Annotated in this window: 50 protein-coding genes (2 of these 50 running past the window's edge); 17 read left to right on the top strand and 33 right to left on the bottom strand. The window is 50.5% G+C overall.

Going from position 1 to position 57671, the window contains the following annotated elements:
• Positions 1–965: the 3' end of a protein-disulfide reductase DsbD family protein gene (locus CHB92_RS15565; RefSeq protein ID WP_089320149.1), read on the top strand. The gene continues 1228 nt to the left of window position 1, outside the view; only the last 965 of its 2193 coding nucleotides appear in the window; its start codon lies beyond the left edge, outside the window; its stop codon occupies positions 963–965.
• 111 nt (positions 966–1076) lie between these two features.
• On the opposite strand, the gene CHB92_RS15560 is transcribed toward CHB92_RS15565, so the two are convergent.
• The 3 genes from CHB92_RS15560 to CHB92_RS15550 all read right to left on the bottom strand — a co-directional run bounded on the left by CHB92_RS15560 (position 1077) and on the right by CHB92_RS15550 (position 2945).
• The gene (locus tag CHB92_RS15560; protein WP_089320148.1) at positions 1077–1688 is read right to left on the bottom strand and encodes a superoxide dismutase; all 612 of its coding nucleotides are present in this window, start codon (positions 1686–1688) and stop codon (positions 1077–1079) included.
• Between the two features lie 77 nt (positions 1689–1765).
• Entirely contained in the window at positions 1766–2221 is a 456-nt protein-coding gene (locus tag CHB92_RS15555; RefSeq protein ID WP_245842616.1) for a nucleoside deaminase, read from the bottom strand.
• 175 nt (positions 2222–2396) lie between these two features.
• Complete coding sequence (locus tag CHB92_RS15550) at positions 2397–2945, bottom strand: hypothetical protein (protein WP_245842614.1); 549 nt, start codon at positions 2943–2945, stop codon at positions 2397–2399.
• 225 nt (positions 2946–3170) lie between these two features.
• On the opposite strand from CHB92_RS15550, the gene CHB92_RS15545 reads away from it, so the two are divergent.
• Together CHB92_RS15545 and CHB92_RS15540 are read left to right on the top strand one after the other, a co-directional pair.
• Positions 3171–3620 (top strand): hypothetical protein, encoded by a 450-nt coding sequence (locus CHB92_RS15545; RefSeq protein ID WP_089320204.1) that lies wholly within the window; start codon positions 3171–3173, stop codon positions 3618–3620.
• Positions 3621–4119: 499 nt separating this feature from the next.
• A complete protein-coding gene (locus CHB92_RS15540; protein WP_179223068.1) occupies positions 4120–4515 on the top strand; it encodes a GtrA family protein in 396 nt (131 codons plus the stop codon).
• A gap of 102 nt (positions 4516–4617) precedes the next feature.
• Here CHB92_RS15540 and CHB92_RS15535 read toward each other — a convergent pair whose 3' ends face one another.
• Positions 4618–6252 carry a glycosyltransferase family 39 protein gene (locus tag CHB92_RS15535; protein ID WP_089320146.1) on the bottom strand — a complete coding sequence of 545 codons (1635 nt, stop codon included), beginning with the start codon at positions 6250–6252 and terminating at the stop codon, positions 4618–4620.
• A 102-nt stretch (positions 6253–6354) separates the two neighbouring features.
• Between CHB92_RS15535 and CHB92_RS15530 the strand changes: the two genes are divergently transcribed.
• From CHB92_RS15530 to CHB92_RS15520, 3 genes are all read left to right on the top strand, one after another.
• Positions 6355–7230, top strand: coding sequence for a glycerophosphodiester phosphodiesterase (locus tag CHB92_RS15530; protein ID WP_089320145.1), 876 nt, complete (start codon positions 6355–6357; stop codon positions 7228–7230).
• Positions 7231–7307: 77 nt separating this feature from the next.
• Positions 7308–9068: an aspartate--tRNA ligase gene (gene aspS, locus CHB92_RS15525; RefSeq protein WP_089320144.1), complete on the top strand. Its 1761-nt coding sequence runs from the start codon at positions 7308–7310 to the stop codon at positions 9066–9068.
• A gap of 672 nt (positions 9069–9740) precedes the next feature.
• The gene (locus CHB92_RS15520) at positions 9741–10463 is read left to right on the top strand and encodes a 3-keto-disaccharide hydrolase (RefSeq protein WP_089320143.1); all 723 of its coding nucleotides are present in this window, start codon (positions 9741–9743) and stop codon (positions 10461–10463) included.
• Between the two features lie 112 nt (positions 10464–10575).
• Here the strand turns inward: CHB92_RS15520 and CHB92_RS15515 are convergent, their stop codons facing one another.
• From CHB92_RS15515 to nuoK, 4 genes are read right to left on the bottom strand one after another with little or no spacing between them, the layout of a single operon-like run.
• Positions 10576–11958: an NADH-quinone oxidoreductase subunit N gene (locus CHB92_RS15515; protein ID WP_089320142.1), complete on the bottom strand. Its 1383-nt coding sequence runs from the start codon at positions 11956–11958 to the stop codon at positions 10576–10578.
• Positions 11959–12000: 42 nt separating this feature from the next.
• Positions 12001–13452 carry a complex I subunit 4 family protein gene (locus tag CHB92_RS15510; protein WP_089320202.1) on the bottom strand — a complete coding sequence of 484 codons (1452 nt, stop codon included), beginning with the start codon at positions 13450–13452 and terminating at the stop codon, positions 12001–12003.
• A 15-nt stretch (positions 13453–13467) separates the two neighbouring features.
• On the bottom strand, positions 13468–15429 hold the full coding sequence (gene nuoL, locus CHB92_RS15505; RefSeq protein ID WP_089320141.1) for an NADH-quinone oxidoreductase subunit L: 1962 nt from the start codon (positions 15427–15429) through the stop codon (positions 13468–13470).
• A gap of 40 nt (positions 15430–15469) precedes the next feature.
• Positions 15470–15799 (bottom strand): NADH-quinone oxidoreductase subunit NuoK, encoded by a 330-nt coding sequence (gene nuoK / locus CHB92_RS15500; protein ID WP_089320140.1) that lies wholly within the window; start codon positions 15797–15799, stop codon positions 15470–15472.
• 381 nt (positions 15800–16180) lie between these two features.
• Between nuoK and CHB92_RS15495 the strand changes: the two genes are divergently transcribed.
• Positions 16181–17242, top strand: coding sequence for a DUF6929 family protein (locus CHB92_RS15495; RefSeq protein ID WP_245842612.1), 1062 nt, complete (start codon positions 16181–16183; stop codon positions 17240–17242).
• A 69-nt stretch (positions 17243–17311) separates the two neighbouring features.
• Here CHB92_RS15495 and CHB92_RS15490 read toward each other — a convergent pair whose 3' ends face one another.
• From CHB92_RS15490 to CHB92_RS15430, 13 genes are all read right to left on the bottom strand, one after another.
• Complete coding sequence (locus tag CHB92_RS15490; RefSeq protein ID WP_089320139.1) at positions 17312–17830, bottom strand: NADH-quinone oxidoreductase subunit J family protein; 519 nt, start codon at positions 17828–17830, stop codon at positions 17312–17314.
• Between the two features lie 4 nt (positions 17831–17834).
• On the bottom strand, positions 17835–18344 hold the full coding sequence (locus CHB92_RS15485; protein ID WP_089320138.1) for a NuoI/complex I 23 kDa subunit family protein: 510 nt from the start codon (positions 18342–18344) through the stop codon (positions 17835–17837).
• 83 nt (positions 18345–18427) lie between these two features.
• Positions 18428–19495, bottom strand: a complete 1068-nt coding sequence (nuoH, locus tag CHB92_RS15480; RefSeq protein ID WP_089320137.1) for an NADH-quinone oxidoreductase subunit NuoH — start codon at positions 19493–19495, stop codon at positions 18428–18430.
• Between the two features lie 3 nt (positions 19496–19498).
• Positions 19499–20479, bottom strand: a complete 981-nt coding sequence (locus CHB92_RS15475) for a 2Fe-2S iron-sulfur cluster-binding protein (RefSeq protein ID WP_089320136.1) — start codon at positions 20477–20479, stop codon at positions 19499–19501.
• Between the two features lie 72 nt (positions 20480–20551).
• Complete coding sequence (nuoF, locus tag CHB92_RS15470) at positions 20552–21898, bottom strand: NADH-quinone oxidoreductase subunit NuoF (RefSeq protein ID WP_089320135.1); 1347 nt, start codon at positions 21896–21898, stop codon at positions 20552–20554.
• A gap of 116 nt (positions 21899–22014) precedes the next feature.
• Positions 22015–22548, bottom strand: coding sequence for an NADH-quinone oxidoreductase subunit NuoE family protein (locus CHB92_RS15465; protein WP_089320134.1), 534 nt, complete (start codon positions 22546–22548; stop codon positions 22015–22017).
• Between the two features lie 65 nt (positions 22549–22613).
• Positions 22614–23858 (bottom strand): NADH dehydrogenase (quinone) subunit D, encoded by a 1245-nt coding sequence (nuoD, locus tag CHB92_RS15460; RefSeq protein ID WP_089320133.1) that lies wholly within the window; start codon positions 23856–23858, stop codon positions 22614–22616.
• Positions 23859–23923: 65 nt separating this feature from the next.
• Entirely contained in the window at positions 23924–24430 is a 507-nt protein-coding gene (locus CHB92_RS15455; protein ID WP_089320132.1) for an NADH-quinone oxidoreductase subunit C, read from the bottom strand.
• A gap of 4 nt (positions 24431–24434) precedes the next feature.
• Positions 24435–24986: an NADH-quinone oxidoreductase subunit B gene (locus CHB92_RS15450; RefSeq protein ID WP_089320131.1), complete on the bottom strand. Its 552-nt coding sequence runs from the start codon at positions 24984–24986 to the stop codon at positions 24435–24437.
• Between the two features lie 79 nt (positions 24987–25065).
• Entirely contained in the window at positions 25066–25446 is a 381-nt protein-coding gene (locus CHB92_RS15445) for an NADH-quinone oxidoreductase subunit A (protein WP_089320130.1), read from the bottom strand.
• A gap of 220 nt (positions 25447–25666) precedes the next feature.
• Positions 25667–27301 (bottom strand): L-glutamate gamma-semialdehyde dehydrogenase, encoded by a 1635-nt coding sequence (gene pruA / locus CHB92_RS15440; protein ID WP_089320129.1) that lies wholly within the window; start codon positions 27299–27301, stop codon positions 25667–25669.
• Between the two features lie 381 nt (positions 27302–27682).
• Complete coding sequence (locus tag CHB92_RS15435) at positions 27683–28384, bottom strand: YjjG family noncanonical pyrimidine nucleotidase (RefSeq protein WP_089320128.1); 702 nt, start codon at positions 28382–28384, stop codon at positions 27683–27685.
• Positions 28385–28521: 137 nt separating this feature from the next.
• Positions 28522–28908, bottom strand: a complete 387-nt coding sequence (locus CHB92_RS15430; RefSeq protein ID WP_089320127.1) for an ArsR/SmtB family transcription factor — start codon at positions 28906–28908, stop codon at positions 28522–28524.
• A gap of 74 nt (positions 28909–28982) precedes the next feature.
• Between CHB92_RS15430 and CHB92_RS15425 the strand changes: the two genes are divergently transcribed.
• Both CHB92_RS15425 and CHB92_RS15420 read left to right on the top strand, forming a co-directional pair.
• Complete coding sequence (locus CHB92_RS15425; protein ID WP_144266328.1) at positions 28983–29642, top strand: carboxypeptidase-like regulatory domain-containing protein; 660 nt, start codon at positions 28983–28985, stop codon at positions 29640–29642.
• Between the two features lie 245 nt (positions 29643–29887).
• Complete coding sequence (locus CHB92_RS15420; protein WP_089320126.1) at positions 29888–31234, top strand: NAD(P)/FAD-dependent oxidoreductase; 1347 nt, start codon at positions 29888–29890, stop codon at positions 31232–31234.
• A 138-nt stretch (positions 31235–31372) separates the two neighbouring features.
• Here the strand turns inward: CHB92_RS15420 and CHB92_RS15415 are convergent, their stop codons facing one another.
• Both CHB92_RS15415 and CHB92_RS15410 read right to left on the bottom strand, forming a co-directional pair.
• The gene (locus CHB92_RS15415) at positions 31373–33703 is read right to left on the bottom strand and encodes a M1 family metallopeptidase (RefSeq protein ID WP_089320125.1); all 2331 of its coding nucleotides are present in this window, start codon (positions 33701–33703) and stop codon (positions 31373–31375) included.
• A gap of 68 nt (positions 33704–33771) precedes the next feature.
• Positions 33772–34365: a HupE/UreJ family protein gene (locus CHB92_RS15410; protein WP_089320124.1), complete on the bottom strand. Its 594-nt coding sequence runs from the start codon at positions 34363–34365 to the stop codon at positions 33772–33774.
• A 246-nt stretch (positions 34366–34611) separates the two neighbouring features.
• Between CHB92_RS15410 and CHB92_RS15405 the strand changes: the two genes are divergently transcribed.
• The 4 genes from CHB92_RS15405 (at position 34612) to CHB92_RS15390 (ending at position 37894) form a co-directional block, all read left to right on the top strand.
• Entirely contained in the window at positions 34612–35847 is a 1236-nt protein-coding gene (locus CHB92_RS15405) for a lactonase family protein (RefSeq protein WP_179223067.1), read from the top strand.
• 182 nt (positions 35848–36029) lie between these two features.
• A complete protein-coding gene (locus CHB92_RS15400) occupies positions 36030–37118 on the top strand; it encodes a Gfo/Idh/MocA family protein (protein WP_089320122.1) in 1089 nt (362 codons plus the stop codon).
• A 15-nt stretch (positions 37119–37133) separates the two neighbouring features.
• Positions 37134–37496 carry a SpoIIAA family protein gene (locus tag CHB92_RS15395; RefSeq protein WP_089320121.1) on the top strand — a complete coding sequence of 121 codons (363 nt, stop codon included), beginning with the start codon at positions 37134–37136 and terminating at the stop codon, positions 37494–37496.
• 95 nt (positions 37497–37591) lie between these two features.
• The gene (locus tag CHB92_RS15390) at positions 37592–37894 is read left to right on the top strand and encodes a Dabb family protein (RefSeq protein ID WP_089320120.1); all 303 of its coding nucleotides are present in this window, start codon (positions 37592–37594) and stop codon (positions 37892–37894) included.
• Positions 37895–37984: 90 nt separating this feature from the next.
• On the opposite strand, the gene CHB92_RS15385 is transcribed toward CHB92_RS15390, so the two are convergent.
• Together CHB92_RS15385 and clpB are read right to left on the bottom strand one after the other, a co-directional pair.
• The gene (locus CHB92_RS15385; protein WP_089320119.1) at positions 37985–38383 is read right to left on the bottom strand and encodes a hypothetical protein; all 399 of its coding nucleotides are present in this window, start codon (positions 38381–38383) and stop codon (positions 37985–37987) included.
• 342 nt (positions 38384–38725) lie between these two features.
• Positions 38726–41344: an ATP-dependent chaperone ClpB gene (gene clpB, locus CHB92_RS15380; protein WP_089320118.1), complete on the bottom strand. Its 2619-nt coding sequence runs from the start codon at positions 41342–41344 to the stop codon at positions 38726–38728.
• A 221-nt stretch (positions 41345–41565) separates the two neighbouring features.
• Here clpB and CHB92_RS15375 point away from each other — a divergent pair, with 221 nt between their 5' ends.
• Positions 41566–41949 carry a GxxExxY protein gene (locus CHB92_RS15375; RefSeq protein ID WP_089320117.1) on the top strand — a complete coding sequence of 128 codons (384 nt, stop codon included), beginning with the start codon at positions 41566–41568 and terminating at the stop codon, positions 41947–41949.
• Positions 41950–42061: 112 nt separating this feature from the next.
• Here the strand turns inward: CHB92_RS15375 and nfi are convergent, their stop codons facing one another.
• Together nfi and CHB92_RS15365 are read right to left on the bottom strand one after the other, a co-directional pair.
• Positions 42062–42745: a deoxyribonuclease V gene (nfi, locus tag CHB92_RS15370; RefSeq protein ID WP_089320116.1), complete on the bottom strand. Its 684-nt coding sequence runs from the start codon at positions 42743–42745 to the stop codon at positions 42062–42064.
• 116 nt (positions 42746–42861) lie between these two features.
• A complete protein-coding gene (locus tag CHB92_RS15365; protein ID WP_089320115.1) occupies positions 42862–43539 on the bottom strand; it encodes a hypothetical protein in 678 nt (225 codons plus the stop codon).
• A gap of 138 nt (positions 43540–43677) precedes the next feature.
• On the opposite strand from CHB92_RS15365, the gene CHB92_RS15360 reads away from it, so the two are divergent.
• Entirely contained in the window at positions 43678–44361 is a 684-nt protein-coding gene (locus tag CHB92_RS15360; protein ID WP_089320114.1) for a dienelactone hydrolase family protein, read from the top strand.
• Positions 44362–44444: 83 nt separating this feature from the next.
• Positions 44445–45074 carry a phosphoribosyltransferase gene (locus CHB92_RS15355; RefSeq protein WP_089320113.1) on the top strand — a complete coding sequence of 210 codons (630 nt, stop codon included), beginning with the start codon at positions 44445–44447 and terminating at the stop codon, positions 45072–45074.
• On the opposite strand, the gene CHB92_RS15350 is transcribed toward CHB92_RS15355, so the two are convergent.
• Positions 45071–46414: a GDSL-type esterase/lipase family protein gene (locus CHB92_RS15350; RefSeq protein WP_089320112.1), complete on the bottom strand. Its 1344-nt coding sequence runs from the start codon at positions 46412–46414 to the stop codon at positions 45071–45073. The genes CHB92_RS15355 and CHB92_RS15350 overlap by 4 nt on opposite strands.
• Before the next feature lie 413 nt (positions 46415–46827).
• Between CHB92_RS15350 and CHB92_RS15345 the strand changes: the two genes are divergently transcribed.
• Complete coding sequence (locus CHB92_RS15345) at positions 46828–49056, top strand: NADP-dependent isocitrate dehydrogenase (protein ID WP_089320111.1); 2229 nt, start codon at positions 46828–46830, stop codon at positions 49054–49056.
• Between the two features lie 306 nt (positions 49057–49362).
• Here CHB92_RS15345 and CHB92_RS15340 read toward each other — a convergent pair whose 3' ends face one another.
• From CHB92_RS15340 to CHB92_RS15320, 5 genes are all read right to left on the bottom strand, one after another.
• Complete coding sequence (locus tag CHB92_RS15340; RefSeq protein ID WP_245842610.1) at positions 49363–52320, bottom strand: M16 family metallopeptidase; 2958 nt, start codon at positions 52318–52320, stop codon at positions 49363–49365.
• Between the two features lie 50 nt (positions 52321–52370).
• Positions 52371–54278 carry a DNA polymerase III subunit gamma/tau gene (locus CHB92_RS15335; protein ID WP_089320198.1) on the bottom strand — a complete coding sequence of 636 codons (1908 nt, stop codon included), beginning with the start codon at positions 54276–54278 and terminating at the stop codon, positions 52371–52373.
• Between the two features lie 496 nt (positions 54279–54774).
• Positions 54775–55872, bottom strand: a complete 1098-nt coding sequence (locus tag CHB92_RS15330; RefSeq protein ID WP_089320110.1) for a DUF3667 domain-containing protein — start codon at positions 55870–55872, stop codon at positions 54775–54777.
• 174 nt (positions 55873–56046) lie between these two features.
• Complete coding sequence (cfa, locus tag CHB92_RS15325; protein WP_089320109.1) at positions 56047–57168, bottom strand: cyclopropane fatty acyl phospholipid synthase; 1122 nt, start codon at positions 57166–57168, stop codon at positions 56047–56049.
• A 201-nt stretch (positions 57169–57369) separates the two neighbouring features.
• Positions 57370–57671 carry the end of a catalase gene (locus CHB92_RS15320; protein ID WP_089320108.1) on the bottom strand. It continues 1351 nt past the right edge of the window, so the window shows 302 of its 1653 coding nt (coding positions 1352–1653); its start codon lies beyond the right edge, outside the window; the stop codon is at positions 57370–57372.

The raw sequence follows: 57671 nt of genomic DNA, 5'->3' as shown, positions 1-57671 counted from the left end.
CGCTGGCCTTTGCCCTGCCCTTTACGGTGTTTGCCGTGTTCCCGTCCTGGCTCAGCGGCCTGCCTAAGTCCGGTGGCTGGCTGAATGCTGTAAAGGTGGTCCTGGGCTTTATCGAGCTGGCTTTGGCGCTTAAGTTCCTGAGCATTGCAGACCAGGTGTACCACTGGGGTATACTGGACCGGGAAGTGTTCCTGGCGCTGTGGATTGTTATTTTTACCCTGATGGGCTTTTACCTGCTGGGCAAGCTCAAATTCTCGCACGACTCTGACCTGAAGTACGTTAGTGTGCCACGCCTTTTGCTGGCTATTGCCACTTTTGCCTTCGTGGTATACCTGGTTCCCGGCCTGTTCGGGGCCCCGCTGAAGGCACTTTCGGGTTACCTGCCGCCACAAACAACGCAAGACTTTGATCTGAATGTGATTGCACGTGAGAATGGGGCAGTTACTCCTGTAGTAGCTGATGCGAACGAACTCTGCGAGCCACCGAAATATGCTGACTTCCTGCACCTGCCGCACGGCTTGCAAGGGTACTTTGACCTGGAGCAGGCGAAGAAATGCGCGGCTGCGCAAGGCAAGCCTATTTTCATTGATTTTACAGGCCATGGCTGCGTAAACTGCCGCGAAATGGAAGCCAATGTGTGGTCAGACCCAGCGGTGCTGCAGCGCCTGCGTGAGGATTATGTGATTGCAGCCCTATATGTGGATGATAAAACGGAACTGCCACAAAACGAGTGGTACACAAGCAGCTACGACGGAAAGGAAAAGACGACACTCGGTAAAAAGTACGCGGACTATCAGATCACAAAGTTCAATGTGAATGCACAGCCTTACTATGTGCTCATGGATGCGCAGGAGAACGTCTTGGTAACCCCAATCACATATGATCTGAATGTAGACAACTTTGTCAAGTTCCTGGATGCCGGTGTTGCTGCTTACGAAGCAACACATGATCAGGAGGTACTATAGGGCCTTCAGCGTGAGGAGCCTGTCTTTACTAGACAGGCTGTTTATAGTAGACTCTCATAAAAAAGCCCACCGCTGCGGTGGGCTTTTTTATGAGAGTTATATTCTTAAAAATTACTTCTTTGCTTCCTGGTAGCGACGGGATACCTCATCCCAGTTCACAACGTTCCAGAAGGCGCTGATGTAGTCTGGGCGACGGTTCTGGTAGTTCAGGTAATAAGCATGCTCCCATACGTCCAGGCCCAGGATAGGCTGTCCTTGGCAAGCCTGATCGATGTTCATGATCGGGGAGTCCTGATTAGCAGTAGAGCACACGCTCAGCTTGCCACCATCGCCTACGCATAGCCAGGCCCAGCCAGAACCGAAGCGCGTTGCGGCTGCTTTGTTGAATTCTTCTTTAAAAGCATCGAATGAACCGAAGGCGCTGTTGATAGCGTCTGCCAGTTCGCCGGATGGCTGGCCACCGCCGTTTGGCGACAGGATGGTCCAGAATAGGTTGTGGTTATAGAAGCCACCCCCGTTGTTACGAACAGCGGTGTTGCCGCTCACGTTTTTCAGGATCTCCTCGATGGACTTGTTCTCCATGTCCGTGCCCTGGATGGCGCTGTTCAGGTTGTTGGTGTAGGCCTGATGGTGTTTCGTATGGTGGATTTCCATGGTGCGCGCATCAATGTGCGGCTCCAGTGCGTCGTAGGCGTAAGGTAGTTTCGGAAGTTCGAAAGCCATAGTTTTATGTATGTTTTATGTTGAAAAAATTACGTTCGTACACTCGTCACAAGTGTACGTCATCGTTTCAAATATAGTTAATTTCTTTTAGCTGCAAAGAAGGTGCTCATCAGCTCGGCGCACTCCTGGGCCATAATGCCGCTTACCATCTCCGTTTTAGGGTGCAGCAAATTACCGACACGTCTATAACCGCGCTTCGGCTCAGATGTTCCGAAAACCACCCGTTTTAGCTGTGCCCAATAACTGGCACCGGCGCACATCACGCAGGGTTCTACGGTTACATACAAGGTGCAGTCGTGCAGGTATTTGTTACCCAGGTACTCAGCGGCGGCCGTAAAGGCTAGCATCTCGGCATGGGCGGTTACATCGTTCAGTTTCTCGGTCTGGTTATAAGCCTTGGCGATAATGCGGTTGTTGCTGACGATTACAGCTCCAATCGGAATCTCCCCTTCCTCGTACGCCTGCTGTGCCTGCCGGTATGCCTGCTGCATAAAGTGCTCATCGCTATAGATCGATAAAAAGTCTGTTGCCATATACTGTTTTTTGTAAAGGTACCAATTGCAGAACAGAAGAAACAGGGACCTGTTCCTGAGCAGGAAGAACACCTCCCGGGGACCAACGCCTGATATTTCCTTTTGTACTATAACACAAGATAAAAAAAGCCCCTCCTGCAAAAGGAGAGGCTCTTACGGAGTGTAGTATGTTTTCTTACTTTAGTTTAACAGAGCTCATGATCTCGCGGGCCGGCTCCTGCCATTCGTTCCGAAGCATGTAAGGTACGTGCATCGTAAAGATAAGCATCTTGCCATCCTTGATGGTATACTGTACAATGCTATACTTGTTCACAGGGCCTAAGTTAGAGGCACCCCGCTCGTCGGCCACGGAAGATACGAACTCAAAGACAATAAAGTCCTGCCCTTTTATTTCAGTTACCTCGTCGCGGATAAAATCCACCTTCGTAAACTTCTCCAAGAGCGATGCCTTGTAGAACTCGCGCAGCATGTTCAGGTCCTGTGCTCTAAACTGAGCCGGCTTTTGGGTAACGCTAAAGTCTATCTGGCCATTGGGGCCGGTGTAGGCGGCAAGAGGCCTGGTGGTAGCAGGGTATTCGCGCGCAATATCGTCATCAGACATGGCCGAGAAGTCCTTCGGCAGTGCTATACTGATTTCCTTGCTCAGGTTAACCTTCTTTAACTTAGGTTGGACAAAGGCTGTGCCTGCAAACAAAATGAGGACTAAAAAGGCTATGTATCGCATGTTCATAAGTTTCTAAGGGCAAAGCTATAAAATAATGGGTAAACGCCCTTGTAGCAAAACGGTGCAATTACTTTGCCAATCAGTCCGGCTGCCTCGCATGCTCCCTGCTACGCTCGCAAAATATCCTATGCAGCTTTTTCTCGTTAGAATAAAGAAAGTGTAGCAAGCCGGAAGAGGTAATTGTACACGCAGAAAACAAACAAAGCCATTTTAAACAACAGCATTATGTTAGATAACATCATTAATAACCTGAAGACACAGCTGACAGGAGAACTGCAGAATAAGTATAACCTGGATTCAGGCCAGGCGAACAGGGCAGTAGACCTGGCAAAGGATAACCTGAAAAATGAAATGACAAACCGCGCCAGTAACGGAGATTTTGGTGGTATCATGGATGTATTGAAAGGGCATAAAGGACCGACAGAGAGCCCGGCGGTTGGTGGGGCCATCAACAAGTACATCGGCGACCTGACTACGAAACTAGGTATCCCTGAAACCATGGCCAAGCAAATAGCCCCTTTTGTGATCACCTTTATCATGAACAAGTTCTCGAGCAAAGTTACAGGAGAGGGTATGGGGCAAACGGAGATTCTCGGAAGCCTGCTTGGCGGAGGAGGCGTGAAAGACGCGATTAGTAAAGGCATCGGCAATAAGTTAGGGGGCCTGTTTAAGTAAGCCGACTAACCTTACGACTGTAAGAAGCAACCACGAAATAACAAAGCCACTCCCAGCAGGAGTGGCTTTGTTTTGTAATGTCAGGTATGGTTGTGGGTGGCTGATAGGCATAATACTTACTTATATCTCACCTTAAACAAGTATGCCTGTCTTGCCGGTGCTACATAGCTTTCCGGCAATGTCTTGCTTTTATCGATTGGGATGCAGAAAACAGGCCGCTGCTGCGTTTGAACGGTTTTCCTGCAATCCTACCTATGCTGCCTTTAGAGGATCTCCAATGAAGTAACAAAACAGAGAGTGGATATAAAAATAAACTCTACAAACCGTTGCCTTTTCTCGACAAAAGCACTAGTAAACGATTTGCTCCTTGTGCTTATGCGCCTTGCCTTTCAGGATAGTGGCGAATGGGAATTGGTAGCCACGCGGATTCTGCTAATTTTGCAGCCGCTGCTACAGTGGCACCTGTCAATAACCCTGGGCAGGTGAAAAGCTAGTTCTGATGCCGGAGAGTTTACACAGTATTTTCTTTAAGTTTATGAAGTTTGGTGTGGTGGGCTTTACCGGCTTGCTGCTTGACTTCGGGGCGACCTACGTGGCGAAGGAGAAGTTGCGCTGGAATAAGTACATCGCCAACAGCCTGGGCTTTCTGCTGGCAAGCGCCAGCAACTATTACCTTAACCGCATCTGGACCTTCCACAGCGCAGATCCGGAAATTGGCTGGCAGTACTCCAAGTTTCTGATGGTGGCACTGATAGGGCTCCTCTTCAACAACTTTATCGTTTACCTGCTTACCGACCGGGCAAGACTTAACTTTTACGTCGCCAAGTTTTGCGCCATCGTATTCGTTTTCTTCTGGAACTTCTCCTTAAACTACCTGTACACGTTTGCCAGGTAAGTTACGCTTACTTGTATAGTTTCTAGCTATACCCTCCGCACTTGTATAGTTTCTAGCTATACCCTCCGCACGGCAGATACTTTCTTTATCCTTTAGCAAGGCTTACTCCACTACTTCATAAATCTGCACGTGCTCGTCCTTGTGTACGCGCGGGTTCAGCAAGTGCAGTAGCTGATCGTAGAGCGAAGGTGTAATGGTGTGATCAAGCTGTAAGTTCGGGAAAACCTGGTGCAGGCGGGCCATGCGCTCCTCCATGTCGTCTGTGCCCACTACTACTATGTAGTCCGGTTTGTAAGGAGACGTCCTTACCTGTTTCTGGAGTAGTTGCGGGGTTTTGTCTTCATTAAAGGTATATGTCATCACGAAATTCTCTGGCAGTTGCTTCTTTCCCTGTAAGTAGTCTTGCCATACCATGTCGTCATTTCCTGTATAGCCTTCATAAATAGCACTCATACGGCCGAGGTAAAAGAGGGGAGGGTTTTTAACGCTGTGGTTTCCGAACTCCAGCACGACCCCATCAAAGTCAGGCTTTTCAGAGAGGTATACCAAGGGTGCCACCCGGCTCTTTTTAGTGTAGGTAAAGGCCATGCCAACAGTCGCCAGTATGTTCAGTACCCAAAAAAAGCCCCAGCACCAGGCTAGTATTTTGCGGCGGTTTTGCCAGAAGGCTGAGTTGCGGACAAAGGCTTGCCAGCCAATCACACCCAAAATCATGATCAGGGGAAAAAGTGGTAGTATAAAACGCTCCTGCTTGTTTGGGAACAGGGAGTGGGCTACAAAAAAGACAAGCCCTCCCCAGAAAAGCTTAGGGGCAAGCTTTGCTGTGCGGGCATAGCCCACTACCAGGAAAGCACTTACCGGAGGCACCAGGAATCCCAGAACAGTCAGGGCGAAACGGTAAACAGGGCCGGAGCTGAAGTCGTTGGCATGTTCACTGTTATACTGATAGTAGGCAACAATAGAGTGGAAAGGGTAGTCGAAAAAGATGATGTCGATAGTACCCTGTACCAGGAAAGCAGCCACGGCAAAGCCTGACAGCACAGCCATCGCCGCACGCCACTGGCGCTTGTAGAGCAGCACAAGACCTGCTCCGGCACCAAACAACACGGTATGGTAACGGAACACAAAGGCGAGGGCAAACAGCACCCCGGCCCAGAAGTACGGCCATATCCGTTTATGCTCCGATTGGTCTTCTTTCACCATCAAGTAAAAAGCAGCCAGGTAGGGCGGAATACAGACCATCTCCACCAGGTTCCGCACGCTCATAAAGGGCATGAACCATACCAAGGCGAGCATCAGCCCCACCAAACGGGCATTCGCCTTGTTGGAGAGTTTCTCCGTTAGCTTATAGCCAAAGTACACGATTAGCAGCGAGTAGAGGGCATGCACCAGGCGCACCACCGTCATCTTTACTTCCGGGCTAAAAACGCCAACTGCCTCCAATACATAAAAGATAGCATAATGAATGAGCACGTAGAGCATGCTATGGCGCGGCGGCATCGGCTCGTTTAGCCACAAAGGCAGGCCATCCAGCCAGGCCTGGGCAATCCGGATTACATCAAAATGATCGTCGCTAAAAGCGAAGCCTTTCGAGAAAAAGGCGGCAACCACACGAATAGCCAAGGCGACTAGTAGAATGACCGACAGCGGAATAAGGAAACGCTCGCGTGGTTCTCCCAAGGTCGCGGCATCGGCTGTAAAGGCTTTGGCAACAGTTTCTTTTGTGGTATTTTGCATGTAACTAGAATTGGCCGGTTGCAAATTTAAGGGTAATTATAAAGATTCTGTGTTACCTTCGTTGTTTAATTAGTACTTTCGAAATTGGCGACTATTCATCAGATGTCAAGAAGGCAGGTGCCGCGGAAAATTATGCTGTTGGTGCTGGCCATCGTGTTGCTGGCTTTTGCTGCCGGTGTCTTTTTACTGTACCGGCATGAGAAGCTGGAGTACAAAGAGGTGTTGGTGCTGGGGCATGCAGGTTCTGGTTTTTTCTCCCCCATAAATCCTTTTAATCCACTGCCGGCGAACAGCATGGCCTCTATTGTGAAGGCGATGGAAGCGCATGGGGCCGATGGCGTGGAGGTAGACGTGCAACTGAGCGAGGACGGTGTGCCCATTCTGTATCATGACATGACGCTGGAAAGTATGACGGCTGCCGAAGGACTGATCGAGAACCATGTAGCAGCAGATGTTATAGGCTTAAAGTACGACGGGGGCTTTTTCTATAACCTGTTTCAGGAGGAGGAGATTATTACCATGGAGGCCCTGCTGCAGTATTTTGCCACTTATCAGGAAGCACCCTACCTGCACCTGGACCTGCGCAATTATAGCCCTGAGCGCCATGCGTACTATGCCCGTACCTTGATGGCGCTGTTACGCGAGTACCGATATCCCCTGCAAAAGCTCGTATTCATTTCTCCGGATCCTGACTTTTTGCAGGCCTTTAGGGAAGTGGAGCCAGGGGCGCAGCTGATGTTGGATACGGGCGGCGACTTTGAGCAGGCACTGCAAACGGTAGCAGCGTATGAGATAGGAGGAATCTGTGCCAATGGCGGGAGCGTAACAGCCGAGCAGGTAGCCAGGGCGAAAGAACTAGGGCTGGAGGTAGCCCTGTTTGGCGGGAAATCCCGCTCCAGTATTGCCCGCATGATCAACTTAAGGCCTGATGCCATTCAGGTAAACAACGTGGAGGCCATGCGCGACATGTTGGACTAACATCTTGGCTCCTGATAAAGTAAAGGAGCTGCAAGATTATTACATTTGTAACGAACTATACTTTATTGACTTATACTATGCTCCGAACACACACTTGCGGTGAGCTTCGCATCGAGAATATAGGCGAAGAGGTGACACTAACTGGTTGGGTACAGCGCCTGCGCGATAAGGGCGGCATGCTTTGGATAGACTTGCGAGACCGCTATGGCATTACACAGCTTACCTTTGAGGAAGGCGTGACTTCAGCAGAATTACTGCGGCAGGCCCGCGACCTGGGGCGTGAGTACGTAATACAGGCAAAAGGCAAGGTAGTGGAGCGCTACTCTAAAAATGATAAGATACCGACAGGTAACATAGAGGTGAAAGTGGACCACCTGGAGGTGCTGAATCCTTCGAAACTGCCACCGTTCCTGATTGAGGATGAGACTGACGGGGGCGATGACCTGCGCATGCGCTATCGATACCTGGACCTGCGCCGTTCCCCGGTGCGTCGCAACCTGGAATTGCGCCACCGTATGATGCGGGAAACCCGCAATTACTTGGACAACCAAAAGTTTATTGAGGTAGAAACTCCTTACCTGATCAAGTCTACACCAGAGGGCGCGCGTGACTTTGTGGTGCCGAGCCGCATGAACCCAGGCGAGTTCTACGCCCTGCCACAATCGCCGCAGACCTTTAAGCAGCTACTGATGGTGTCCGGCTTCGACCGGTACTTTCAGATTGTAAAGTGCTTCCGTGATGAGGACCTGCGCGCAGACCGCCAGCCGGAGTTTACACAAATAGACTGTGAGATGTCTTTTATCACACAGGAGGACATACTGAACACCTTTGAAGGTTTGATCAAGCACCTGTTTGACCGGGTAAAAGGGGTACAAATAGAAACGCTGCCTCGCATGACCTACGCCGATGCAATGAAGTACTACGGCTCTGACAAGCCGGATACACGCTTTGACATGCGCTTTGTAGATCTGAATGACTTGGTGAAGGACAAAGGCTTTAAAGTATTTGACGAGGCAGAACTGGTGGTGGGCATCAACGCAACAGGTGCGGCCAGTTTAACCCGCAAACAGGTAGATGAACTGACCGACTTTGTAAAACGGCCACAGATTGGTGCGACAGGTCTGGTTTATGCCCGCGTAAACGAAGACGGAAGCGTGAAGTCATCTGTTGATAAGTTCTACTCACCGGAAGACCTGCAGGCATGGGCGGCTGCCTTTGGTGCAAAGCCCGGAGACTTGCTGCTGATCTTAGCCGGAGCAAAAGAAAAGACACGCAAAGCACTTAATGAACTGCGCCTGGAAATGGGAGAGCGACTGGGGCTGCGTGATAAGAACACTTACTCGGCCCTGTGGGTAGTGGACTTCCCGTTATTGGAGTGGGACGAGGAAACGAATCGCTACCATGCCATGCACCACCCTTTCACGTCTCCTAAGCCAGAGGACTTAATGCTGATTGGCGAGCGTCCTGGCGATATTCGTGCCAATGCCTATGACATGGTGATCAATGGGGTAGAAGTAGGTGGAGGCTCTATCCGTATCTATGACCGTGGTTTGCAGGAGCAGATGTTCTCCCTGCTGGGCTTCTCGAAAGAAGAAGCGGAAGCCCAGTTTGGCTTCCTGATGAGCGCCTTTGAGTATGGTGCCCCACCACACGGAGGTATTGCTTTTGGCTTTGACCGCCTGTGCACGCTTTTCGGAGGTTCTGACTCTATCCGGGATTACATTGCCTTCCCTAAGAACAATTCCGGTCGGGATGTAATGATAGATGCACCGGCTCCTATCTCTGGCGAGCAGCTGGATGAATTACACATAAAGATGAAAGACCTGCCGAAAGGGTAACAGTCTCTTTTCCACAAGAATGGAAGGCCTGCAGCTTATTTTAGCTAGCAGGCCTTTCTTTTTTTCCTCTTTTCTATTCATACCACCCACCAAATGTGGAAAACCGTGTGGAATGTAAATTAAAAAGCGCCTTTATACACACTGTATAAACGAAACGCCTCTATAGCTGTGGATAAGTGGATAACTACTGTTGATAGCTTCTTTGTGTAGTATGTTTTGTGGCCTATACAGTTGTTCTACATAAGTGAAGAGCAGAAGCTGTTTGTTTTGCAGAGCCTTGTGTACAGCCTGCCTGCTGCTTTTGCAATGCCCGCGACTCGTCTATCAAAGTAAGCCCGGAGTAGCGATTGGGAAAGAATGGACAGGAGATAAAGCACGACCGTTTTATAACATCCATACCCATTGTGAGAGGGGGTTGCTACTTGGTACTTAAGATCAGTCTCAGCATAGCGGAAAAGCACCATCTATGGGCACTGGGGCTGCGAGAAGGGATAGAAGGTACTATTGCCACACTTCAATCCAACTTATCCACGAAAGCAAGAACAGTCTTACAAGTTGCTTCGAGATACACATCATAACTTGGCTACGGTAGAAACAAAAAGAAACACGTAAGGCCGTATAAGCATAGAGACAAAGAGAAGCTTATTATTCCTAATAACAGGTAGTTGTTTTATGACAGAGGCACAGCAAAAAGCAAAACCAGAGGATACAGAGGTTTGGGAACCAGTACCCAGAGTTGTAAGGCCCGGCGAAACGCATGTAGCGCCTCCGGAAGATGCTCTTGTTTTGTTTGACGGCAAAAGCCTAGACCAGTGGGTTATGACTGATGACAGAAGTAAGCCTGCTGAATGGATCGTGTCAGATAGTGTGCTGACGGTGAACAAAGAAACCGGTAACATCGAAACTCGCAGAGCATTCAGTGATTATCAGCTGCACCTAGAATGGCGCATCCCTGAAAATATAACAGGCGAAGGACAGGCGCGGGGTAATAGTGGCGTTTTCTTAGCCTCTACAGGCAAGGGCAATGCTGGCTATGAGCTGCAGGTGCTGGACTCTTATCACAACAAGACCTATGTGAATGGGATGGCAGGCAGTATTTATAAACAGTTTATCCCCTTGGCAAATCCTTCTAAAAAGCCTGGCGAATGGCAAAGCTATGACGTGTTCTGGAAAGCCCCTGTTTTTGAAGCTGATGGCGCCCTAAAAACGCCTGCTAAGGTAACGGTTTTGTTTAACGGCGTGCTTGTACAGAACAATGTGGAGTTACAGGGTGCGACACAGTACATCGGTAAACCTTCCTACAGTGCACATGGGCCTGCCCCTCTTAAACTACAGGCGCATGGAGATAAGAGTGAGCCTATCAGCTTCCGTAATGTTTGGATCAGAGAACTGTAGCAGCAACCCGCTTTACAGGGAACTATACCCCTAACATAAAGCTCTTTTCACAAAAATGAAAGAGGCTGCACCTTTAGGAACAGCCTCTTTCATTGTGATACAGGAGAAAAACTTAGATCAGGTCGCTTACCAAAGCTGGGGCCAAGCCTAACAGAATGGTTAAGGCTGTGATAAAGATTAGCGTGAAGGAGGCAAAGCTATTTACCTTTATGGGCTCCTGGCCGCCTGCCGGTTGCATGTACATGGCAATCACTACACGGAAGTAGTAGTAGATACCTACTGCTGCCAGTATAACCGCTATCACCACCAACCAGATCAGGTTTGCATCCTGCAGTACTGCCGAGAACACAAAAAACTTGGCAAAGAAACCAGCTGTCAGCGGAATACCTCCCAAGGAGCACATCGCTACGGTCATGGCAAAAGCCAGCAACGGATTTGTTTTACCCAGGCCATTAAATGCTTCGTAGCTCTCGCCACCGCGCTGTGTTGCCACCAACTTTACTACGCCAAAGGCCGCTACCGTAGCGGTAGAGTAAGCCAGGGAGTAAAACAGGATAGAGGAGGCAGAGTTGGCATTAAAAGCGATCAGGGCCATTAGCAGATAGCCTGCATGCGAGATACTGGAATAGGCCAGCATACGCTTGGCGCTTGTCTGTATTACCGCTCCTATGTTACCAACTAAAAGTGTCAGCACAGTTATGGCAATCAGCGTCGGGAACCAGGTAGCGTAAGAAGCAGCAAAGGCCGCAGCCATCAGTTTGAAGAAAGCAGCCACACCTGCTGTCTTCACTACTGTCGACATGAAGGCCGTGAAGAAAGTAGGGGCACCGTCATACACGTCTGGTGTCCAGAAGTGAAAAGGAGCGGCAGAGATCTTAAAAGAAACCCCGATGATCAGCATTAACAGACCCAGCGTGAACATGGTCGTCATTACCCCGTCGGTGGCTACCTGTGCGGCTGCAATCTCGGTAATGTTAAAGGTACCGGTCGCGCCGTAGATCAGTACGATACCAAACAGCAGAATGCCTGTGAAGAAAGCTCCCATCAGGAAGTATTTCAGGGCCGCTTCGTTAGAGCGCAGGCTTCTCTTGTCGCTACCTGCCAGTACATACATGGCAATAGACAGGATTTCGATACCCACAAACAGCATCAGTAGGTTCTCGTAGCTCACCATCATGATGGCGCCTACCAAAGAGAATAACAGCAGCGAATAGTACTCCGCCAGGTTTGCGTCGCGCTCTTCCACATAACGCTGCGAGAAAGGCAACAGCAGTAGGGTCGCGAGGGTCATGATGCCTGTAAACGCTACCGCATAGTTATCGATGGTGAGCATGTTGTTGAAGTAGCTCTGCGCATCGTTCCAGTTAAGCAGGTTTACACCAAACACCACGGCTAAAAACAGCAGGGCTAAGGGTAATAAGATCCTCTTAGAGTTCGCAAAGCCTACAAACAGGTTCACGATGCCGAAGAGGGAAAGAAGTATGATGGAATTCATGTCGTCTTTTTTCCTGTAAATTACTTTAAATGCTAGCGCTGCTTAGCGATTGATAATGCTTAGTAACTGCCCCACAGCAGGTTCAGAAATGCTCAGGAAGGTACCCGGGAACAGACCGATCCAGAACACCATGATCACGAGTGGGATCAGGACAGCCTTTTCGTTGAAAGTCAGGTCTGTAAAAGCCTCTGTTACTGGCGACTTCGGTCCAAACATCACGCCCTGGAACATGCGCAGCATGTACACAGCACCCAGGATAATCGTGAGGCCTGCTACGGCACCAAACCAACCATTGTACTGAAACACCCCGGACAGCAGCAGAAACTCGCCCACGAAGCCATTGGTCAAGGGAAGGGCAATAGAACCCAGCAACAGGATCATAAAGAAGATCGAGAGCGTTTTGGCATTCTGTGTGATACCACCCAGGCTGGTGATCTCTCTTGTTTTCGTGCGGCTGAAGATAATATCGATGATGAAGAAAAGGCCCACTACGTTGATACCGTGGCTCAGCATCTGGATAACGCCTCCTTGCAGGCCTTGCTCGTTTAGGGTAAAGATACCGGCTGCGATCAGGCCCACGTGTGCAATGGAAGAATAAGCGATCAGGCGCTTCAGATCACGCTGACGGATGGCAATGATGGAGGCGTACACGATACCAATAATAGAGATAATGAGTACAAACTCTGCCCACTCGCTCACACCGTAAGGCACCACAGGTAGTAACCAGCGCAGTACCCCGTAGATACCCATCTTCAGCATAATGCCAGACAGGAGCATCGTGGCCTGTGTCGGAGACTCTGTGTAGGTATCCGGTTGCCAGGTATGGAACGGGAACACGGGCATCTTAATAGCGAAGGCAATGAAGAGGAACCAGAAGATCCATCCCTGTGTACTGGCATCCAATTGTAGCTGATAGAACGCGAACAGGTCGGATGAGTGGGTTCCTGGTGTTTGTAAGTACAGGTACACAAAAGCAGCCAGCATGAAAAGCGAACCGAAGATGGTGTACACAAAGAACTTGAAGGTAACCTTTATTCTGTTTTCTCCACCCCAAAGGGCAGCGATAAAGTAGATCGGGATAAGCGCCACTTCCCAGAAGAAGTAGAACAGGAAGGCATCCAAGGCCATGAACACCCCAATTAAGCCTGTTTGCATAAACAGGATGAGGGCGTAGAAGGCATTCGGGTTCTCGTAATCGTGCTTAAAGGAAGAGAGCACGATCAAAGGTACCAGGAAGGTCGTGAGCAGGACCATCAGCAGGCTAATGCCGTCCATACCAATGCTAAAGCGGATGCCGGCACTCTCAACCCACGGAATGCTCAGTGCCAGCTGGATTCCCCCGTTTTCAATGTTAAAGTAAGAGGTTGCCACCAACGCCAGTGCAAATTCAGCAAGGGCAGCGACAAAAGCTACTTTCTTGGCACCTGGTCCTTTTATCAGCAGCACCAGGAGGGCAGCCAGGGCTGGCCATAAAAGTAAAAGAGCTGTTAAAATCATCTTCTGAGAACCTTATCCGATAAAGAAGTTTAAAAATAGAATCAGGACGATGCTAAACACCATCACCAGCACATAGAAGCCAATGGCACCGCTCTGGGCATAGCGCAGCGAGCGTCCGCTTTGCATGACTAGCTTACCGAAGCCATTCACAATGCCATCCACCACGAGCACATCCACAAAGCGATGGAAGGCGCTGGAGAACCACATGAGCGGACGAACAATGATCGTGTTATACAGCTCGTCAATATAGTACTTGTGATAGATCAGGTTGTGGATAGGAGACAGGCGCTCTTCCTCTGGGGCAGGCACTACTTTCTTGCTCACATACATCACATAGGCAATAATGATAGCCAACACAGCTACACCAACAGAAACAGCCATGAGCATGTATTCTGTTGCATGGTCTAAGTGTAGGGGCTCAAGAGCGCCAGCATTTACAAGGCGGGCATAATCGTAGAGCGGAGCCAGGTAATCGCCTAGTACGTGCTCTGAGCTAAATACCGCAGGTAGCCCGATAAAACCACCTACAGTAGACAGAGCTGCCAGTACGATAAGCGGAATAGTCATAGAAGCGGGAGACTCATGTAGGTGATTCTTCTGATCTACTGTACCACGGAAGGTCCCGAAGAAAGTCAGGAACAGCAGGCGGAACATGTAGAAGGAGGTCATGAAAGCAGCCAGAAGGCCAAAAGCCCACATCACCTTGTTATGCTCATACACGTGCGCCAGCAACTCGTCTTTTGAGAAGAAACCGGCAAACGGCGGAATACCGGCAATAGCCAGTGTACCGATCAGAAAAGTAACAAAGGTAATGGGCAGGTACTTGCGCAGGCCACCCATGTAGCGTATATCCTGCTCATTGCTCATGGCGTGAATCACGCTACCGGCACCCAGGAACAGAAGCGCCTTGAAGAAAGCGTGCATCAGTACGTGGAACAGGGAAGAGGAGAAGGCCATCACACCCAGCGCCAGGAACATATAGCCCAGCTGCGACACGGTGGAGTAGGCCAGGACCTTCTTGATATCGTTTTGCGCCAAACCGATGGTCGCAGCCAGTAGGGCTGTAGCCACCCCTACGATGGCGATAATTTCTAGCGTAGTAGGAGCCATCACATACAGCACGTTTGAGCGCACCACCATGTAAATACCAGCCGTCACCATGGTGGCGGCATGTATCAGAGCAGATACAGGAGTAGGACCCGCCATCGCGTCTGGTAGCCAGGTAAACAACGGAAGCTGTGCACTTTTACCCATAGCACCTACAAACAGCAGGAGGGTAATCGCGATCATTACGCCCGAGTCTAAGCCGCCGGCATAGCGCACAGCCTCGGCAAACACCTGCGGATAGCTCACGCTACCAAAGGTCATAAAGATCAGGAAGATGCCCAGCAGGAAGCCCAAGTCACCGATACGGTTCATCACGAAGGCCTTCTTCGCAGCGTTGTTGTAGTTGGTATTCTTGTTCCAGAAGCCGATTAGCAGGTAAGAGCAAAGTCCTACACCTTCCCAGCCCACAAACATCATCACGTAGTTCGAGCCCATCACCAGCACCAGCATCGAGAACATGAACAGGTTGATGAAGGCGAAGAACTTTCCGAAGTTCTCGTCGTGGCTCATGTAGCCGGCCGAGTACAGGTGAATGAAGAAACCAATACCGGTTACCATCAGCATCATGAACAGCGTCAGCTGATCAATCAGGAAAGAGAAGCCAATACGCAGGGTGCCAACAGAAATCCAGTCGTAGTAGTTAACGATGTAGGAGCGGCTGTCATTCGTCAGGAAGTCAAAAAAGAGGTAGATGGAAATAAGGAAGGAGGCCAGTACGGTACCGCATCCTATGAAGCTCACCAGGCCTTTCGCCAACTTTCGATTGCCCAATCCGTTCAGTATAAAGCCTAAAAGCGGCAGTATTGGAACGAGCAAACAGAGCAGTGCCATCTCTTGGTCTATAACCGGCATTACAATTTCTCGCATCTGTATAAGGTTGTTATGCTATTCAGGGTTTAATGAGAAGTTACCACTTCAGGTAGTTCAGGATCTGCACATCCGTTGAGCGAATGTTACGGTAGGTCATCACGATGATGGCCAGGCCGACGCACACTTCTGCCGCCGCTACAGCCATAATAAAGAAAACGAACACCTGCCCGTTCGCATCGGCACGGTAGGCCGACAGGGCGGTAAGCAGCACGTTCACAGCGTTTAGCATCAGCTCCACGCACATAAAAATAACGATAGCGTTGCGTCGGGTAAGCACCCCAATAACTCCGATAACAAAAAGAGCAACACTAAAGTACAGGTAATAATCTAAGGGAATGGTTCTGATAACCTCGGGTATGTGGTTCATCGTCTATGGAACTGAACGTATTACGGTTAATTTACTGTCCAAAAGTTAAGGGGCAAAGTTATCCCCATTTTCGTAAAATCCATAACATATTTCCAATCTTCTTCTACCGCCTCTGTGCCTGGTTTCCGCTTCTAGCAAGCCTTTTTCTCCGGATCAGAAGCCTTGCTACATTCCTGAACTTTGTACTGTTTAGAGGGCTACAGCATGCCCTTTTGCCACCTTCCTGTTTTGTTCCCGTAGCTTATGTACAGGGCGTACGGCACTAGCCCAATGACACTGAGCTGAAAGGCAATCCGGCCCTGTTAGCCTGGCTTCCGTTAAGAGGCCGTGTTTCCGTTTTTAGAAATGCCCTCTGTTTCCACGTGTACACGTTTAAAACTGATGATGAACTATAACTGCCTTATTATGCTTTTTGCCGCTGCACTTGCGCTTTCTGCCTGTAAACCGGAGGAGACCATTAGCCGCTCTCTTGTCCCGAAGGAGGAACTTCCGAAGTACGAACTGGAGGCCGTAGTGCAGGAATCGAAGCTTTATGAAGGGTTGCCCTCTGCCTCTGGTATAGAGGCGAACGGGAACATGGAGGGGTACTTTGTGGTCGGGGATGACTCTCCTTATCTGTACCAGTTGGACGAGGAGTTTAACGTTATCAACGAGCTCCCGCTTTTCGATACGAGTGGCTTCATAAACGGGCGTATTCCCAAAGCTGCCAAACCAGACTTAGAAAGCATGGCCCGGTTCCGGTACGGTCGGGATGAGTACTTGTTACTCCTAGGCTCCGGCTCAAGCCCTGCCCGCAACAGAGCCTTCCTGGTTAACCTCTCCGAAGAAATGGCAGTGAAGGAAGTAGACCTAAGTCGCTTTTACCTTTTTCTGCGGAAGATATTGCAAATAGAGGAGGAAGGCGTGCTAAACCTGGAAGGGCTGGCGATTGGTGAAACCTATACTTACTTAATGCAGCGCGGAGTTGGGGCAGACACGAACGCCCTGTTTCGGTTCGAGACAGATGACTTTGTCGGATATCTGATAAATGATGCTGAGTTACCCATCGCGGCGCTCTACTACTTTGAGTTGCCACTTTCGGGCCAGGTGCAGGCTGGTTTTTCGGGAGCCTATGTGTCAGAGGAGAAGCTCTTTTTTACAGCCTCTGCTGAAGACACTGCCAATGCGATAGAAGATGGAGAAGTGGTTGGAAGCTACCTGGGGGTAATAGACCTGAGAAGCCTTCCTTATGCTACAAGCCCTGCCAAACCCTTACCGATAGCTGCCTCCCTGATCCGAAACCAGGACGGAACTGTATATAAGGGAAAGGCGGAGTCGCTGGTGGTGGAAAAGCTGGATGATAAGGCCTATAAAGTAATTGTAGTCAGTGATGATGATTTGGGCGGTTCAGAATTGCTAGAAGTCCTGTTACGGTTAGAGGAAGTAGAACCGGATGAGGTATAAAAGAAAAGGGGCCGCTTTAATAAGCAGCCCCTTTTCCTTGATGCAGGTTTCTCCTGCTTGCATTATTTCTTAGAAGTGTTGTTCTCCTACCTCTTTCTTGCCCAGCATTACAGCACCCACCATCGCTACCAGGAACAGGATAGAGGCTAGCTCGAACGGTAACAGGTACTGCGTAAAAAGTACTGCCCCCAGGTTCTCTACCATACCTATCTGCGAGTTATAAGTCTCCGCGTTATAACCTGCCACTTCTACGTCTTTTAAAGCGGCAATCATCACTACAAAAAGCAAACCACCCGCTATTGTGCCGGCTACCTTTGTTAAGGTGGACGTCTTTACCAGGTTCTCTGACTTTTTATTCATATTCAGGAACATGATCACGAACAGGAAGAGTACCATAATAGCCCCTGCGTAAACGATGATGTTTACGGCTGCCAAGAACTGCGCGTTCAGCAGAATGTAATGGCCTGAGATCGTAAAGAAGGTAATGATCAGGAATAGGACGCTATGTACCGGGTTTTTAGAGATCACCACCATCAGGGCGCAAAGTAGCGTCAGCGAAGCAAGGAAATAGAACAGATTCTCTGTCATCGGGTTATTTCGTTTCAGTAATTTTTAAGGGCTCCACCAGGCGGTCTTTGCCATAAATGAACTCCTCGCGCTCGTAACGTGCCGGCGCAATTTTATCGTCTTGTAAGAAAATAGCAGCTTTCGGGCAGGCTTCTTCGCATAGTCCGCAGAAGATACAGCGCAGCATGTTCACCTCGTACGTAACTGCGTATTTCTCTTCGCGGTACAGGTTTTCTTCGCCTGCTTTGCGCTCTCCGGCAGTCATGGTTATGGCTTCGGCAGGACATGCCACAGCACATAAACCACAGGCGGTGCAGCGCTCGCGTCCTTCCTCGTCGCGCTTTAGCACGTGCAGACCACGCCAGTGCTCGCTACGCTCGCGCGTTTGCTCCGGGTACTGTATGGTTGCTTTCTTTTTAAAGAAGTGCTTGAGGGTGATGCCAAGACCCTGGGCAATAGCCGGCAGGTACGCCTTTTCGGCGAACGTCATCTCCTTCTTCTCCAGTTTCTTGCGTCTATTTGATAGTGGTTCCATCTCTTGTCGCTTTTGAGTGTTGTATTGCTTTCCCCTTCTAACAGGTTTCCGACTACCAACAATTCAAATTTCGGTACTATAGTTTAAAATAAATAGTCTTTCAGCAGAATTCCGCCCCCTGTCAGGATAATGTTCAGGATCGCCAGCGGGATCAGAATCTGCCAGCCCAGCTTCATCAATTGGTCGTAGCGGAAGCGCGGAAGCGTCCAGCGAACCCACATAAAGAAGAAGATGAACAGGAATATTTTGGCAAACATGGCAGCCACTCCAACTAAGGTGACAATGTTGTTAGCCGTTACGGCACTTTCTGTTACACCCACTAACCAGGCTTCTAATTCAAACATGAATGGGAAGTTGTAAGCACCGAAGTACAGGGTTGCCATCACAGCGGATGCCACAAAAATATTGATATACTCTGCAAACAGGTACATACCCAATTTCATGGAGCCATATTCCGTGTGGTAACCGCCAATCAGTTCGGCCTCACTTTCGGGTAAGTCAAACGGCGTACGGTTCGTCTCAGCAAAAGCACACACCAGGAAGATGATAAAGCCTAGCGGCTGATACCAGATATTCCAGTTAAAGCCTGCCTGCTGTTCTGCTATCTCTCTTAAAGAAAGGGAGCCAGTCATCATCAGCACCGCGATCAGCGAAAGGCCCATGGCCAGTTCGTAGCTGATGTTTTGGGAGGCTGCCCGTATAGCGCCTAGTAGGGAGAACTTGTTATTAGAAGCCCATCCACCAATCATTAAGCCATACACACCCAATGACACCACCCCGAACACATACAGTACGCCAATATTTACTTCGATTGCCTGTAACCAGATCTGGTGGCCGTCTATGATCAGGTTATCTCCAAAAGGAATAACCGCACTAGACATGGTGGCTACCAGCATGGCGATGCCGGGTCCGATGATAAACAGCGCTTTGCTGGCACGGGCTGGTATAAAGTCTTCCTTAAAGAAGAGTTTACCAGCATCGGCTAACGGCTGCAGTAAACCAGCAGGGCCTGCACGGTTAGGGCCTACCCGGTCCTGAATAAAAGCCGCTATTTTACGCTCGAAATAAGTAGAGTAAGTGGCTATCAGCAGGGTGATGCCGAAGATCACCAGGATGTAGATCGCTTTGTATAATAGGTCTATTGACTCCATAGGTTATTCCTGTGGCAGGTTTTTCTTAGTGGATGTTGGCAGGTTTGGAACAATCGGCACGTTTACGACAGGCAGTTCGTAGTGGTTTGCCGAGATGACAGAACCTCTCTCGATGTGGCGTGGGCCTTCGATGGTCCAGTCGCTTACTTCCTTCTTATCGAAACGGCACGTGTTACAGATGAACTCTTCCACTTCGTTGTACTGGTCTTTGCGTGCTGTTACGCGCAGTACTTCCTCTCCTCTAGTCCATAAGGTCACTTTACCTGAACAGGTAGGGCAATCACGGTGCGCATCCATCGGCTTTGTAAACCAAACACGGTTCTTAAAGCGCCAGGTCTTGTCAGTCAGCGCGCCCACCGGGCACACGTCGATTACGTTTCCTGAGAAATCGTTGTCGATCACGTTCTCGATATAGGTTCCGATCTCCGCGGCATCACCACGTCCCAATACGCCATGCACACGTTTCTCCGTAATCTGGTCAGCCGTATACACACAACGGTAGCATAGGATGCAACGCGTCATGTGCAGCTGGATGTAAGGACCCAGGTCTACTTTGTTGAACGTGCGACGCTCTTCCTCAAAACGCTGTGCACTCACGCCATGCTCGTAAGAAAGGTCCTGCAGGTTACACTCGCCAGCCTGGTCACAAACCGGGCAATCCAGCGGGTGGTTAATCAGGAGCATCTCTACAATACCTTTGCGCGCGTTTAGTACATCTTCGTTTGTCGTGTTTTCCACCACCATGCCGTCCTGTACCTGGGTGATGCATGAAGCAACCAGCTTCGGCATAGGGCGTGGGTCTTTGGCTGAGCCTTGTGCTACTTTTACCAGGCACACACGGCACTTACCGCCGCTGCCTTTTAAAGGGCCGTAATAACACATGGCAGGGGGCACTACTTTGCCCCCAATTTTTCTAGCGGCCTGCAGAATGGTAGTTCCTTCTTCTACCTCTACCTCTATGCCGTCGAATGTTACCTTTACCATTTTAATTTTTCCTGTTTTTGGTGCACAAGCAGGGCTTGTGCTTTACTTGTCCGCTACAGAGCGGCTTGTTTCTTAAGCTGTAACCGCGTCTAGCTTTCCTCTATACACGGCACCCGGGGCTGTCGCCTCTTTCGGGTGCTTGATGTGCCACTCAAACTCCTCTCGGAAGTGACGGATAGCAGCTGCCACTGGCCATGCTGCCGCATCGCCGAGTGGGCAAATGGTGTTTCCTTCGATCTGCTTTGCTACGCTTACCAGCAAGTCAATATCCTGCTGATGGCCGTGGCCGTACTCGATGCGGTGCAATACTTTCTCCATCCAGCCTGTACCTTCACGGCAAGGGCTACACTGGCCGCAGGACTCGTGGTGGTAAAAGCGGGCGTAGTTCCACGTGTTACGCACGATACACTGCTCTTCGTCGAACACAATAAAAGCACCAGAACCCAGCATAGAGCCAGTCGCAAAGCCACCGTCAGATAATGACTCGTATGTCATCAGGCGGTCTTCGCCGGCGGCTGTTTTCAGGATCAGGTTCTTAGGCAGAATTGGCACAGAAGAACCTCCTGGTACCACCGCCTTCAATTCTCTTCCTTTCCAGATACCACCCAGGTACTGGTCCGAGTAAATAAACTCTTCTACCGGTACCCCCAGCTCTATCTCATAAACGCCCGGATTGTTGATGTTACCGCTGGCAGAGATCAGCTTCGTACCTGTGCTGCGTCCTACACCAATCTTGGCATACTCGGCACCACCGTTGTTCACGATCCAAGGCACCGAGGAGATGGTCTCCACGTTGTTTACCACAGTAGGAGAGGCAAAAAGGCCTTTCACCGCCGGGAACGGAGGCTTGTTACGCGGGTTTCCGCGCTTCCCTTCCAACGATTCCAGCAGGGCTGTCTCTTCGCCGCAGATATAAGCACCACCACCTGGCGCCACGTGCAGGTCCAGGTCGTAACCGGAGCCTAAAATGTTCTTGCCCAGCAAACCGGCAGCATATGCTTCTGCGATAGCTTTCTCGAGAATGCGCAGGACAAACATCAACTCGCCACGGATGTAGATATAGGAGGTATTCGCTCCCAAGGCGTAGCTGGAGGTGATCATTCCTTCTATCAGGGCGTGCGGATTGTACTGCATGAACCAGCGGTCCTTGAAAGTACCCGGTTCTGATTCGTCGGCATTACAAACTAAATAGCGTGGAACACCCTCTGGCTTGGCCAAAAAGCTCCACTTCATACCAGTAGGGAAGCCGGCACCACCACGGCCCCGCAGGCCCGATGTTTTTACTTCTTCCACCACCTCTTCCGGAGACATCGTCTTCAGGGCTTTCTCTACAGACCTGTAGCCGCCATGCTTACGGTACACCTCCAGGGTCTCGATGCCTGGTACGTTGATATGCTCAGTTAATATTTTAAGTCCCATTGTAGCAGGATGTATTTCTTAGCGTTTAGACAAGACAAAAGACTATTGACAAAGGGCAAAAGAGAATCAAATTAAAAGTCCTTTGTCCGTGTGTCTTTCTTCCTTTGTCAAATAGATTACTTCGCCCAGGTTGGCGTTTCGTGCTCCTTTTGGCGCATCATCTCCAGGAACTCGTCCACACGTTCCTCGCTGTCGAGGTTCTCGTAGTAGAGTTCACGCACTTGCAGCATCGGGCCAGTTCCGCAGGAAGCGAGGCACTCCACCGGCTTCAGTGTAAACATGCCATCGGCTGTGGTTTCGCCTTCTTCAATGTTCAGCTTGCGCTTCAGCGTGTTGATTAGCTCGTCGGCTCCACGCAGGCAGCAAGGGCCTGTACGGCATACTTCCAGTACATGCTTGCCAACCGGCTTCAGGTTGAACATGGTATAGAAGGTTGCCACCTCATACACCTCGATAGGCTGTATGTTCAGGATCTCTGCGATCTTATCCATCACCTCCGGGCTTACCCAGCCGCCAAACTCAGCCTGCGCAATGTGCAGGATAGGCAGTAGGGCTGACTTCTGGCGACCTACAGGGTAGTGGCTGATGTAGCGTTGGATTTCGGCCATGGCCGCATCAGAAAACTTTACTTCGTTTATAGTCTCTGCCATTTTTCAGTTGTCATTGCCCTTCGTATTCAGGGCAATGTTAAATGGTAAATGATTCTTATTTTTGATTATGCGTCCAGCTCGCCGGCGATTACGTTCAGGCTGCTCAGTGTCAGGATCGCGTCAGCCAGCTGGCCACCTTTGATCATTTCTGTATAAGCCTGGTAGTAGATAAAGCAAGGTCTGCGGAAGTGCAATCTGTAAGGTGTGCGGCCACCATCGCTGATCAGGTAAAAACCTAACTCGCCATTACCGCCCTCTACGCTGTGGTAAACTTCGCCAACCGGAATGTCTGCTTCACCCATCACTATTTTGAAGTGGTAAATCAGGGCTTCCATGCTGGTATACACATCCTTCTTTGGAGGCAGGTAGTAGTGCGGCGCATCTGCATGGAAAGATCCTTCTGGCAGGTTTTTGTACGCCTGCTCGATGATCTTCAAGCTCTGCCACACTTCCTCGTTACGAACCAGGAAACGATCGTAGGTGTCGCCCTTGGAGCCTACCGGTATTTCAAACTCAAAGTCCTCATAGGAAGAGTACGGGTTCATCACACGCACATCGTAGTCTACACCCGTGGCACGCAGGTTAGGTCCGGTAAAGCCATAGCTCAAGGCACGCTCTGCCGAAATAGCCCCTACATCAGTTGTCCTGTCAACGAAGATACGGTTACGGGTAAGCATTTTCTCAAACTCCGCCCATACTTTCGGGAAGCGCTTGAGGAACTCATCAATCAGGTGCAGGGCCTTTGGCGATAAATCGCGCTCCATGCCCCCGATGCGGCCCATGTTCGTCGTCAGACGGGCACCGCATACTTCCTCGTAGATGTCGTAGATATGCTCACGCTCCTGCATCACGTACAGGAAACCTGTAAAGGCACCGGAGTCCACACCCAGGATAGAGTTACAGATCAGGTGGTCCGAAATACGGGCCAGCTCCATCATGATCACGCGGATGTACTGCGCACGCTTTGGAACAGTGATGCCCAACAGCTTCTCCACCGTCATATGGTATCCCATGTTATTGATAGGAGAAGAGCAGTAGTTCATGCGGTCCGTCAGCGGCGTGATCTGGTAGAACGGCCGACGTTCTGCTATTTTCTCAAAAGCACGGTGTATGTAGCCGATAGTAGGCACAGCGTCTACTATCTTTTCACCGTCCATCTGTAGGATGTTCTGGAAAATGCCATGCGTTGCCGGGTGCGTTGGACCCAGGTTCAGCGTGGTAAGCGGCTGCTCGTCCGTCAGGGCCAGTCCGTGGTCTTTCCGGAACTGCTCCAGTTCAGTGAGCTCTGCGGTTTTATTTTCAGTAGCCATTATGTATATCCTTTGTTATTTGCTGTAGCTGACCTAAGGGTTAAAGGAAACTACAGCGCATTGGCTTAACGTCCGAAATATGTATCTATCTTATCTTCCCTAGTCTGGTCTTCCAGCGGATACTGTTTCAGCATCGGGTGGTACTCCATCTCCTCGATGTTTAGGATGCGGGTCAGGTTCGGGTGCCCTAAGAACTTAAAGCCATAGAAGTCGAAAGCTTCACGCTCCATCCAGTTGGCGGTGGCGTAAAGGTCTGTCATGGTTGGCATTACCGGGTCTGAGGCAGGCATAAATACCTTGATGCGGATACGGTAATTATGGCGCAGGCTGTGCAACTGGTACATCATGCACATCTCCTTGTCACCCTGTCCGGGATAATGGATACCGCACATCGTGGTCAGGAAGCTTATCTGTAATTCCTTGTCGTCGCGCAGGTACTGGATCAGGTCATGTATCGTTTCACGGTTGGTGGTGATCGTCATGATGCCATCCGGGCTAAAAGCATCCCAGATGTTATCTTCCCCAAACTGGCTTATGATTTTACCGAGTACGTTTTCGTTCGTAAGCTCCATTTGCTTATTTAATGTTATAAGAGGCTAATAATGCCTGATATTCCGGCGAGTTGCGGCGGCGCAGCGATTCGTTTTCGGCCAGTTCCTGTACACGCATCAAACCGTCTAAGATCTGCTCCGGGCGGGGTGGGCAACCAGGTACGTAAACATCCACTGGTACCACACGGTCAATCCCCTGCAATACAGAGTAAGTATCAAAAATCCCGCCAGAAGAAGCGCAAGCCCCTACGGCAATTACCCAGCGTGGCTCAGCCATCTGCTCGTACACCTGCTTCACAACAGGTCCCATTTTCTTGGCAATGGTACCCATCACCATCAGGATGTCTGCCTGGCGTGGGGAAAAGCTTGGGCGCTCAGAACCAAAGCGGGAAATATCATAATTAGAGCCCATGGTAGCCATGTACTCAATACCGCAGCAAGAGGTCGCAAAAGGCAGGGGCCACAGCGAGTGCTTACGAGCCAGTCCAATTACTTTCTCAAGGGATGTGGCGAAGAAACCTGCGCCAGACAAGCCATCTGGTGCGTCTACTATCTTTATATCTGTATTTTCGCTCATGTCAAAAGATTGGGTGTGTCATTTAGGGTAAGATTCCCCAAGAAGATGAACACAAGTGCTTTGTAAAAAGTTTATTAGTTTATTCCCATTTAAGAATACCCTTCTTGATCACGTAGAAGAAACCTGCCAGCAGTAAGCCCATGAACACGAGCATTTGCAGGAAGCCTTCTAACCCAAAGGCTTTGAAGTTAACCGCCCAAGGGTACAGGAAGATGATCTCGACATCAAACAGTACAAAAAGAATGGCTGTCATGAAGTACTTGTAGGAGATTGGTGTACGGGCATCGCCCACCGACTCAATACCACTTTCCCAGGCAGCGCCTTTTACTTCGCTGTTCCGTTTGGGACCTAATAAGTGCGTGAGCACAAGCGCAAAAATCACAAAGCCGAGGGCCGCCGCAAATTGTATGATTATCGGCAGGTAGTCCGACGGTATGTACTGATCCACAGATGGTTCCATAATGCTGTAGTCCTTAAATATATTAGAGAGCAAAACTAGTTATAAATCACCAAGATTCAAAAGACTTACTGTGCCGTAAAAAAGGCCTCTCTCTGCTATAGGGGTGCCATTATTCTTATTTTTAGTCATTCTAAATAAGATACTTGCACGTGCTTTAAAACTACAGAGGCCGCGCCCTTTGCAGAACGCGGCCTCTGTTATGCCATGCAGCGAGTACAGCTTATTTGTCTTCGCCCAGGAACGGATAACGGTAATCTACTGGCGGTACGAAGGTCTCTTTGATAGAGCGGGCAGACACCCAACGCAGCAGGTTCAGCATAGAGCCGGCCTTATCGTTTGTACCGGAGGCACGTGAGCCACCGAATGGCTGCTGGCCTACCACGGCGCCTGTCGGCTTGTCGTTGATGTAGAAGTTACCGGCAGCGTCGTTCAGTTTTCTTGTCGCGTACTCAATCACATAGCGGTCCTGACTGAAGATAGCACCGGTCAGTCCATAAGGTGAAGTCGAGTTCACCAGTTCTACAGTATCCTCGAAGTTGTCCGCATCATACACGTAGATCGTAATAACCGGTCCAAATATCTCCTCGCACATGGTGATGTACGTTGGGTTATGCGACAGCAGGACTGTAGGCTCTATAAAGTAGCCTTTGGACTTGTCGTAGTTGCCTCCGGCAATCACTTCAATCTCATTGCTCTCTTTTGCATTATCAATGTAGCGGGCAATCTTATCGAAAGACTTCTCATCGATCACGGCGTTGATGAAGTTGGAGAAATCCTCCGGAGGGCCCATCTTAAACGATTTCAGGTCTTCCTGCACGTAGGCTTTTACTTCTTCCCACAGGTTGCTCGGAATATAAGCACGGGAAGCCGCCGAGCATTTCTGCCCCTGGAATTCGAAAGCGCCTCTCGAGATAGCTGTGGCCAGTGCCTTGGCATTTGCAGACTTGTGGGCCAGGATAAAGTCCTTACCGCCTGTCTCCCCCACAATACGCGGATAAGTCTTGTACTTGTGGATGTTGTTTCCAATGGTTTTCCAGATGTTCTGGAACACGCCGGTACTGCCGGTGAAGTGGATACCGGAGAAATCAGCGTGATTGAAGATCACATCGCCTGTCGTAGGGCCATCCACGTAAATCAGGTTGATCACGCCATCTGGCAAGCCAGCCTCTTTAAACAGCTCCATGATCATGTGTGCGGCATAGATCTGCGTGTGGGCAGGCTTCCACACCACCACGTTGCCCATCAAGGCTACAGCAGAAGGGAGGTTACCGGCAATGGCAGTGAAGTTGAACGGTGTCAGGGCAAACACAAAGCCTTCAAGCGGACGGTGCTCCATGCGGTTCCACACACCTGGCGAGGACTCCGGCTGCATCTGATAAATCTCGGTCATGTACTGCACATTAAAGCGCAGGAAGTCCACCAGTTCACAGGCAGAGTCGATCTCGGCCTGGTAAGCGTTTTTAGACTGGCCCAGCATTGTAGCGGCATTCAGTTTTGCACGCCATGGCCCGGCCAACAGCTCAGCGGCCTTTAAGAAGATGCTGGCGCGGTGCTCCCAGTGCATGTTTACCCACTCCTCGCGGGCTGCCAGCGCTGCGTTTATCGCTTGTTCCACGTGGGACGCGTCGCCTTCGTTAAAATGGCCCAGGATGTGCTGGTGATCGTGCGGCTGCAGCATGGGCTGCTTGTTGTCGGTGTAAACCCTGTCGCCGCCGATGTACATCGGTACGTCCAGCTCTTTCGACTTTAGTTCTCTATAGGTGCGCAACAGCTCCTCTTTTTCTGGGGAGCCGGGGGCGTAAGATTTTACAGGTTCGTTAACGGGGGTAGGTACTCTAAAAAATCCTGTTGCCATGTTCTTATAGTTACAGATTTAGAATTAGTTTTTCATAGTTCTGTTACAGCCTTCTGCCGCAACCGGGCAAAGGTAAAGTTATTCTGCGATTTTTGGGCATGAAGGGAAAGGAGGAGTAGCAGGCGGGTCTTGGCCCAGGCTGACCTGAGCTGCCACTTCAGGCCTTTTGCCTTTCTCCACCTCTTTGGCTTACGTATACCCACCCCTTGCCAACGGAATGGAGGTGCGAAGGTTAGCCCTACGGTGTAAGATAAGGAGAAGCAGCGGGATAGGGGGCTTGCCTGGAGGGAGCGATATTTTACCCCGGAACCTGCTTATCAGGGCAAGAAGAGACCCTATAACTAAAACAGTCCTATGGCTGGAAGTGTCAGCAGCGCCTGCTTAAAGGATTTGTTTCAGTTCGCTCAGGCAGCTGATCTCGTAGGTAGGCTTGGGGCGTTTCCGGCCTTTTACCTTCTCCGGGTTAAAGTATACCTGGTCGATGCCGGCGGCGCGGGCCCCTTCTATGTCACACTCGTAGTTGTCGCCGATCATCAGGCAGTCCGCTGGCAGCACGTTGATGCGCTCCAGCAGGTGCTCAAACATCCGGCGGTCTGGTTTTTTAAAGCCACAGCACTCCGACGTGACGATCTCCCGGAAGTAGCCGTGCAGCCTGGACGAATTCATCTTTACGTGTTGTACCTCTTTAAACCCATTGGTGATAATGTGCAGACCATACTTGGGTTGCAGGTACTCTAGCACCTCGTAAGTATAAGGGAAAACAGCTGTTTTGGTGGGGCAAAGGTCTATATAGGCCTCCGATAGTCCGGTGGGTACTTCATGCTCCAGCAAGCCAAGCCCGGTCAGGGTTTTCACAAAGCGGCTTTCCCGCAGCTCTTTCTGGCTGATCCTGCCTTTGTTATAAAGATCCCATAAACGGGTGTTTACAAACTTATACTTATTGTAAAAGGAAGTGCTGTCGAACTTCCCAAAACTACCCAGCCCAAACTGATCGAAGAGGCTGTACAGGGTTTCTTCCGAGTTCTTTTCAAAGTCCCAAAGGGTGTGGTCCAGGTCAAAAAGGATGTGGGTGTATGTTTTCATAAAAAAGCAGGTGAGGTTCTTGTGAAACGAAAGAAGCCGTCAGTTGTTATAATAGGAACTATTCGGATAGTAACTACCCCTAAAGCTAAACTTATGCAATATAATCGGGTTTTGGAAGTTATGGAGTTGCCGGAGGTTTATTCTGCCGTCCAGCGGCGGGCCTGGAGCTTGTTTACTGCCAGTTCCCGGTTCGAGAAAAGGATCTGGTACACTTCCTGGTCTTTTAGCAGCACGGCGTCGCGCTCCATGTAGGTAAAGATCTGCTGTACCAGGTCGGCGGCCTCTTCTTTTACAGAGTAGTACACCCACTGATCCAGCTTTCGAGGGGCAACAAGACCCGCGTTGCGGAGATAGGAAAGATGGCGGGAGGTTTTGGTTTGAGTAAAATCAAGGACCTGTTCCAGGTCAGAAATGCACATTTCCTTGTTGTGCAGGATCAGGTTGAGGATACGGATTCGGGACTCATCGGCAAGGGCTTTGAGGACCTGCTCTCCAAAAGAAAGGCTAAAGTGTTTGAGTCTCATAACTAGGGTGGCGACAGGAACAAAATTAGGTAAAACCAGCCATTATAAAATATTTAATAGTATAATTGTATCACATGATCGCTTCTGCACCAAAACGTTTTATAACTGCCTCCGGCTTACAATGGCTCTTGCTGCCACTCCTGGCTGTGCTGTTTTTGCTGTTACCCAACGGCGCCAAGGCACAGGGGCAACAGCGTGTCGTGCAGCTTTCAGGCTTTGTTGCCACGGGTGATAGCCTGTATGGGGTGGCAGGGGTAAACGTGTTTGTGCCGGGCACCAGCCGCGGTGTGCAAACGAACCAGTACGGCTTCTTTTCAGTACCTGTGCTCACCGGAGACAGCGTGCTCTTTAGTGCCATCGGCTATAAAAAGCAGTACCTGATCATCCCGAAGAACTACAGTAGCCAGAGCTATTCCATTATCATGCAAATGCAGGAAGACCCGACCGAGCTTCCCACCGTAGAGGTGTTCCCCTGGCCAACAGAGCGGGATTTCCGTGAGGCGATAGCTAAGGTGAAGCTACCGGATGAGGGGCGTGCCATTGCTACCCGTAACCTGGACCCGGAGCGCTTAGAAGCTCTCTTCGAAAGCACCCCAATGGATGGGGCCGGTAACTTCAAGTTCTGGAACCAGCAGCAGATCCAGCAGCAGCAGAACCGCTACATGTATCCTACTATTAGTCCCTTTGCCATACCCAAACTGATTGACGCCATCTTCAACGGCAATTCCAAATAAGCCGCTCTCCGGCTTCCTGTGCTATATTCCTTAACTACAGTTTACAATGTCCGTAATGTGATTGTACGGAACATAACAGATTAATTGTAAACTGCTCTCCAGACAAGCGAAGCCTACGGTTGTCGCTTACAGGCATTGCCTTACGTTATACTGCGACTGTTGCCAAAGCCTTTCTTTTAGAATAGAGAGTCTGGCGTGGGCAGGTAGGAGATAACTGGCCATTGGAGGGCATAAAGGAAATAAACATGCTGGAACCTGATAAGTTAACGCTCAATATACCTGATACCACCAAACCCCGCGTCGTTATTATTGGGGGGGGCTTTGGCGGCATCAACCTGGCCAAGAAGTTAAGCAACGATGACTTTCAGGTGGTGATGTTTGACAGACAGAACTACCACGGCTTCTGGCCGCTCCTATACCAGGTGGCTACCGCCGGGCTGGAACCGGATGCCATTGCAGAGCCCCTGCGGAAGATGTTCGGCAACGACGACTACCCGGACTTCCACTTCCGCTTAGTAAGGGTAACAGGGGTAAACCCTGCCGCGAAAACAGTCGAGACAATTATCGGCGACCTGCCTTACGATTACATTGTAATCGCCACGGGCACCAAGTCGAACTACTTCGGTAACGAGCAGATTAAGAAGTACTCTTTCCCTTTAAAAGAAGTGCCGCATGCCCTAAACCTCCGAAGTCAGCTGCTGCAGGCCTTTGAGCAGGCTAGCATGACAGTAGACCCGGAAGTGAGGCAGGCCCTTTTGAACATTGTAATTGTAGGTGGCGGGCCGACAGGAGTGGAACTGGCCGGTGCCCTTGCCGAGATGAGAAAGCACGTGCTCCCGACTGACTATTCTGGTATTGACTTCAGTAGGATGAACATTTACCTGGTGGAGGGCCTGGATCGGGTACTCCCTCCTATGTCGGCAGAAGCGAGTGAAAAAACCTATAAGTACCTGAACGAACTAGGGGTGATCATGAAGCTAAACACGCTGGTGGAGTCTTATGATGGCGAAACGGCTGTTTTAAAAGGAGGTGAAGAAATTAAGACCAACACGCTCATTTGGGCAGCAGGGGTTTCGGGAGCTTTGATTGACGGGCTACCGGCTGAATCTGTGGAGCGGGGCAGGATACTGGTAAACCAGTACAACCAGGTGCTCGGCTTTCAGGATATATTCGCAATAGGGGATATTGCCTTTATGAAGTCGGATGAGTACCCCAGAGGGCATCCGGGCGTGGCCCAGCCTGCCATTCAGCAAGGCAAGCTTCTGGCTAAGAACCTGAAGCGTATTATCCGGAACGAGCCATTGGAGCCGTTTATTTATAATGACAAAGGATCGCTGGCGATCATCGGGCGAAACAAGGCTGTGGCTGACCTGCCAAAGAATATGCACTTCGGTGGTTTCTTTGCCTGGTTTATCTGGCTCTTTGTGCACGTGATGTCCTTGGTAGGCTTCCGCAATAAACTGGTCGTGCTCAGTAACTGGTTTTATAAGTTCTTTACCTATGAGAACAGTACCCGCTTAATTATAAGGCCTTTTGTACGGAAAGGGGAGCGTGTCAAACGGCGCTTTATTAATAAGTATGACACAGACTGACGTGTTGTAAATTAAGGCTACATGCATAACAGCAGGCGGGCACTTGAATGCCAAGTTTGACTGAAACAACAAATCGCCAATAAAAAAGCCTTCGGATGTGATTCCGAAGGCTTTTTGTTAATACCGTTGAGACCTTACTTATCTACCGGCATTGTTGCTGCCATTGCTGGTGCTGCTAGTGGCGCGCTCACGCTGCATTGGGTTTCTTCTGTCCTGATTCTGCTTAAAGATCTCGAAACGAGACGGAGCCAGACGACGTGGGAAGAAGTTGTTTTCCAGGTCGGTGTCAGCGGTCTGCAACTGTGGGTCCAGTGTAAAGCTTACAACCGGCTTCTCTGTTACAAACACTTTCGTGATCTCGTCGTTGTTGTAGCGCCAGATCTCTGCAGGGATGTTCACTACTTCGTCTGTACCGTCTTCGAACTCCATGCGTACGATAAGCGGCATTACCAGGCCACCCAAGTTCTTGAAGCCTACTTCGTAGAAGTTCAGGCCAGAATCCAGCGTCTTTTTCTGCTCTGGTGTCAGGCCAGCCAGGAACGACTGGTACTGCTTCTGCTGCGCCGGCGTGGTGGCAAGCGGATCGTAGCTGTTGTAGAAGTCTTTCAGCTGTGGCTTCAGTTCTACCAGCGTCTTCTGAATATCCTTTAGGTTGCGCTGCTCCGACAGGGTCTTTGGCTCCTGGTTCAGTTGCTCACGGCGCTGCGCGTTCACAAAAGCAGGATCCTGGGAATCGATCGTGTACCACTTCACGTCATCAATTGCGATGTCAGTGTGGTCTGTTGTATAGAACCAGCCTCTCCAGAACCAGTCAAGGTCCACCCCGGAGGCATCTTCCATGGTACGGAAGAAGTCAGCCGGCATTGGGTGTTTAAAGGCCCAACGGTTGGCGTACTCTTTAAAGGCATAGTCGAACAACTCACGTCCCATCACCGTCTCACGCAGGATGTTCAGGGCTGTAGCCGGCTTGCCATAAGCGTTGTTACCGAACTGCAATACAGATTCTGAGTTGGTCATGATCGGTACTTGCGTGTTCTTGGCGCTCTTCATGTACTCCACGATGTCCTGTGGCTCACCACGGCGGGATGGGTAGTTGCGCTCCCACTCCTGCTCAGACAGGTACTGTACAAAGGTGTTCAGGCCTTCGTCCATCCATGTCCACTGGCGCTCATCGGAGTTAATGATCATCGGGAAGAAGTTATGGCCCACCTCGTGAATGATCACAGAGATCAGGCCGTACTTGGTACGCTCTGAGTAAGTGCCGTCCTCTTCAGGGCGGTAGCCGTTGAAGGAGAGCATCGGGTACTCCATGCCGCCTACAGGGCCGTGTACCGAGATCGCTACCGGATAAGGGTAGTCGATGGTGCGCTTAGAGTAAGTCTTTAGCGTATGGCCAACGGCCTCTGTAGAGTACTGCCCCCAAAGTGGGTTTGCCTCTTTCGGGTAGTAGGACATCGCCAGCACGTTCTTGCCGCCCACGTTTACGTTCATGGCATCCCAGATAAATTTACGGGAGCTTGCCCAGGCAAAGTCGCGCACGTTATCGGCTTTGTATACCCATGTTTTCTTGTTCTGGGCGTGGTCTTTCTCTGCTTTGGTCGCTTCTTCCTGCGTCACGATCACGACAGGCTTGTCGCTTTTGGCAGCCTCGGCCATGCGCTTCTGCTGTGTAGAAGAAAGTACCTGGTTTGCGTTCTGCAGTACGCCTGTTCCGGCCACTACGTGGTCGGCAGGTACGGTGATGCTTACCTTGTAGTCGCCGAAAGGCAGGGCAAACTCACCGCTTCCCAGGAACTGCTTGTGCTGCCAGCCGTTCACGTCGTCATACACGGCCATGCGCGGGAACCACTGGGCCATCTCGTACAGGTAGTTGCCGTCTTTCGGGAAGTACTCATAGCCAGAGCGGCCGCCCAGGGCTTTCTGGTCGTTAATGTTATGGTGCCAATCTATCCCGAAGCTAAATGACTGGCCAGGCTTTAGAGGCGTTGGCAGATCAACGCGCATCATGGTGTTGTTGATGGTGTACTTCAACGGTTTGCCGCTGCGGTCTTTTACCGACTCGATTTTAAAGCCGCCGTCAAACTTCTCGCGCGTCATGTACTCCACTGCACGCAAAGACATATCCTTTTTAAGCTCTGCGGTTTGGGTCAGGTTGCTCATTGAGTTTGGCTCAAAGATGTTCTGATCCAGTTGTACCCACAGGTACTTCAATGCGTCCGGGGAGTTGTTCGTATAGGTAATGCTCTCAGAACCTTTGATAGACTGGTTCTTGTCGTCGAGCTCTACGTTGATGTTGTAATCGGCCCGCTGCTGCCAGTATTGGTGGCCAGGTGCTCCTGAGGCGGTGCGGTAGGTGTTGGGTGTTGGCAGTTCTTGCCCCAGTTGGGAGAACTTTGTGTCCTGTGCTTGTGCCACCAGGGGCCCAACCATCAGACCAGCCAAGGCCAAGCCTTTTAGTAGGTGTCTCATATGGTTTTGGTTAAGGAAGATTAGTTTAGTTTGTAAAGGTGCTTTTATAATTAGTTAATGTTTTAACGCTAAAAGATACTGGTTTCCATCATCAATATCAAGGAGATGCCTGCCGCCGCACTGGAAAGCACCATGATCCAATCGCGCTTTTTCGCGTGAAACAGGTTCAGGACCAGGAATCCAATAATCAGTAATATAGACACAATCAGCAGTTGTCCGAGTTCAATCCCGATGTTAAAGGCCAGCAATTGCTCCCATATCTCCCCACTGCGCCCCAGCATGGCCCTCAAGAAATTAGAGAAGCCCATGCCATGTACCAGCCCAAAGAAGATGGCCATCAGGTTGTGCAACGACAGGATCGTCGGTTGCTTGGCCGCAGCTCCTTTTAGCTTGAAGAAGTTCGTGACGCAGGTCAGAAAGATCGTAACCGGTATCAGAAACTCGATCAGGGCCGTATCGAACCGGATCACTTCAAAAACAGCCAGTGCCAGCGTAATGGAGTGCCCGATGGTAAAGCTGGTGACCAGGGCAATAACCTTTTTCCAGTCGCTTAAGGTATAGATAGCACTCAGGGCAAGCAGGAACAGCATGTGGTCGTAGGCCTGGAAATCGAAAATATGATGGAAGCCTAACTGAACGTATGTAGAGAAAACGGAAGACAAGCGGTTTTACGTAGCGTTATATGAATATAGAAGTTGGCAAATTAGGATTAATGCTTTATAGATGCAATATGAGTGCCAAACATAAGGCCGCACAAATGGGTTAAGACGTCCTGTGCCTTTTGCTAAAGCGGTACCAAAATCTAAATCAGCTCCTGTTTCTGTAGGCTTATCTGGCAATATTCCTAACTTTAAGAGGTGATGTACCTATTCCTTTATTCCTACAGCAGAAGAGATTTAAAAACAAATATGATGAGACCAAATAACTCCAAGAGCCATCCTCTAGTAAAAGCAGCAGCGTTCGGGCTGGCCAGTCTGTCGCTTGCGTTTTCAGCCTGTACCTCAACGGGTACCGAAAACGCGGCGGACGCAGTAACATCTGAAAGTGAGGAACAAAACTTAGCAACATCTATGGTATACGTTGGCACCTATGCAGACCCGGAGGCGGAAAGTATCTTTCTCTATCGCCTGAATCCAGAAACAGGAGAGTTGACTCGGGAGAGTGCGACAAAAGGAGGGCCGAACCCCTCTTTCCTGGCTTTAGATGAAGAGCGCCGTTACCTGTATGCAGTAAACGAAATAGGAGACTACCAGGGGCAGAACAGCGGTGCCGTCAGTGCCTTTGCGGTAGACCCGCAAACAGGAGCCCTAACGTTGCTAAACCGGGTGCCTTCTAAAGGCGGGTCGCCTGCCCACACTACGGTGGATGGGGAGAACAAAACAGTGCTGGTGGCCAATTATATGGGCGGTAACGTGGCGGCTTTCCCGATCCAGGAGAACGGACAGTTGGGAGAGGCTAGTTCTGTGCAGCAGCATGAAGGCGCCGGGCCGAATAAGCAACGGCAGGAAGCACCGCACGCCCATTACATTGCACCGGACCCACAGAACAAGTATGTACTGGCGGTGGACCTGGGCACCGACAAAGTGTATAGCTATCGCCTAAACCCGGATAAAGCAGAACTAACGCCAAATGACCCTGCTGTAGCTTATACCACGGAGCCCGGGGCAGGACCGCGTCACCTTACTTTTCACCCGAACGGCCGCTATGCTTACCTGATCAACGAACTGAACTCGACCATGGTCGCGCTTGCTTATGATGCAGACAAAGGTACTTTTACAGAGATAGAGACTGTGCCAACCATACCGGCTGACTTCAAAGAGAACAACCAGACCGCAGAGGTGAAGGTATCGGCGGACGGCAAGTACCTGTATGGGTCGAACCGCGGGCATAACAGCATTGTGGTATATGCCATCGACGAGAACACAGGCAAACTGACGCAGGTACAGCTGGTGAGCACAGGAGGGGACTGGCCGCGCGATTTCAGCATTGATCCGACTGGTAACATTTTGATGGTAGCCAACGAGCGCTCTAATAACATCACCACCTTTAAGATAGACAAGGCAACGGGTAAGCTGACACCGACTGGGTACGAAGCAGAAGTGCACAAGCCGGTAAACGTACAGGTGGTACCTGCCTTTCAATAGCCAGCACACACTGACCGACAGAATCAGCAGAAGCGTCAGCCCATAAGGCTGGCGCTTTTTGTCTGGTCTCCTCTGTATTTGTTTGAGCATAAAACTTTTAGCCGAACACAGCGCCAAAGCCCTGAACTCCGTAGAAAAGCGACAGAAGCCCCAAGCGTGTCATTTGTAAAGAACAAGCAACAATGGCTGAGACAGAAAATGCTACGGTAGGTAACAGACGATCATTGAAAGTAGCGTTGGCAGGCCTAAGCCACGACCATGTGCAGGGGGTGTTGCAGCGCTACCAGGAAGGCAAAATAAGCATCGTAGGCATTGCCGAGCAGGATGAGGAGTTGGTGCAGCGTTACCAAAAGCAGTTCCACCTTCCCAAGTCGCTATTCTACAAAAGCCTTTCCAGGCTCTTACAGATCCGGAAGCCGGTGGCTGTGATGGCTTTCAACGCGATAGCTGGACATGTGGGTGTGGTAGAGAAGTGCGCCCCTTTGGGGATACACGTGATGGTGGAGAAACCTCTCGCTACCAGCTTACAGGATGCGGAGCATATGGCCAAACTTGCCCGGCAGCATAACATCTACCTGCTTACTAACTACGAAACGACCTGGTACCCCAGCAATCAGGAGGTGCTGATCATGGTAAACCATAAACTCAATATTGGGGAAGTCCGGAAGATGGTGGTGCATGATGGCAACGCCGGACCGAAAGAGATTGGCTGTTCAGCAGAGTTCCTGGACTGGCTGACGGACCCGGAAATGAACGGTGGAGGCGCCATCATGGACTTTGGTTGCTATGGCGCTAACCTGATGACTTGCCTGATGCAGGGGCAGCGGCCCAAAGCGGTTACTGCTGTTACGCGCCAGCTAAAGCCCCATGTTTACCCAGACGTAGACGACGATGCGACTATCCTGCTTGAGTATCCAAAAGCGACGGGGATCATAGAGGCTTCCTGGAACTGGCCCTTTGATATCAAAGACCTGGAAGTGTACGGGGAAAGTGGTTACCTGCAAGCCGTCAACCATGACTTCCTTAGAAAAAAGGGCGCTGGCGACGAGACATATAGAGTAGAGAGGATAGAATCCCTGGCGGAGCCTTATGAGGACTATACTTCTTACTTTGCAGCAGTGGTCAACGGGGAGATCAAGCCCAAAGGAGACCTCTCATCCCTTGAAAATAACCTGATCGTGATGGAAATACTCGAGGCAGCCCGCCAATCAGCCCGGGAGGAGAGAAGAGTCGTACTGGAAGAACAAGAGAAACACCTAGCTGAAGATTAAAGACATTGTTGACAAATGATAGAGGTACTGCCCCAAACACAAGGCGATTTACTAGCTGTTAGAGTAAGCGGCGAGCTTACCAACGCAGACTTTGACCAGTACCGGGAAAAGATCCGGGACCGGATGAAAGCAACCGGATCGGCCCGGCTTTACTACGAAATGGCAGACCTGCACTGGGTGAAGCCCGGTGCGGCCATGGAAAATGCTTTACTGGACATTGTGCATGGGCGGGAGTATGGCCGGGTAGCCATGGTAGGGAACAAGGCCTGGCATGAATGGGCAGCCAAACTCGTAAGCCCGGTAAAGAAAAAGGGCGTCCGCTATTTCGAGGTGGAGGAGCGAGAGGAGGCAATGAGGTGGGTACAGGAGGGGGAGTAGGAGCAAAGAGCAGGGCCTTACATCGAGCTACAGGACCGACTCCTTTTTAAAGCCCGTTTATCTTTTTACATTTACCTAAACCTATATAGAAAAACATGTTTGTACACCACGTTTACTTTTGGCTAAAAAACCCTGAAGCAGCAGCAGAAAAAGCAAGATTACTGGAAGGCTTAAAGTCACTACAAACTGTAGAGACTATCCGCACGGTGCACATAGGCGTGCCAGCCGATACAGACCGCCCTGTGATTGAAAGAGGATATCATTTTTCTTTACTCCTGATCTTTGATAACAAGGAAGACCACGATACGTACCAGGTGCATCCGGTGCATAAAAAGTTTGTGGAAGACTGCTCCTCCCTTTGGTCGAAAGTGGTTATTTATGACGCTGTAGACGCCTAAGCCCGATTAAACCTAACAGAATAAAGAGCCCCTGCCCAGGAACTACTTCCTAAGCAGGGGCTCTTCTATAATTTTAAGAAACCAGAAGCGCTATTCCCTTACGCGCTGCATGGTGGTTTTGGTCTTACCGTCCTTTGTCGCATGGATCATTTTGTCTGCGCCCTCCCACGAAACGAGGGCTGTATCGGTATGTGACCCATACATGATGCTCAGGATCTGGTTCTCCGGGTCGTAGAGGTATCCCCCACTGAGGCCTCTACCATCGGGGCCCAGCACCATCCTGAACTGCCCCGATTCCTCAAACACAAAGCGCATTTGGTGATCGTCCAAGGCCTGTTCCATGGTTTCGCCTCCTTCTTGTCCGTCTAACTGCATGCCTACCAGTTTCCAACTTCCTATAATGGAGTAGGTGTTTTGATGTGGTTTCACAGCAAAACCAGAGAAAGTAAACAGTATAAGCAGGGCAAAAAGGGATAGGTAAGCTCTCATGGGTAAACTGATAACGTAGAACTATACAAGGTAGTATTTTTATAAACGTTGTACTTGGATGAGGAGGGAAAGTTACTGGCCTGGTGTACCTATATCACTTGGCTTTGTACTGGCCGCTCAATAGACCTCGCGGTGCTTTTACAACCCGCGGATGCTTGTGCCAATGGCTGTTGCTAACTCGTTATAACGGAGACGCTCGCAGGAGCTGCGCACACTGCGCGTTCTGGCAAGAGCTTTGAAAACTGTCTCCGGTCCTATAAGAGGCATACAAAACAAAAAGCCCCACCAACGGTGGGGCTTTTGCTCAACTAAACTTTAACTTTATTACTCTTCAAACTCTTCTTACTCCCCGGTAGGGATCTCCACGTCCACGTTATTGAAACGTATCTTGCCGTCTTCTAGTACTGCCTCGACCACAGAATCTTTATTAATCTTGCCGGACAGGATCTCTTTCGACAGCTCGTTCAATACCTGGCGCTGTAGTACACGCTTCAGCGGACGGGCACCAAACTGCGGGTCAAAGCCTTGCTCGCCCAGGTAGTCCAGTACCTCGTCGGTCGCGATCAGCTGGATGCCAGCCTCTTCCAGGCGCTGCTGGATGTGGTGGAACTGAATATTGACGATCTTGCGGATGTCGCCACGGCTCAGCGGACGGAACATCACCAGTTCATCAATACGGTTCAGGAACTCTGGTCGTACCGACTTTTTCAGCAGGTCAAACACTTCATCCTTCGTACGCTCGATCACTTCGTCGTGGTTGAACTCGTCCATCGTCTCAAAGTTAGACTGAATGATGTGCGAGCCAATGTTAGACGTCATGATGATGATTGTGTTCTTAAAGTTCACCACACGGCCTTTGCTATCCGTTAAGCGACCGTCATCGAGTACCTGCAGCAGGATGTTGAACACATCCGGATGCGCTTTCTCGATCTCATCAAGCAGCACTACAGAGTACGGTTTGCGGCGGATCGCTTCTGTCAGCTGGCCACCTTCATCGTAGCCCACATATCCCGGAGGCGCACCAATCAGACGGCTCACCGCATGGCGCTCCTGGTACTCGCTCATGTCGATGCGCACCATCGCGTTATCGTCGTTGAACAGGTAATCTGCCAGTGCCTTCGCCAACTCCGTTTTACCTACACCTGTTGTACCCAGGAAGATGAACGAGCCGATCGGCCGTTTCGGGTCCTGCATACCGGCACGGCTTCGGCGCACGGCATCAGAAATAGCCTCGATGGCTTCTTCCTGACCAGCTACACGCTTACCCAGTTCCTGCTCCAGGTGCAACAGTTTCTCACGGTCACTCTGCAGCATCTTGCTTACCGGAATGCCTGTCCACTTGGCTACTACTTCGGCAATGTCTTCGGCATTTACCTCTTCCTTCAGCATAGGGTTCTCGCCCTGCATTTCGCGTACCTGCTCCTGCAGTTGCTTTAGCTTCGCCTCAGCTTCCTGAATCTTGCCGTAGCGCAGCTCTGCTACGCGGCCATAGTCGCCGGCACGCTCGGCCTGTTCGGCTTCATGCTTATAATTCTCGATGTTCTCTTTCTCTTTCTGAATGCCTTCGATGATCTGCTTTTCGTTCTGCCATTTGGCTTTCAGGTCATCGCGTTTGCCAGAAAGGTCTGCAATTTCTTTAGAGAGGGCAGCTTCTTTGTCTTTGTCGTTTTCACGGCGAATTGCCTCACGCTCGATCTCCAGCTGCATGATGCGGCGCTGTAACTCGTCCAGCTCCACCGGCAAAGAGTCGATCTCGATGCGCAGCTTGGCCGCCGCCTCGTCCATCAGGTCAATAGCTTTATCCGGTAGGAAGCGATCCGAAATATAGCGGTTCGAGAGCTCCACAGAAGCGATGATAGCATCGTCCTTAATGCGTACCCCGTGGTGTACCTCATACTTGTCTTTGATACCGCGCAGGATTGAGATGGCATCCGGCACACTTGGCTCGTCAACCATTACCGCCTGGAAGCGTCGCTCCAGCGCTTTATCTTTTTCAATATACTTCTGGTACTCTTTCAGTGTAGTGGCGCCAATGGCATGCAGTTCACCACGCGCCAGCGCTGGTTTCAGCAAGTTGGCTGCGTCCATGGCGCTTTCGCCACCCGCACCGGCACCGATTAGAGTATGGATCTCATCAATGAAGAGGATGATCTCACCTTCAGCGTCCGTTACTTCTTTGATCACTGCCTTCAGACGCTCTTCAAACTCACCCTTATACTTAGCACCTGCTACCAGCAGACCCATGTCCAGACTCATCAATGTTTTGTCTTTCAGGTTCTCCGGCACGTCGCCGCTTACCATGCGCTGTGCCAGGCCTTCTACAATCGCCGTTTTACCTACACCTGGCTCACCCAGTAGCACTGGGTTGTTCTTGGTTCTACGACTCAGGATCTGCAGCACACGGCGAATCTCTTCGTCACGGCCAATCACCGGGTCAATCTTACCGGAGCGGGCCAACTCGTTCAGGTTCTTGGCGTAGCGCTTCAATGAGTTGTATTTCGCTTCGGCGTTCTGGTCTGTTACCTTCGTGCCGCCACGTAACTCTTTGATCGCCTTTTTCAGGTCTTTCTCATTAAAGCCTACGTCCTTCATCAGGCCCGCCACTTTATCACGGCCCGCCAAGATACCCAGCAGCATGTGCTCAATGGCTACGTACTCGTCACCAAACTCCTTCAGGTAAGAAGTGGCCTTTTGTAGTGCCGCCGCCGCATCGTTGGCTAAGTAAGGGCTACCGCCACTTACTTTCGGGTAGGCATTTACAATTTCATCCAGCTTGCTGTGCAGAATGTTGCCGTTAATGTTCAGCTTCTGCAGCAGGAAGTTGGTTACGTTCTCGTCTGTTTCCAGAATAGCTTTTAGAATATGCCCAGTCTCGATAGCCTGCTGCTGGTTGCCGCCTGCTATCTCGGTGGCTTTCTGGATAGCCTCCTGAGCTTTGATGGTATAGTTATTAAAATTCATTTCTTTCCCTGTTTTCAATAGTTTTACTTACGCTAACCATACAATCAATTTACGCACCATTGGTACTTTTGGGTGGTTTTAATGTAGTTATGTCATGTTGTGAAGCGATGATCTTGAGGAATCAAGACAAATTGTCTGAATCAGGATTTGCAGGATGTGGAAGGATGGACAGGATTTTCTCCCGAACATGATTTAAAGATTAAAGAATTTTGAAAATAACGATGAAGTTAGATGAGATAACTTATAGGGCTATAGGATGCGCGATGAAGGTGCATAATACCTTGGGAAGTGGCTTTCAGGAGGTGATTTACCAGCGCTGCCTTGCTTTGGAGCTAGAGCTAGCCGGGCTAAACTTTGAGCGGGAGAAGGAGCAAGTAATTTACTACAATGGTATGGAAGTTGGGAGCAGAAGAGCAGACTTTATAGTTGAAAGCAAAATTGTAGTAGAGTTGAAAGCGATCGTTAATCTGGAAGATATCCACCTGGCACAGGCTAAAAACTACACTGTAGCCTACAACTTTCCAGTGGGGCTACTCATCAACTTCGGTGCGCTCAGCCTCCAATACAAAAAGGTGTTTAACAACAGCTACAAGGCAAAAACGTAATTCTTTCATCTAACTCTTTTACACCCCCAGAAGTCCTGCCCATCCTTCCACATCATTAAATTTTACACCTTCGGAAATCCTGTCCATCCTTCCACATCCTGCAAATCCTGATTCAGACCTCGCTCTTGAACACCGCCGCGTAATGGTCCGCCAACCTTGTTGGCTCCGGTAGCTTGTACTTGGTGGCGCAGGTCATAGCTATCTCGGTGGCTGATTCTAAATCTATCAGGTGGCCGGGCGAGACGAACACAGGTTTTACATTGTCTTTGGTGCGGAGTACATTGGCGATATGCTCCTCCTTATAAACCAGGGGCGACACAGCCCCTTTGGTGCTTGCAGGCTCTGTGTACTTGCCGACCAGTACCTTTTTGGCTACCCCTATGGTGGGTTTTTTCAGGTGCAGCCCCAGGTGGGTAGCAATGCCCAGCTTACGCGGATGTGAGATGCCATGCCCGTCTACCATGATCAGATCAGGCTTTTGCTGTAGCTTCTCATAAGCCAACAGCAGGTTGGGTGCCTCGCGAAAGGCTAAAAAGCCCGGTATGTAAGGCAGTTCCACCGGGCCATGGTGCCATACTTTCTCAAGGACCTCCAGGCTAGGGTAATGCAACAGCACAAAGACAGAAAGAATGCTGTCTTCTCCTATAAAGGAGGAGTCGCAGCCTGCAATTAGCTTTAAGTCAAAGTCAGGTTTCTGAATGATGACCTGCTGCTGCATCTGCTGTTGCTGTGCTGTTAGCTTTTTAAGTACAGCAGGGTCGGGTGGGGGAGTATTAAACCTTCTATAGTAGGCCATATTTTCTTTTGGATAGTTGAATGACTGGGTATTGAGTGGGGCATCGCTGCTTCCGATAGGTGTTATACAAACGTCCCTTTTATTCTGTTATGCACTAGCAATTGTTCAATTCTAGTCTATGCGCTGCAGGGTACCCGTAAATCAGCAAACAGCAGGCGCCAGTGCGCGCCATCGTGCATGAAGTAGAAACGATAGGAGCTAGGCGTATGCAGCACCACCTGCTGGACCTGTTGCTGCATCTGCTGTACATTTTCTTCCTGCTGTTCACTTAAGTTCGCATACTGCCACATATCCGTGTTCCTGAAGCTGGTGGCGGTAGTATAAAAGCAGCCATCCTCTGCATAGCCGGTGCGCCCCTGGTCCATCCAGGCACAGTCGAACTCCGGGAACTCTTCCCGCTCCTGTAAGGCACATGCCTGCATTTGCTGTGTAATAGAAACGAAAGGTAAGTTCTGGTAACTGCGTTTTACTTCCTGTATGCTACTATAATGGGTATAAGCAGGTACTGCACCCGGCTGCTCGATCAGCCAGAAGCCCTGCTGAGGATCTATAAATTGATTTAGTGCTACCGTATCCTCTGTTTGCAATGCCTGAAAGAACCTCGAAAACGCAACCTCAAAGCTCAGGGTATCGGCGCCAGGGGAACTCTCTTTTCGCTGTGGCTCTTCTTGTACAGCTTCTAAAGAATCAATGCCACTTACAGCAGCTCCTGCTTTTTCCAGGCTTCGCTGTTCCTGCTGGCAGGCGAGCAGCAGGGCAAGTAAGAAGATAAACGCACAGTGTAAATAGCGCATAGAGTAGGGCTTTACTGTACCTGATTACGAGCTTAGAGGGGAAGGGAGTTGTACTTGCTGAACTTTGAAAGGGGCAGGTCGTAACTGATAGTAAGCCTTTTCTCAAGGATGGAGAGGACTGTAAGAAAACAAAAAGCTATGGCAAATTATAACTTCAACGATAGTGTTAGAATAGATGTGCAGAACGTGTCGCTTATAGGCGACCTGGTAATTCCGGAAGAAGCGAAAGGACTGGTTGTGTTCTCGCACGGCAGTGGGAGTAGCCGGCTCAGTCCCCGCAACCGTTTCGTGGCAGAGCACCTGCAGCGCTCCGGCTATGCCACCTTACTCTTCGACCTGCTAACTCCCGAGGAAGACGAAGAGACGAAGAACCGCTTTGATATCCCGATGCTCACAAAGCGGCTCATTGACACGACCGACTGGATACAACAAGACCCCAGAACAGCTGACTTTAACATTGCTTACTTTGGTGCCAGTACCGGAGCCGCCTCTGCTTTAGGGGCCGCCGCTGCGCTTGGGAACGACATCATAAAGGCTGTGGTTAGCCGCGGTGGACGCCCCGACTTGGCAGATACTGCCCTGCCAGATGTACAGGTGCCGGTGCTGCTCATAGTGGGTGGCAAGGATGAATCGGTGTTGGAGATGAACATACAGGCAAACAACAAACTGCTTGGCATCAAGGATGTGGAGATCGTACCCGATGCGACACACCTGTTCGAGGAGCCCGGTGCCTTGGAAATGTGCGCCCAACTAGCCACCGACTGGTTCCGGAAATACCTGCCACCCAAGAAGCAACAGCCACTTCGCCAGAACCAACCCTAAAGGGGGCTAACGCAACAATAACGAAAGCCCAGCGAGCCAGGCAGACTTAGTTACTCAGTTAAAAAAACTAAACCGAGAAAGCGATGGAGATGATACATAACCGGCAAGAGGCCGCCCTCATGTTGGCAGACCGACTGGAGAAGTACAAAGGAGAGCCCGGCGTAGTGCTCGCCATCCCACGGGGAGGCGTACCTGTCGCGGCTCCGATCGCTAAAAGACTAGGCATGCCGCTGGAAGTCATTCTGTCCAAAAAAGTTGGACACCCCTCCAACCCTGAGTTTGCTATTGGCTATGTTAGCCTGGAGAGTGTGAGTGTGGACGAGCGGGCAAAGGTGCCGCAAGATTACCTGGAAACAGAGATAGCACGGGTCAGGCAAAAGCTACAGGAGAAGTATGAGCTCTACATGGGCAACCGGAAGCACGAAGACCTCAAAGGGAAAGTAGCCATTATAGTGGATGACGGTATCGCGACAGGCAAAACGTTGATGGGCACGATCGATTTAGTGAAGAAGCAGGGGCCAAAGCGCATTGTGGTGGCGGTGCCTGTTGCCCCCCCGGCAGCAGTAGACCAAATCAGTGAGGTAGTGGATGAACTCGTCTGCTATCTGGTGCCACCCAACTTTCAGGCGGTAGGGCAGTTCTATGAGGAGTTTTACCAGGTAAGTGATGAACTGGTCATCAACATGCTGCAGGAGCAGGACCAGAAGCGCTAGCGGCCTATCATAAACTCAGTTTGATACACTTTGCTGGCTACAACTACACGCACAAAGTATAAACCTGCGCCTTGCAGTTGCCCGGTTAAAATACGCGTGCGAAAAACCCCGTTTCTGCTCTTTAACTTTTTAGGTTGTTGCACCAGCTTCCCTTCAGAGGTATAAACATAGACTTCTGCTTCTGTCGTTGCCTGCCCTTCCAGGAGGTGTAAGGTTACGCTGTGCCCGCTGCTTTTAGTTGGGAAAACAGTTAGTGCCAACTCTCTTTCTGGCACCTCTACCTGTACTACTTCTGATAAGCTGCTTGTCCCGTTTGTATTCACTTGTTTCAAGCGATAGTAAACACTCCTGGCTGATACTGTAGAATCTGTAAACGTGTAGCGTTGTGGGGTTGCCGTAGTTCCTGCTCCAGTCACCTTCCCTGCCAGTTCAAAGGTGTCTCCATCTGTTGATTGCTGTACCTCAAAGTAAGCATTGTCTTTTTCCGAAGCGGTCTCCCACACTAGTTGTATATAGCCTTCTTCTGTGCTGCGTCCGGTAAAGGAAGTTAATTCTGTAGGAAGTGGCGCGGAGGGAATTTCTATTGCGTTGAACCACTTTTGGGCCATTTTCGCCTCGCCGCTAGCGTTGGGGTGCACCCCATCCCAAGTGTCTACCCCAGTAGTAGGGTCAAAGCCGGCGTGTTGGTCAACCAGTACGACGGGAGAGGTGGCTGTATGCAGTTCCTTTACCAGGGCAGGAATTCTCTTGTTAAGCTCTCTGATGTTCTTCGCAGCCCCGGGCCCTACTTTTTGCTCGTAGGCAGGGATCAGTTGCGCCAGGTAGACGGCTACAGTAGGGTTTTTGGCGCGTATCTGGCTGACAACTTCCTTCAGTTCATCTATTGTTTCCTGATAACATGTGTTTCCCGTGCCACACTGCCTGAACATGTCGTTCGTCCCCAAATGAATAAGCGCAATATCCGGGGTGTAGCTTTGCAGCCATCTGGATAAGTGCCCCTTTCCGTCTCTCCCAGATAAGATCTCATCTACAGTCCAGCCCCAGTGGCCTTCGTTACGGTTGATGTAGGGCACCCCTTTATAAACAGTGCCTTCAACTGGAGAATCACCGCCCTCGTTTACAGCATGCGACCCTACAAGTTGTACGTCTACCCCTGCATCAATTAACTTTTGCCATAACCTATACCTGTATCCTGGGTTCTCTGTGTTGCCTTGTGTAATAGAATTACCAAGGCACATGATCTTTACCTGAGCAGTGGAAGGAACAGCTGCCGAAGCAAAGAAAAAAACAAACAGGTAGCGTAGCAGGTACAGGTGAATAAACGTATAGACTGTGCTCATGGGGAAGAGTAGGTAAGCATGCTTTGATCTTAGGTAGACGTTGCCCGTAGATTACAGTTTCACAAAGGCCGGGGATTTGGACAAAGAAAGGAGCGTGGTCAGCGGCAAACAGTTTGTATGCGAAGGCAAAGCAGCTTCTGTCTTGTTACTAAGTAACTTAGAGCGGGAACTTCTACTTTAAACGGACAGGCAGGAAGGCCGCTGAGGTTAGCCGCGTTTAGTCGGGAAAGGACTGCGGGAACAGCAGGAAAGCCAGTATCTAACTTAGCCTATATCAAAAAGACTCTTATATTTGTTATTGGAGCCAACCGAAAGCAGCATGGGCTGTGAATCCGAACGGTATCAGAATAAATCAGCAATTATAATCTCTACTCCTCTTGTATAGGGGAATATAAATTAAACTAAAAGAAAAAATGACGACAAAATCAGCCAACATTGTTTACACCATAACTGATGAAGCGCCGGCTTTGGCAACCCGCTCTTTCTTGCCAATCGTGAAGACCTTTACGCAGGCAGCAGGTATTGATGTAGAAACAAGGGACATCTCCCTTGCAGGGCGTATCCTGGCTACTTTCCCTGAAAACCTGACAGAAGAGCAGAAGCAAAGCGATGACCTGGCATACCTGGGCGAGCTTGCTAAAACTCCGGAAGCGAACATTATCAAACTTCCTAACATCAGTGCTTCTGTGCCACAGCTAACAGCGGCTATCAAAGAACTGCAGACACAAGGATACAAGGTGCCGGATTATCCTGCAGATCCTAAAAACGAGGCAGAGAAAGAAGTAAAGGCACGTTATGCAAAGGTGCTTGGTAGTGCAGTAAACCCTGTATTGAGAGAAGGTAACTCTGACCGCCGTGTGGCAGATGCAGTGAAGGAGTACGCTAAGAAAAACCCACACTCGATGGGAGAGTGGAGCGCTGACTCTAAAACGCATGTGGCCCACATGGAGAACGGCGACTTTTACGGAAGCGAGAAATCGCAGGTGATAGACAAAGCGGGTGATGTAAAGATCGAGTTTGTTAACGCCAACGGCAATGTAAGCACCCTGAAAGAGAAGGTAGCCCTGAAAGACGGCGAAGTGATTGACTCGGCGGTAATGAGCCGAAGCGCTTTGCGCTCTTTCCTGGAAAAAGCGATCGAGGACGCCAAGGAGAATAACAACCTACTGTCTCTGCACCTGAAGGCAACGATGATGAAGGTATCCGATCCTATTATGTTCGGGCATGCTGTTACTGTATTCTTCAAAGACGTGTTCGAGAAGCATGCGGACACATTCAAAGAGCTAGGTGTAAACCCTAACAACGGTTTGGGCGACGTGTACGCCAAGATCAAAGACCTGCCGGAAGGAAAGCGTGCCGAAATTGAGGCCGACATTAAAGCTGAGTACGAGAAGCGCCCTGAGCTGGCGATGGTGAACTCTGATAAGGGCATCACTAACCTGCACGTACCGAGCGACGTGATCATCGACGCCTCTATGCCGGCTGCTATCCGTTCGTCTGGAAAAATGTGGGGACCTGATGGCAAACTGCACGATACGACTGCTATTATCCCAGACCGCAGCTATGCCGGTATTTACCAGGAAGTGATCGAGTTCCACAAAGAGAATGGCGCTTTTGATCCAAGAACGATGGGTACGGTACCGAACATCGGTCTGATGGCGCAAAAAGCAGAGGAGTACGGCTCGCACGACAAGACGTTTGAGATGTCGGAAAGCGGTACGGTACGCGTAGTGGATGCCGCCGGTAACACGCTGTTGGAGCAAAAAGTAGAGGAGGGCGATATCTTTAGAATGACCCAGACAAAAGATGTGGCTATTCAGGACTGGGTGAAGCTGGCTGTTACAAGAGCCCGCATCACCAGCACACCTGCCATTTTCTGGCTGGACCCGAACAGAGCGCATGACGCTAACCTGATCGAGAAAGTAAAAGGTTACCTGAAAGACCACGACACTGAAGGACTGGATATCCAGATCAAGTCGCCGGTAGAGGCTATGCGCTATACCTTGGAGCGTGCCAAAGCAGGTAAAGACACGATCTCTGTAACGGGTAACGTACTGCGTGACTACCTGACGGACCTGTTCCCGATCCTGGAGCTTGGAACCAGCGCGAAAATGCTTTCTATCGTTCCGCTGCTTGCTGGTGGTGGTCTGTTTGAAACAGGTGCCGGTGGCTCTGCGCCAAAGCACGTGCAGCAGTTCGTGGAAGAGAACTACCTGCGTTGGGATTCATTGGGTGAGTTCTTAGCGCTGGCTGTTTCTCTGGAAGATCTGGCTTATAAGACCAAGAACGATAAGGCACAGGTATTGGCAGAGGCACTGAACAAAGCCAATGCGGAGTTCCTGGAGAAAGACAAATCGCCTTCCCGTAAGTTAGGTGGTATCGATAACCGCGGCAGCCATTTCTACCTGGCACTTTACTGGGCACAGGCACTGGCCGAGCAGTCGAAAGACCAGGAGCTGAAAGACAGGTTCACGAAGCTGGCCAAAGAACTGGGCGAGAACGAAGAGAAGATCGTGAATGAGCTGAACGCCGTGCAGGGCCAGACAGTTGATTTGGGAGGCTATTTCAACCCGGACACAGACAAGGCTATCAAAGCCATGCGCCCAAGCGCAACCTTGAACAATGCTTTAGATAACTTCTAGTAGCAAGAAGTTACAGTTATAAAGGAAAGGCTGCCTGAGGTGATCGGGCAGCCTTTTTGTTTAACTCTTGGTGTAGCTGGTAGTGCAGCTATGAGGAGCAGGCGAGGCAACATGGTTTTATTGGTCTCTTTAAGTAAATTGTTGATAGCGCTAGCTGTTGCCAGAGTTGCGGCAGGGAGAGGTTTTGGGTAAAGAAGACACGAGCTGCAAGCCACGCCGGCGATTGGCACAAACAAAAACGGCAGCCAATTTTGGCTGCCGTTTTTGTTATCCTTCTGACGCTAGTTTTGCATCTAATCATGTTGCTTAATACCCAAACAAGGTCTTTAGATCAAGTTGCTTTACTTTGCCGTACTTCTCCAGGGCTTTGAAGTCCAGCTTGTCCTTCGATCCAATGACCAGGATGGCTTGTGGTTGATTCCTGATATACTTCTGCTGGAACTCCTGCAGTTGATCAAAAGTCATGCTGTTAGCACTCTGGTACACATCCTGGCGGATGTCGTAGTTCAGGCCCAGCTTCTTGGCACGCTCGTAATCGAACAGGACATCTGCATTGCTGATGCGCTCCGTAGAGATGCTGTTGCGCAGTGAGGCGCGGGCATTCTGGAAGTTTGCATCTGCCAGTGGCATATCGGTTAAGAGGTTCTGCATGCCGGCCATCGCCTCGGCTAGCTTGTCAGCCTGAGTGCCAATGTAAGACAGCAGGTAATTTGCCCGGTCTTTCTCAGAAGCAGGGCTATAGAAGGAGTAAGTAGAATAAGCCAAAGCTTTAGACTCACGCAGGTCCTGGAACACGATGCCACCCATGTACTCGTTGTACAGCCGCACGACCGGAATAATATCCTTACTATAAGGCACAGACTTGCTCAGGAACATCATCTCGGCCTGTACCATGTCATAGTCGGCCCAGTACACGGTTGGCTCGTTAAAGTCGATCTCGGCGTACTCTTTTTCGGCTGGTACTGGTTTCAAGGTTGCTGGCACGAGGTGGTTTTCGTTTAGCGTCTCCACCAGGTTATCTGTTTCACGTGGACCATAGTAGAGCACGCGGTGCTCGTAGGTCGGAATGCTCTTGATTAGGTTTACGAGTTCCTGTGGTTTGGTAGCCTTCAGCTCTTTCTCGCTCAGTACCGTGTTGAATGGGTTCTTAGGACCATACTTCGCGAAGTTAACCATGGCCTGACGAAGGATGACGCCTTTGTTCTTTTTCGCATCCTCACGCGCCTTCAGGATACCGGCCACCATGTCGTTCAGGGCTTCCTGGTTTGGCTTAGGGTTCTCCAGCACGCTTTCGAACAGTTTCAGGCCTTCCTCAAAGTTCTCATCCAGGCCTGTCAGGCTCACGTACACCTGGTCTCCGGAGGCGAACACATCGAAGGAGGCGCCCAGCTTGTAAAACTCTTTCTGCAGTTCCTCGGCCGTGTACTTGTCGGTGCCCAGGTACTTCAGGTAGTTCACCGCCATGCCCAGCTTCTGGTTGTTGTTGGTGCCCATGTCCAGGATGTAGTACAGCTGGAAAAGGCCGTTGTCCTCGTTGTGGGTGTACAGCAGTGGGATGTTCTGCTTCAGGCTGGCTTCTGTGATGTCTTTCTCATAATCAAGAAACACTGGCTGCAGTGGCTTTACTTCCTGCTGCTCTGCCATAAAAGCCTTATAGTAGTCAGATTGCGCGTCACGGTTTACGGCCACAGGCGTAATGGCTGGCTTTTCAACCTTCTGGGCATTTTTATCCTCACCGTTACGCTTGTACACCACTACGTAGCTGTCGTTGAAGTACTTGTTCGCCACGTCTATCACGTCTTGCTTCGTGATGCTGGCAAACTCCTCCTGGCGGTTCACATACTTCTCCCACGGCATGTCATAAATGAACGCAGACACGAAGGCATCCGCACGATTGCTGTTCTCCTCATAGGCCTTCATGGTGTTGATCTTGTCGTTGTTCACCACAGCCGTGATCAGTTCTTCGTCGAACTGACCTTTTTTGATCAGGTCCAGCTGCTTTAGTAACAAGCTGCGTACCTCGTCCAGGGACTGGCCCTGGCGTGGCATCCCGGTCAGGCGGAAGGTACCGTAGTCCTTCATCGGCGTATCGTAGGCATAAGATTGCAGTACCTTCTGCTGCTGGTTCAGGTTCAGGTCTATCAGGCCGGCAGATCCATTGTAGAGCAGGTTGCTGATCATCTGCACCACAAGGGCATCCCTGGTATTGATACCTGGTGTGCGGTAAGCGATGGATACGTTCTCTGCGTCCGGCCCAACCACTTCCTTCACGATTGGCTGTTGGATAGGCTGTTCTTCTGCTACATTAAAAGCGGGTATAGGCTCCTTCTGCAAGCCACCCCAGTACTTGTCGATCAGGCGGATCGTCTCATCATAGTCCAGGTCGCCTGACAAGGCAATGGCCATGTTGTTGGGCACATAGTACTTGTCGAAATACTTTTTGATCTCCGTGATAGACGGGTTCTTCAGGTGCTCGATGGTGCCGATCGTGGTTTGGGTGCCGTACTGGTGGGTTGGGAAAAGGGCAGCGTTGATCACTTCGGCTACTTTGCGGCTGTCGCTGTCCAGGGTACGGTTTTTCTCCTCGTACACGGCCTCAAGTTCCGTGTGGAACAGGCGGGGCACCATTTCACTGAAGCGGTCGGCTTCTTCCTTTATAAAAGGTTCCAGCTGATTGCTCGGGATGTCATTTACGTATACCGTCTGGTCTACCCAGGTATAGGCGTTGGTGCCTTTCGCACCGATAGCTGTTGTTAGCTTGTCGTATTCGTTGGCGATGGCATAGGTAGCGGCTACTCCGGAAACGCTGTCGATCTGGTTGTAGATCTTCTTACGCATGGCCTCGTCTGTGGTCTGACGGTACTTTTCGTACAGGGCCTCAATCTTTGCCAGCTCTTCTTGCTCCTTTTCCCAGTTAGCAGTGCCTAGCTCCGAGGTACCCTTGAACATGATGTGCTCCAGGTAGTGCGCCAGACCAGTGGCGTCTGCCGGGTCGTTTTTGCTCCCGGCGCGCACTGCTACATAAGTTTGAATGCGGGGAGCCTCTTCGTAATCCGACAGGTAAACTTTCAGGCCATTATCTAAGGTATAAATGCGGGCATTCAGCGGATCGCCGGGTACTGTGTCGTACTCGTACTCTTTTTCGGCAGGTGCTGTAGCTACTGCCTCGGTTGCTGACTGCGTTTGGTACGTCTCGTTCTTACACTGCGTGAACACCAGGCCCAGCGCAAGTAACAATAGAGATGATCCTCTTTGTATCGTCATAATTAGTTGTTTGATGGAATGTATTCTATGAATATATAGAATAGTTATACTTAAAAATCGGTATCCAGGCCGAAGCGTTGCTTTAAATCGACGAGCAGCGGATATTTCTCGGCCAGGTAGTTGAATTTGTCTTGTGATGTATACAGCTTGCGCTCTTCCTGCATCTCTACGACCTCGGCGCTCAGTTTGATGTTTCGGTTACCAAGCACACGCTTCAGTTCGCCTAAAATGGCAGGGCGCAGGCTGGTGAACTGGTCCAGCATCACGTGGTTCTCCAGGTGCAGCGTGATCTCGTTCTGCTCGCTGATGTGGTACTGCCGGTTCAGGAGCGTATACTCCATCATGTTCTCCTCCTTCTTGCGGCGCAGGATGCCATGCCACACCGTTTTTAACTTAGCCTGGTCTACTGGTACAACTACGCCAACGTTCGCCTCATCCTCTTCTTCGGCCACGGCTACGTCTGCCACCGCTGCCTGTGGTTTTTGCAGGTCTTTCAGGCTAGGCAGCTTGCTCAGCTTTTTCGGCGGAGGCAGCTGTATGCCGGAACGCGGCTTGTCAGGGCCTGCGCCGGGAGGGCCTTGCGGATTGGCTGGTGTGATATGCCCATCCGGTGTTACCTCCTGTGGCTTCGGGGGCTGTTGCAGTCCCTCTGAGGGCACACGGCCTTGTTCGTGGGGCGCTTGCAAGTCCTTGGACGGTACTTCCGAAGGTTGCATTTTTTCCGAAGGCGCCACCTTGGGCTCGTGCGGCGGCTGTAACTGCTCTGCCGGTGTGGCACCTTGCGAATCAGAATTGGTAGAGGCTGGTGCCGGAGCCCCTACCTTAGCTTTTTTTGGCTCCGCACCATTTTGGGCAAAGCTGAGTGCTGCATTCAGGTGTGCCATCTTCATCAGGCACAGCTCCACGTGCAGGCGCTGGTTCTTGCTGCTCTTATAATGTGTGTCGCAGGTGCTCACCAGGTTCAGCCCTGAGAGCAGGAAGGACACGCTTGACTTCTGCGATTGCTCAGCATACTTGGCCTTGATGTTATCCGATACCTCCAGCAATTGCACCGTTTGTGGGTCTTTGCACACCAGCAAGCTGCGGAAGTGTTCGCCAATGCCGATCAGGAAGTTATGTGCATCAAATCCATTCTTCAGGATCTCGTCGAACAGGAGCAAGGAGCCTGACAGTTTCTGCTCCAACAGGTGGTCTGTTAGCCGAAAGTAGTAATCATAGTCCAGGATGTGCAGGTTCTCTACGGTGGCCTTGTAGGTTACTTGGCTACCGGAGAAGGTGACCATTTGGTCGAAGATAGACAAGGCATCGCGCAAGGCGCCGTCTGCTTTCTGCGAGATCAGGTGCAGGGCATCTGGCTCGGCCTGTATGCTTTCTTTGGTAGCAATACCGCCCAGGTGGCGCACCATGTCCTCAATCCGGATGCGGTTAAAATCAAAGATCTGGCAGCGCGACAGGATGGTCGGGATGATCTTATGGCGCTCGGTGGTGGCCAGGATAAAAATGGCATAGGAAGGCGGCTCCTCCAGCGTCTTCAGGAAGGCGTTGAAGGCCTGGTTCGAGAGCATGTGCACCTCATCTATGATGTAGATCTTGTACTTGCCTGTTTGCGGGGCATAACGCACCTGCTCCACGAGGTTCCGAATATCCTCCACGGAGTTATTAGAGGCGGCATCCAGCTCATGGATATTGAAAGAGCTGTTGCTGTTAAAGCTACGGCAGGACTCGCACTCGTTGCAGGCTTCCACTTCCGGGGTAATGTTCTGGCAGTTGATGGTCTTGGCCAGGATACGGGCACAGGTCGTTTTACCCACACCGCGTGGTCCGCAGAAAAGGAATGCCTGCGCCAGGTGCTTGCTGCTGATGGCGTTTTTAAGGGTGTTGGTTATATGGTGCTGCCCCACCACGCTGTCGAAGGTGGTCGGACGGTATTTACGCGCTGATACTACGAAATTTTCCATTACTACAAAGATAATCAATCCGAAGCTGAGTTGGGAGGGGTTTTTATCCACCCGTTTTACAGGTACTTATCCACGACTTCTGCTCCTGCTGTGGCAGCACTTGCCTCAGAAAATACACAACAAGACAAGCGCTGTTGATACTCCCGTTTCTCCTGTCTTTATAGCACGCAGATGAAACTGGGATATCCTTTTATATGCATGCCATAAGCTGCAGCGCCTGGGATAACGGATCTCTCCTAGTTACCGCTTGCTTCATTACGCTTGCAAAAACCATGGCATTTCTGTTTTGAGTGCTGTGTTGGCAAGGCCGAATCGGAGCAAAGCTTCTGCTATGGTTATAGCTTAATGAGGCGAGCGGGAAATTGTGAAACCGGCAACAGTACTCTAAAGGAGAAGCGGTTCTTAGGTCTGGAAAGCCACGCAGCAAGGCGTAAGATGCGCTTTAGCAAAAGTATGGCTTAGGCTGCTGCCCCTGCAGATAAACAAGGTTTACTCCTTACACCGTGTACAGCGTGGCTACAATAACGATAAGGCCGCTGAGCGTGAGCAGAATACTATAGGCGAAAAACAGCAGGAAAAACTTGTATACTGTGCGCCAGCGCGTGCTTCTGTAGATGTTGCGCATGGACCTGTAGATGTACCAGAGCGATACGCCGATCCCAAGCCACCACAGCCAGGAAGAGAGGAAGGGAAGGAGCCATCCCAGTATAATCAGGAGAGAGGCAAACAGGAACAGGAAGGAGTGTACGTGTATGGAGTAGATCAGGTGCTCTACGTAGTACTTGGAAGAACGCAAGCTCACCAGTTTCAGGATAAGGGCAAACAAGGGCAAAAGGATAAACATCACCTTGGGCAGGTGCCCCACCAACTTGTTTTTAAAAAGCTCGCTCTGCAGGTCGTCGTCCATCACCTCCTGCAGCTTTGTTTCCAGGGAGTGCAGTACCACGTTGTCGTCCGACCCGAGATCTACATTAAACTTCTTTCCCTTACCATCTGCCTTTGGCTCTTTGGCGGGTTTCTCCTGAGTTGCCGCCTTGGGTTTTTCGGTTGCCGGAGCAGTATAGATTACGGCCTCTTTGTGCCGGCGACCGGCAGAGTCCAGCGCGGCCTCTGCGTTATCTAAAATGGTATAGGTGTAGTTGGCGTCTTGGTCCGACATCTTCCCGATCTGGGCTTTCTCTAGAACGGCGCCTCTCACCTCGCCAATTGTCTTTCTGGCCTCCGCCTCCTCCCTGGCCTCTGCCGCTGCGGGGTTTTCCTCGCGTATGCCCTTCTCGTTTATGTGCGTTTTGGCCGTGAAGAGAAAGAAAAACAAGATGCTGATAAAGATGTACATGCTGATCGGGTTCAGGTGCGAGGCCCGTTTGCCGGCAAAGTACTCTTTTGTCAGGTAGCCAGGCTTTGTGAAAAGCGGCACCATGCTGTTGAAGAGCTTAGACTCGAAGTGGAAGTAGTGGCCTACACTGTGCAGCGCCAGGTGCAGGAAGTCCTCATGCAGTTCCAGGTTCTCTTGCCCGCAGTTCGAACAAAACTTGCCCTGAATCATGGTGCCACAGTTCAGGCAATTGGTGTCGGAGCGGTAGTGTTTTTTCATAGTGCTATAGGGATCGTTTATGTAGTGCTTTGTAAAACAGCGGCAACTATTTTACATGGCCCAAAATAAAGAATAATTGGTATAAGCCGTAGAAATATTTCCTGCGGTAAAGGAGCGTTTCAGTACAGAAAGCGTGTGGCGTAGCGAAGCAGCAGGAAGGGGAGGAGAAGAACTTTACCTGATCGCCTGATACCCGCCTACAATCCCTTTTTTAGAAAGTACCAGCTGCCACAGCTGGTTGTTACGGGCACGGAAAGAGCCGGCGCTGGAGAGGAGGTAGTATCTCCACATCCGGTAAAAACGTTCGTCGTACGTTCCCTTTAGCTGATCCCAGTTTTGATCGAAGTTTCGGAACCAGGCCATCAGGGTCGGGTCGTAATAGGGGCCAAAGTTGTGCAGGTCCTCTATTACAAAAACATGCTCCATGGCGGCACTCAGTTGCTTCAGGGAAGGGATGAGGCAGTTCGGGAAGATATAGGTATTGGTGAAAGGGTCGGCGGAGGTTTTGGAGAAGGGATGCCCGATGGTGTGCAAGAGGAACAAACCATCGTCTTTCAGGCAACGGGCTGCCGTTTGCATGTAGGAGCGGTAGTTACGGTAGCCCACATGCTCCACCATGCCAATCGATACAATATGGTCAAAGGTCTCCTGCACGTCGCGGTAGTCCTGCAACCGGAGTTCCACAGGCAGCCCCTTGCACATTTCCTGCCCTAGCGCCAACTGCTCCCGCGATACCGTTACGCCAACCACTTCTGCGCCATAGCGTTCGGCGGCAAACTTGGCAAAGCTTCCCCAGCCACAGCCAATGTCCAGTACCCGTTGGCCCGGCTGTAGGTTAATCTTCCGGCAGATCAGGTCCAACTTGTTTTCCTGTGCCTGGTCCAGGGTATCCGCATCATTCCAGTAGCCACAGCTGTAAACCATCCGCTTATCCAGCATCAGTTGGTAAAGCTTGTTGCCAATATCATAATGCCGTTGGGCATTGCGGGTTGCCTTCCCTTTGGCCTGCATGTTAAACACCTTCGCCAATAACATCTTCAATACGGTTTTCCAGCCCAGCTTTGCCTGTTTGTACAGATCTGCCCGGAGCACCCGAAAGACAAAGGCATCGATCTGCGCACAGTCCCACCAGCCCTCCATGTAGGACTCGCCCAAGCCCAGCGTGCCCTGGCTGAGCACGCGCTTGTAAAACCGCTTGTCGTACACCTGGATGTCCCAGGGATCAGGACCGTTCACTTTAACGTCTGCCTTCGCTAAGATTCTAGCCACGCTCTGCTGCAGGTCTTCTGTTGCCATGGTTTGGGAGTAGGAGTAGTGTTACAAGAGTAGCTTTTTTACTGTATCGTAAAATTTAACGTGCAGAAGGAATAAGGGTTAGGGAATCAGGTTGTTACGCAACAGTAACAGCCCGAAGCGTACAGCCGCCTTCCCTAAACAAACAAAGGCAGCCTCTTGTAGAGACTGCCTTTGCACTTAGCTTAATGAAAACACAAGCTGTTAATACTGTTTTCCGGGATGAGAGTCCTTCTGGGCTTGTTCCACGCCTTCCTCCCCGGAAGTGTTGCCCATGGGGCCGTCGGTACCCATCATTTCCTTTTTCATTTTCATCATCTTCTCCGTTGCCATCTGGATGCCCTCTCTTACGCGGCGTCCATACTCTTCGTCAGCTTGCGTGAAGTACTCCAGCATCTTGTCCTGAATGCGCTTGTCGCAGGTCGCCAAATCATTAGACAGGTTGGAGATAAGCTCCTCACGTTCCCAATCCTCGAAGTTGCGGAAAGTCTCGCCAGCCTGCTTGA

Origin of the sequence: Pontibacter ummariensis (assembly GCF_900188175.1) — a bacterium.
Lineage (GTDB): Bacteria > Bacteroidota > Bacteroidia > Cytophagales > Hymenobacteraceae > Pontibacter > Pontibacter ummariensis.
The sequence above is the reverse complement of the archived record's forward strand: the minus strand, read 5'-3'. Positions and strand labels throughout refer to the sequence as shown.

Bases quoted from the DNA above. Each gene is read 5' to 3' on its own strand.
- CHB92_RS15560 (WP_089320148.1), bottom strand. From the start codon at position 1,688: ATGGCTTTCGAACTTCCGAAACTACCTTACGCCTACGACGCACTGGAG.
- CHB92_RS15555 (WP_245842616.1), bottom strand. From the start codon at position 2,221: ATGGCAACAGACTTTTTATCGATCTATAGCGATGAGCACTTTATGCAG.
- CHB92_RS15550 (WP_245842614.1), bottom strand. From the start codon at position 2,945: ATGCGATACATAGCCTTTTTAGTCCTCATTTTGTTTGCAGGCACAGCC.
- CHB92_RS15545 (WP_089320204.1), top strand. From the start codon at position 3,171: ATGTTAGATAACATCATTAATAACCTGAAGACACAGCTGACAGGAGAA.
- CHB92_RS15540 (WP_179223068.1), top strand. From the start codon at position 4,120: ATGCCGGAGAGTTTACACAGTATTTTCTTTAAGTTTATGAAGTTTGGT.
- CHB92_RS15535 (WP_089320146.1), bottom strand. From the start codon at position 6,252: ATGCAAAATACCACAAAAGAAACTGTTGCCAAAGCCTTTACAGCCGAT.
- CHB92_RS15530 (WP_089320145.1), top strand. From the start codon at position 6,355: ATGTCAAGAAGGCAGGTGCCGCGGAAAATTATGCTGTTGGTGCTGGCC.
- aspS (WP_089320144.1), top strand. From the start codon at position 7,308: ATGCTCCGAACACACACTTGCGGTGAGCTTCGCATCGAGAATATAGGC.
- CHB92_RS15520 (WP_089320143.1), top strand. From the start codon at position 9,741: ATGACAGAGGCACAGCAAAAAGCAAAACCAGAGGATACAGAGGTTTGG.
- CHB92_RS15515 (WP_089320142.1), bottom strand. From the start codon at position 11,958: ATGAATTCCATCATACTTCTTTCCCTCTTCGGCATCGTGAACCTGTTT.
- nuoL (WP_089320141.1), bottom strand. From the start codon at position 15,429: ATGCGAGAAATTGTAATGCCGGTTATAGACCAAGAGATGGCACTGCTC.
- nuoK (WP_089320140.1), bottom strand. From the start codon at position 15,799: ATGAACCACATACCCGAGGTTATCAGAACCATTCCCTTAGATTATTAC.
- CHB92_RS15495 (WP_245842612.1), top strand. From the start codon at position 16,181: ATGATGAACTATAACTGCCTTATTATGCTTTTTGCCGCTGCACTTGCG.
- CHB92_RS15490 (WP_089320139.1), bottom strand. From the start codon at position 17,830: ATGACAGAGAATCTGTTCTATTTCCTTGCTTCGCTGACGCTACTTTGC.
- CHB92_RS15485 (WP_089320138.1), bottom strand. From the start codon at position 18,344: ATGGAACCACTATCAAATAGACGCAAGAAACTGGAGAAGAAGGAGATG.
- nuoH (WP_089320137.1), bottom strand. From the start codon at position 19,495: ATGGAGTCAATAGACCTATTATACAAAGCGATCTACATCCTGGTGATC.
- CHB92_RS15475 (WP_089320136.1), bottom strand. From the start codon at position 20,479: ATGGTAAAGGTAACATTCGACGGCATAGAGGTAGAGGTAGAAGAAGGA.
- nuoF (WP_089320135.1), bottom strand. From the start codon at position 21,898: ATGGGACTTAAAATATTAACTGAGCATATCAACGTACCAGGCATCGAG.
- CHB92_RS15465 (WP_089320134.1), bottom strand. From the start codon at position 22,548: ATGGCAGAGACTATAAACGAAGTAAAGTTTTCTGATGCGGCCATGGCC.
- nuoD (WP_089320133.1), bottom strand. From the start codon at position 23,858: ATGGCTACTGAAAATAAAACCGCAGAGCTCACTGAACTGGAGCAGTTC.
- CHB92_RS15455 (WP_089320132.1), bottom strand. From the start codon at position 24,430: ATGGAGCTTACGAACGAAAACGTACTCGGTAAAATCATAAGCCAGTTT.
- CHB92_RS15450 (WP_089320131.1), bottom strand. From the start codon at position 24,986: ATGAGCGAAAATACAGATATAAAGATAGTAGACGCACCAGATGGCTTG.
- CHB92_RS15445 (WP_089320130.1), bottom strand. From the start codon at position 25,446: ATGGAACCATCTGTGGATCAGTACATACCGTCGGACTACCTGCCGATA.
- pruA (WP_089320129.1), bottom strand. From the start codon at position 27,301: ATGGCAACAGGATTTTTTAGAGTACCTACCCCCGTTAACGAACCTGTA.
- CHB92_RS15435 (WP_089320128.1), bottom strand. From the start codon at position 28,384: ATGAAAACATACACCCACATCCTTTTTGACCTGGACCACACCCTTTGG.
- CHB92_RS15430 (WP_089320127.1), bottom strand. From the start codon at position 28,908: ATGAGACTCAAACACTTTAGCCTTTCTTTTGGAGAGCAGGTCCTCAAA.
- CHB92_RS15425 (WP_144266328.1), top strand. From the start codon at position 28,983: ATGATCGCTTCTGCACCAAAACGTTTTATAACTGCCTCCGGCTTACAA.
- CHB92_RS15420 (WP_089320126.1), top strand. From the start codon at position 29,888: ATGCTGGAACCTGATAAGTTAACGCTCAATATACCTGATACCACCAAA.
- CHB92_RS15415 (WP_089320125.1), bottom strand. From the start codon at position 33,703: ATGAGACACCTACTAAAAGGCTTGGCCTTGGCTGGTCTGATGGTTGGG.
- CHB92_RS15405 (WP_179223067.1), top strand. From the start codon at position 34,612: ATGATGAGACCAAATAACTCCAAGAGCCATCCTCTAGTAAAAGCAGCA.
- CHB92_RS15400 (WP_089320122.1), top strand. From the start codon at position 36,030: ATGGCTGAGACAGAAAATGCTACGGTAGGTAACAGACGATCATTGAAA.
- CHB92_RS15395 (WP_089320121.1), top strand. From the start codon at position 37,134: ATGATAGAGGTACTGCCCCAAACACAAGGCGATTTACTAGCTGTTAGA.
- CHB92_RS15390 (WP_089320120.1), top strand. From the start codon at position 37,592: ATGTTTGTACACCACGTTTACTTTTGGCTAAAAAACCCTGAAGCAGCA.
- CHB92_RS15385 (WP_089320119.1), bottom strand. From the start codon at position 38,383: ATGAGAGCTTACCTATCCCTTTTTGCCCTGCTTATACTGTTTACTTTC.
- clpB (WP_089320118.1), bottom strand. From the start codon at position 41,344: ATGAATTTTAATAACTATACCATCAAAGCTCAGGAGGCTATCCAGAAA.
- CHB92_RS15375 (WP_089320117.1), top strand. From the start codon at position 41,566: ATGAAGTTAGATGAGATAACTTATAGGGCTATAGGATGCGCGATGAAG.
- nfi (WP_089320116.1), bottom strand. From the start codon at position 42,745: ATGGCCTACTATAGAAGGTTTAATACTCCCCCACCCGACCCTGCTGTA.
- CHB92_RS15365 (WP_089320115.1), bottom strand. From the start codon at position 43,539: ATGCGCTATTTACACTGTGCGTTTATCTTCTTACTTGCCCTGCTGCTC.
- CHB92_RS15360 (WP_089320114.1), top strand. From the start codon at position 43,678: ATGGCAAATTATAACTTCAACGATAGTGTTAGAATAGATGTGCAGAAC.
- CHB92_RS15355 (WP_089320113.1), top strand. From the start codon at position 44,445: ATGGAGATGATACATAACCGGCAAGAGGCCGCCCTCATGTTGGCAGAC.
- CHB92_RS15350 (WP_089320112.1), bottom strand. From the start codon at position 46,414: ATGAGCACAGTCTATACGTTTATTCACCTGTACCTGCTACGCTACCTG.
- CHB92_RS15345 (WP_089320111.1), top strand. From the start codon at position 46,828: ATGACGACAAAATCAGCCAACATTGTTTACACCATAACTGATGAAGCG.
- CHB92_RS15340 (WP_245842610.1), bottom strand. From the start codon at position 52,320: ATGACGATACAAAGAGGATCATCTCTATTGTTACTTGCGCTGGGCCTG.
- CHB92_RS15335 (WP_089320198.1), bottom strand. From the start codon at position 54,278: ATGGAAAATTTCGTAGTATCAGCGCGTAAATACCGTCCGACCACCTTC.
- CHB92_RS15330 (WP_089320110.1), bottom strand. From the start codon at position 55,872: ATGAAAAAACACTACCGCTCCGACACCAATTGCCTGAACTGTGGCACC.
- cfa (WP_089320109.1), bottom strand. From the start codon at position 57,168: ATGGCAACAGAAGACCTGCAGCAGAGCGTGGCTAGAATCTTAGCGAAG.